Source organism: Stenotrophomonas sp. FW305-C-20-S1, assembly GCF_058783335.1.
Genome location: NZ_JBYTEK010000006.1, coordinates 1 through 57671, shown reverse-complemented (window position 1 = coordinate 57671; position 57671 = coordinate 1). Strand labels below are relative to the sequence as shown.

Below are 57671 nucleotides of genomic sequence, written 5' to 3'. Positions count from 1 at the left end.
TGCTGATCGAGGATGCGCCGGACACCCTGCGCACCTTCGCCCGCCTGCGCGAAATGGGGGTGATGCTGACCATCGACGACTTCGGCGAAGGCTACAGCGCCCTGAACTACCTGCGGCGCCTGCCCATCCATGGGCTGAAGCTGAGCCAGTTGTTCGTCGAAGGCATTCCCCGCAACCGCTCGGATGTGGCGGTGTGCGAGGCAGTCTGCGCGATCGCGCGCAGCCTGGGGCTGGGCGTGGTCGCCGAAGGCGTGGAGACCGAGCCACAACGGCAGTGCCTGCTCGACCTGGGGGTGACCGTCGGCCAGGGCTTCCTGTTCGCCCATGGCCTGCCCGCAGCGGATTTCGAACGTCGCCTGCGCCGCGCCCGCGAACTGGGCTGAGGCCGGCGGCGCAGTGCACAACGGCGGCTGCCGTCGCTTCCGTTAGAATCGGCGGTTCTTGAACCTGCAGGACCGTGCAATGCAGCTGTCTTCCGTACGTGCCGTGATCACTGGCGGCGTCTCCGGCCTCGGCCTGGCCGTGGCCCAGCACCTGGTTGCCGAGGGCGGCAAGGTCGCTCTGTTCGACCTCAACGACGCCAAGGGCGCGGCCGCTGTTGCCGGCCTGGGGCAGGACAACGCCCGCTATTTCAACGTCAACGTCAGTGATGAAGCGTCCGTGTCGGCGGCCATCGACCAGGCCTGCGATTTCCTCGGCGGCCTGAATGTCGCCATGAACTGCGCCGGCATCCTCGGCGCTGGCCGCGTGCTGGGCAAGGAAGGCCCGATGCCGCTGGCCGGGTTCCAGGGCACGGTGATGGTCAACCTGGTCGGCAGCTTCAACGTCGCCAAGGCCGCAGCCAACCGCATGCAGCACAACGAGGCCGGCGTGGACGGCGAGCGCGGCGTCATCATCAACACCGCCAGCGTTGCTGCCTACGAAGGCCAGATCGGCCAGGCCGCCTACTCCGCCTCCAAGGGCGGCGTGGTGGCGATGACCCTGCCGATGGCCCGCGAGCTGTCGCGCTTCGGCATCCGCGTCAACACCATCGCGCCGGGCGTGTTCTGGACACCGATGGTCGATGGCATGCCCGAAGCCGTGCAGGAATCGCTGGCCGCCTCGATCCCGTTCCCGTCGCGCCTGGGCAAGCCGGAAGACTTCGCCAGCCTGGTCGGCCACATCCTCGGCAACACCTACATCAACGGCGAGACCATCCGCCTGGACGGCGCCACCCGGCTCGCTCCGAAGTGATTCCCCCCGGGCGCCGGGACGGCGCCCTCCCCCAACGACCAACATCATCATGAAAGCCAACGACATCAAGAAGGGCAACGTCGTCGAGTTCAACAACGGCGTCTACCAGATCCGCGACATCGAGCGCAGCTCGCCGCAGGGTCGCGGCGGCAACGTCCGCTTCCGCTTCATCATGTACAGCGTGCCGGGCGGCAACAAGCTCGACGCCAGCTTCGATGCCGACGACAACCTGGTCGAAGTCGAACTGCTGCGCCGCCAGTCCACCTACTCGTACAAGGACGGCGATGCGTTCGTGTTCCTGGACGACGAGGACTACACCCCCTACACCCTGGACGCGGACGTGATCGGCGATGACGCCGGCTACATCACCGACGGCCTGACCGGCATCTACGTGCAGGTGATCGACGAGCAGCCGGTGGCCATCCAGCTGCCGGCCTCGGTGGTGCTGGAAGTGATCGAGACGCCGCCGGAACTGAAGGGCGGCACCGCCACCAAGCGCCCGAAGCCGGCCAAGCTCAACACCGGCATCGAGATCATGGTGCCGGAGTACATCGTCAACGGCGAGCGTGTGCTGGTGAACACCGCCACCGGCGAATTTGCCGGCCGTGCCGATTAACCGCGCTGCGCTGATCGCCTGCCTGTCCCTGCTCGTGGCGTGCTCGCCGCGCGCAGCGGACAGCACCGCTGACGTCGCCGCGGACGCGGTGACGCAGCCCGCCGCTGCGGACACCGTTGCCGCTGCGGTTGCACCGGCCGCAGATGAACCAGATGCTGTGGCGACGCTGGCGGACACCCCCGACGAGGAGCAACAGGCGCGGGCTGCCGCCGGTTGCAGCGTCCCCGACGACGTCGCTTTCGTGCAGGACATCCGCATCTACTGCGGCATGCCGGCCGATGTGCAGGCCTTCATCGAACGGGAGAACAGCTGCCAGCATTTTGCCGGCGAAGAACCCTACGACGACGCCCGTCGTCGCGAGCTGGAGGCCGCCATCGCCAGGTTCTGCGACGATCGAGAGAAGATCTTTGCCGACCTGGTGGCCCGCCATCGCGATGACTGCGCGATCCGGCAGGCGTTGATCGGCGTGAACCTGCGCTACGACCTGTCCCCCGCTCTGGATCTGAAGCCCTGCGAGGGCTGACGCAGAAAAGGGGACGGAGCGGATGACGTCGTTCATGGCACAAACAACGTAATCCCCTCCGCCCCTTTTTCTTATTTGCCGCCGAAGTTGCCACAACCGTGGTACTGGCGCGTGCCCACGGCCAGCATCGCCTTGGCTTCGAATGTCTCGCCACTCATGCCGTCCTGGCAGGTGGTGCGCTGGAAGCTCAGCTTGATGTCGGTGCCATCCGCCGCCTTGCCCACCCAGCCATCCGCACCCTCGGTCGGTTTGGCGACGGTGAAACGGCGCTCGCCGTAATCCACATCCACCTGCAGGCCCGGCGTATCGCCGTCGACGACGGCAAGCCAGCCCGGCTCGTTGCCGGTGGCACGGAACGCCGCGTTGCCGGCACTGCCATCGCCCTCGGTCGCTTCCACCGCGCCACACTCACGGTCCGCCTCGCCCTTCAGGCTGAGCAGCGCTTCGTCACTGCCACGGGTCCAGAAGCTGTTGCCCTTGCCGTCGCCATACTTCGCACCGGAGGCTGCACGTTCGGAGGACATCGCGAAACTGCGCCCGCCAATCACAACCGTCGCTGCGTCCTCTCCGTTGAAGGTCGCGCGCACATCAAGGTCGCCGCAGCGATAGAGGTTTTCGTTGCCGGCGCCTTTGCCGCCGCCATCAGCGTCGGCGGCCACCGGTGCCGGTGCCGGCGTTGCGGCCGCATCGCCTGCATTACTGGCGGCCGGCGTCTGGGCCGGTTGGCAGGCGCTCAGCGCGAGGCCGAGGGAGGCAGCCAACAGACTGGGAATTACACGCATGGCTCGACTCCTTGTCGAAACTACAGAGACCCTGGACCCTACCATCTGCACGCAAACGGGGCCTGAAAGCCGCATGACCCTGTTCAGCCTGCCAGCACCGCCATCGACAGCAGCTGCGCGCCGCTGGCACTGGAAGCGCTTGTCCAGACGCGCAACAGGCGCAAGCGCTGCATGTGTTCGCGTCCCCGCCAATGCACATGCAGCTGAACATCGCCGGACAACAACGCCAGGCGTCCACACAGCAGCGTTTCAACTGCATGCACCTGCAGCGCAAGAATCTGCAGGCGCCCTTGCTGCCAGTCCCTCAACCAGGGCAGCTCGAGCACCCGCCCGCCCTGCCCATCCATCATGAACAACACCGGTGACAGCAGCGCAGTGGCTGCCCCATGGTCGCCGTCCAGCAGCGCATCGCGCAGCTGCTGCTCCAACACGCGCAGCTGCGCCTCGTACAGGCCCTCAGGGTTCCTGCTTTCCATCCACCTGCTTTCCATCCACGCTCCCTCCCGGCGTCGGCCGGCGTCGGCGCAGGCGCTGCGCAAGCCACTGCTGCGCCCCCTGCACCACCACATAGAACACCGGCACGAAGAACACGGCCAACACGGTCGCACTGACCATGCCGCCGAACACACCGGTACCGATGGCCTGTTGCGTTTCCTTTGAAGCCCCCTGCGCCAGCATCAGGGGCACCACGCCCAGCGCGAACGCCAGCGAGGTCATCACGATCGGTCGCAATCGCAGGCGTGCCGCTTCGATGGTCGCCTCGACCAGACCGCGTCCCTGCTGTTGCAGTTGGCGGGCGAACTCGACGATCAGGATCGCGTTCTTCGCCGAAAGTCCGATCACCGTGATCATGCCGACCTTGAAGAACACGTCATTGGGCATCCCGCGCAGCAGCACTGCAGCGACGGCGCCGAGCAGGCCCAACGGCACCACCAGCATCACCGCCAGCGGGATCGACCAGCTCTCGTACAGTGCCGCCAGCACCAGGAACACCACCAGCATCGACAGCAGCAGCAACCACGGCGCCTGGGCACCCGACTCGCGCTCCTGCAGCGACTGGCTGGTCCACTGCAGGGCGAAACCCGCTGGCAGCTGCTGGGCAAGGCGCTCCATCTCGACCATCGCCTGGCCGGTGGACACCCCGCCGGCAGGTGCACCGGACAGATTCAATGCCGGGAACCCCAGGTAACGCTGCAGCTGCAGCGGCGCCTCGGTCCAGTGTGGGGTGACCAGTTCGGACAGCGCCACCATGCCGCCTTCGCTGTTGCGGACATACAGCTTCAGCACGTCCTCCAGCTCCATCCGGTACGGCGCATCGGCCTGCATGATCACCTGCTGCATGCGCCCACGATTGGGAAAATCGTTGACGTACTGCGAGCCCATTGCCGCCGACAACGTGGCACTGATGTCGGTGAACGCCACGCCCATCGCTTCGGCCTTGGCGCGGTCGATGTCCAGCCGGACATTGCTGCCCGCCGGCAGGCCATCGGCATTCACTTCGGCCAGCAACGGACTTGCCTCTGCCAGCTTCAACAGCTGCTGCAGGGCAGCGCGCAGCTCCGCCTGGCCCTGTCCGGTACGCGCCTGCAGCGCCAGCGAGAAGCCGGAAGAACGGCCAAGGCTGTCGATGGCCGGCGGCATCACGCTCATCACCTCGCCTTCCGGGACCGTTGCCATGGCCTGCTGCGCCGCCTTCACCTCGTCCGATGCGGTGCTGCCGCCGCGTTCACCCCAGTCCTTCAACATGGTGTAGGTCAGCGCCGCACTTGGGCCGGAACCGGAAAAGCTGTAGCCGAGGATGGCCTGGTTGGACGCGATCGCCGGCCGCGAGGCGACATGCTGTTCGTAGGCTTCGACCACCGCCAGCGTACGCTCGGCGGTTGCTTCGGCCGGCAGCTGGATGGAAGTCATGAAATAGCCCTGGTCCTCTTCCGGCAGGAACGCACCCGGCAACCAATGCAGGCCGATCAGCAGTGCCACCAGCAAGGCAGCGAACAGGCCCATCACCCGGCCACTGCGCCGCAGTACGGCCGCCACGCCCTGCTGGTAACTCCCGGTCATCCGCTCGAAGCCGCGGTTGAACGCACCGAACACGCCGCCGCGGCCGTGGTGACCACGTGTGCCCTGCCGCAGCAGCGTCGCGCACAGCGCCGGGGTCAGGCTCAGCGCCAGCAGTGCCGAAAACAGGATGGACACCGACATCGCCACGCTGAACTGGCGGTAGATCGCACCAACCGAACCGCTGGCCAGCGCCATCGGGATGAACACCGCCGTCAGCACCAGGGTGATGCCGATCACCGCACCGGTCAGCTCACGCATCGCCTTGATCGTGGCCTCGCGCGGCGGCAGCCCCTCTTCGGCCATGATCCGCTCCACGCCCTCGACCACCACGATCGCGTCGTCAACAATGATGCCGATCGCCAGCACCATGCCGAACATGGTCAATACGTTGATCGAGAACCCCAGCGCCAGCATCACCGCGAAGGTGCCCAGCAGCGCGATCGGCGCGACCAGGGCGGGGATCAGCGTATAGCGCCAGTTCTGCAGGAACAGGTACATCACTGCAAACACCAGCAGCATCGCCTCGATCAGGGTCTGCAGCACCTTCTGGATCGATACTTTCACGAAGGGCGCGGTATCGAACGGAATGCTGGATTCGACACCCTGCGGCAGCAGCGGCTGCAGGTCGGCCATGCGTTCGCGCACCGCCGTGGCGGTACGCACCGCATTCGCACCGGGGCGCAGCTGCACGCCGGCGGCCGTCGCCGGATAGCCATCTTCGCGCGTGCCCCAGGCATAGCTCTGCGCGCCCAGTTCGACCCGGGCAACGTCGCCCAGCAGCACCCGCGAACCATCGGCGCCGGCGCGCAGCACGATCGCCGCGAACTGTTCGGGCGTGGACAGCTGGCCCTCGGCACTCAAGGGCACGGTGATGCGCTGGCCGGGAACGCCGGGCGAATCGCCGATGCGGCCCGGCGAGATCTCCAGGTTCTGCTGCTCGATCGCGCTGGCGACATCGCCCATGGTCAGGCCGTAGCCGGTCAGGCGGGTCGGGTCCAACCAGATCCGCATCGCCTGTTCGGCACCGAACAGCTGCACGCGGCCGACGCCGTCGATGCGCCGCAGCTCCTCGATGATGTTGCGCGCCATGAAATCGCCCAGCGCCGCTTCGCTGACACTGCCATCGGGTGAGCGCAGGCCCACCAGCATCAGGAATCCGGAGTCGGCCGCCTCCACGAACAGGCCGTTCTGGCGCACGCTGCGCGGCAGGCGCGGCTCGATCGCCTTGATCCGGTTCTGCACGTCCACCTGCGCCAGCTCAGGATCGGTGCCGGGCTTGAAGGTGGCGGTGATCGACGCTTCACCGGAGGTGTCCACCGACGATTCGAAGTAAAGCAGATGCTTGACGCTGGACAGCTCGCGCTCGATCAGGCCGACCACCGCATCATTCAATGTCTGCGGGCTGGCGCCGGGATAGCTGGCATAGATGCTGACGCTGGGCGGTGCGACCGCCGGGTAGCGCTCGACCGCCAGCCGCGGAATGGCCAGCACGCCGGCCAGGATGACGAAGATCGCCAGCACCCAGGCAAATACCGGGCGATCGATGAAGAAACGGGCCATGTCGTAGGTTCCTGGAAGGGCTCAGCCCTGGCGTTCGGATGTCGGCGGTGCGCTGGCACTGGCGACCGGCACCTGCCAGTCGCGCGGATCGACCAGTACGCCTTCCTGCAGGCGCTCCTGGCCTTCCACCACCACCTTCTCGCCGGCCTTCAGGCCGTGCCGCACCAGCCATTGCCGGTTGACGCTGCCGTCCACCTCCAGCGTGCGGATCACCGCCTTGCCATCGGCGGCGATGACCCAGGCATAGGCCTGGCCACCGGCGCTGCGGAGCACTGCCTGCTGCGGCAGCAGCAACGCGCTGGCCGGCGCACCACGGGGCACCCGCGCACGCACGTACATGCCCGGCAACAACTGCCGCTCCGGGTTGTCGACCAGGATGCGCAGGATCACATCGCCGGTGCGTGCATCGACATTGACACCGGAGAACAGCAGCCGGCCGCGCTCGGGCAGCGGCGTACCCGCCGCGCCGATGATCGTCACCGGCAACTCGCCGTCCACCGCGCTGCGCTGCAGGGACTGCAGCTGCGAAGCAGGCTGGCGCACGTCCACGTAGACCTGGTCGATCTGCTGCACCACCGCCATCGGCTCGGCATCGGCGACGCCGACCAGCGCGCCTTCGGTCACCAGCGCCTGATCGATGCGGCCATCGATCGGTGCGCTGACCGTGGCGTAGCGCAGGTCGAGCTGGCGTCGCGCAAGGATCGCGCGCGCCTCGTTGACCGCTGCCCGGGCCTGCTCATGCTCTGCACTGGCATCGTCGCGGTGCTGCTGGCTGACCGCCTGTGCGGCCGCCAATGCCTGCAGCCGCTGTGACTGCAGCCGGCTGCGCCCCAGTGCCGCCTCGCTGCGCTGCAGTGCAGCCAGCGCCGAATCGACGTCGGCGCGGAACGCCGCCGGGTCGATCTGGAACAGAGGCTCTCCGGCATGCACCTCCGCGCCCTGCTCGAACATCCGGCGCTGCACGATGCCGCCGACCTGCGCACGGATCTGCGCGGTGCGCACCGCCGCCACCCGACCGGGTAGTTCATCATCGCGCTGCACCACCTGCGGGCCAACGGTGACCACGCTGACACGCGGCACGGCTTCGACGGTGGGTTCGGGGCGGGAGCAGGCCGTCATGGCCAAGGCGAAGGCCGCGACCAGCGCGACCGGAGTCCTGAAGGTTCTCATTGCTGTGCACAGTGCCGCAGACGCGGCTGAGGAATCATGAAGCGCGCAGTGTGCGTGGCGATGATGGGGTTTCGATGGAGGAACTGTGGAGATACGATGGAGGACAAGCACCTTCCGGCCTCGCCTTGCCATGCATGCCTCCCCTGCCCTCGCGGCGCTGGTCCTGATCGTCGAGGACGAAGCCGAGATCGCCGACATCCTTGCCGCCTACCTTGAACGCGAGGGCCTGCGCACCCTGCGTGCGGCCGATGGCCAGATCGCCCTGGACCTGCATCGCAGCATGCGCCCGGACCTTGTGCTGCTGGACGTGCAGCTGCCGCGACTGGATGGCTGGAGCGTGCTGACCCAGCTGCGCCAGCGCGGCGAAACGCCGGTGATCATGCTGACCGCGCTGGACCAGGATCTGGACAAGCTGACCGCATTGCGGATGGGTGCCGATGACTATGTGGTCAAGCCGTTCAACCCGGCAGAAGTGGCGGCACGCGTGCGTGCAGTACTGCGGCGTACGCTGCGCAGTCCGCGGGCGGATGCCCCCAGCGCCCTGCGCGTGGGCCCGCTGCTGATCGACACCGCCACCCACGCCGTGCATGTGGAAGGCGACGGCTACAGCCACGAACTGCTGCTGACCCTGACCGAGTTCAAGCTGCTGCATTGCATGGCATTGGCCCCGTCACGGATCTTCAGCCGCAGCGAACTGATGCACGAATGCCTGCCGGAAAGCGAAGCACTGGAGCGCACCGTGGACAGCCATGTCAGCAAGCTGCGGCGCAAGCTGGACGAAGTGGGTCTCACCCAGATTCCGGCCAGCGTGCGCGGTGTCGGCTACCGATTGATGGCCGACCGCTGATGCGTCGCTCCGGGCTCAGCCGGCACATCATCGTGTCGATGTCGCTGATGGTCGTCGGCGTCATCGTGATGGTGATCCTCTCTTCGTGGCTGCTGTACGCCGTACTGATCGAGTTCTTCCCGGCCAGCGCCGAAGAGCCGGAAGGTTGGCTGCCAAGCGGACCGGAGCTGGCCTGGATGGTCGGGGTGATCCTGACCGGTCTAGCGCTGGCGATCGCTGCCTCGTTCCGACTGGCCCACCGCATCCTGTCGCCGCTCAATTCACTGGTGGACAGCGTGCGTGCGCTGGCTGGCGGCGATCTCGGGGCGCGCGCCACGGCCGAGGCCAACTCGCCCGGCGAGGTCGCAGCGCTGGTGGACGATTTCAACGCAATGGCACGCCGCCTGCAGCATATGGAAAGCGAACGGGTGATGTGGCACGCGGCCATCGCCCACGAACTGCGCACGCCGGTGACGATCCTGCGCGGCCGCCTGCAGGGCCTGGCCGAAGGCGTGTTCCAGCCCGATGAGTCGCAGTTTCGCAGCCTGCTGGCGCAGGTCGAGGGCCTGTCACGGCTGATCGAGGACCTGCGGGTGTTGAGCCTGGCCGACAACGCCCGCCTCGACGTGCGCCGCGCCCGTACCGATGTGGTGGCCGAGGTGCATTCGGTGATGACCCTGGTGGATCCCGCGTTCCGCAGCGCCGGCTTCGTGCTGGAGCTGGAAACCAGCCGCGAGGAGCACCCCGCCCATTGCGACCCGACGCGGTTGCGGCAGGCGCTGCTGGCCTTGCTGGAAAACGCGCGCCGCTATGCCAACCCGGGCAAGGTACGCATCGCCGTGCATGACACCGTGGCCCATGTGCAGGTGGCGATTGAAGACGAAGGCCCGGGCATCGACCCGGCCCTGCATGCGGACATCTTCAATCCATTCATGCGCGGCGACGGCTCACGATCGCGCCTGGGCGGTGGCAGTGGCCTCGGCCTGGCGGTGGTCAAGGCCATCGCCGATGCGCACGGCGGCCAGGTCTACTGCACCCCGGGCACCAGCGGCGGCAGTCGTTTCATCATCGAGCTGCCGCGCCAGTAGGCGGCACTGCGGCCGCCTGCTCGCGCACGTGCGCACCCAACACAGCGAGATTGCGGTCAATGTCATCCAGCTCGCGCTGCTGTGATGACGGCAACTGCGCGCGCAGCTGCACGCGCAGTGCCTGCCAGGCGGGTACCGCCTGTACGCTGGCAGCGGCCGCTGCCCGTGCCACCTCAGCCTGTTCGTCCGCCTGCGGCAGGCCGTAGCCAGCGTCGGCCAGCAACTGGCCCGGCCGCAACCACTGCCCGCTCTGTTCCAGCAACGCGCGCAGCGAGCGGGTAGCGCTGCTGTCCGGGTTGGCCAGCAGCCGTCGCTTCAGTGCATCGCGCGCACGCAACTCCGCGCGCCGCTGCGCCGCCTGTTCCAGCAGCAACAGGCCGGCACTGGCACGTACATCACCACGCAGCAACCACGGTGCGCGCTGTTGCGCCGGTAGCGCCAGCCATGCGCGCACATCGCGCGCCGGCAGCGCCATCTGCGCGGCGGCAACCGCGAACAACTGCTGGTAGTGGTCGCGCGCAGAAGCAAAGTAGTAGCCCTGCGCCTGGGCCTGCGCGGGATCGGCCAGCACCTGCTCATCCAGCGCATGCAGGCGCGCCAACCGTCGCCGCAGCCCGCGCGGGCTCAGCTGTGCCAGCCCGGCTGAGCCCAGGCGCGGAACACCGGCCTGCAGCAGCTTCGCCGTCTCCACCGCGCAGTTGTTGCTGACGAAGTAATAGCGACCGTCATAGCTCCAGTGCACCTGGGCGGTGCGCTCGAGCAGGCTGGCGATCTCGCTGCGGTCCAGCTGCAGCGGCAGCGAGGCCAGTCCGCGCAGTTCGACCTTGGTGTATTCGTCCACCACCTGCTGCAGCGGCAGCACGAACAGGCGCGAAGGATAACCACCGGTCAGCCCGCGCCAGTTGGAGATCTGCACATCGCCGACGAAGGCGCGGAAGGACAGCACCCGATGATGCTCCAGGTCCAGCCTGCAGTCCGGGCCCGGTGCGCGCCCAGGACGGCAGATCACCAGCCGCAGCATGCTGTGGCCCCAGCGGCTCATCGGCTGCGCACTGCCTTCGGCGAACAGGTAGTCCACGGCATACACCCGCGCCGGGTCCAGTGCGAGCAGCGATGCAGCGCCCTCTTCCGCATCGGCCTGCAGCAGCGGAACGGTGCCCGCACAGTGCGGCGCGGGCAGCGAGGGCGGCGTACCGAAATGCGCCTGGTACCACTGCGCCAAGGCCGGACGGCGGCAGGCGAACTCTGCATCGAGCACGAAGTGTTCGGCGTTCACCGCCAGGTACTCGGCCGGGTCGGTCAGTTCGTAGGCATCGGGACTGCGGTCGCGGAAGGCGTTGTCACCGCGGCCCAGATGCCAGGGCTTGCGCTGCCAACCTGCAAGGTCACGCCAACGGGCGCTGCGTGACCAGTGCGCCCCCGTGCGGTCGGCAACATGGGTCAGTTCGTGCACCAGCGCACTGCGCCGGGCGCGTCGGGCACCGGCTACATCGTCGTCCAGCAGGTCGCGGCGCAGCGCGATGCCCCCGGCGAAGGCACGGCCATGCACGTTGGCGGGCAGGTCGTCACGCCAGCCGACCTGCACCTGCGCGGGCAAGGCACGCAGCAGGCCGTCGGGCAGCAACGACTGCACATCAGCCAGTGTCTGCATTGCGACCTGCTGCTGCGCCGGGCTCAGCCCGGCCGGGTCCAGCTGCAGGCGGTCGGCGGCATGGGCTGTTGGAATGACCAGCCACGCCAACGCAGCGAGCCAGCCCATCCGCCTCCGTCGCGTTGGGCCATGCCCGGCAGCGTTCCACGCAGGTGTCATGAGGTTGCCGGCCAGCGGCCGGCACTATCCAGGCGCTGGATCAACGCGCCAGCAGGGCGCGTGCCAGCTGCAGGTCGCTCTGCTGCTGCGCAGCTGCATCCTGCTCACGCAGGTGCACCAGTGCCGCCTGCAGGCGCGCGCCACGGATCTGGCCATCGCTGGCGACAAACGCAGCCGCATCATCGCGGGCAGCCAGCACCACCTTGTCATCGCCCGAACTGCTGCCCGAGGAACCCGAAGAGGCGCCCGTCGCCGAACCGGCCGAGGTGCCGGCAAAACTCGAAGCGACGCCGGCCAGCGGCAGGGACAACAGGGCAAGCAGCAGGAACGGACGGATCATGGTCAGGGAGTTCATCGATTGGGTGGGTGGAGCGTAACGGCTGGGTGAAGACTTTGCCTGTGTCAAAGGTCGAACAATTTGCCGGGATTCAGCCGCCCTTCGGGATCGAACGCGCGCTTGACCGCCTTCATCAGCGCGATCTCGGCTGGTCCACGCGTGCTGTCCAGGTAGCCCTTCTTGACCAGGCCGATACCGTGCTCGGCCGAAATGCTGCCATTGAAGCGCGCCAGCACCTGCGCCAGCAGCTTGGTGACATGCTCGCACTGGCTTACGAAGTCCGCGTCGCTGGTGCCGTCCGGCTTGAGAACGTTGATGTGCAGGTTGCCGTCGCCGATGTGGCCGAACCAGACCACGTCGAAGTGCGGGTAGGCCTCGCCGATCAGCGCCTGGGTCTCGGCCAGGAACGCCGGCATCGACGAGATCCGCACCGAGACATCGTTCTTGTAGGGCTTGTAACGTGCCAGCGCCTCGGTGATGCCCTCGCGCAGGCGCCACAGCTGTGCCGCCTGGGCATCGCTGGCACTGATCACGCCGTCGCTGACCCAGCCGTTGCCCATGCAGTCCTCGAAGGCCGCCATCGCCGCCGCTTCCTGCGCCTCGTCACCGGCAGCAAACTCGGTCACCACGTAATAGGGATGCACTTCATCGAACGGTGCCTGCGCACCATGGGCCAGAACATGTTCCAGCGCCCGGTCGGTGAAGAATTCAAAGGCCTGCAGCTGCAGCCGCGCACGGAAGGCGGCGAACACCTGCATCAGCACGTCGAAGCTGGGCAGCGCCAGCAGCATCACGTTGCTGGCCGGCGGTGGGTCGGTCAGTTTCACCGTGGCCTCGACGATCACGCCCAGCGTGCCCTCCGATCCGATCAGCAGCTGGCGGAAATCGTAGCCGCTGGAGTTCTTGATCAGGCCCTTGTTGAGCTCGAGCAGTTCGCCCGTGGCGGTAACCACTTTCAGTCCAGCGATCCATTCACGGGTATTGCCGTAGCGGATCACCCGGATGCCACCGGCATTGGTGGCGATGTTGCCGCCGATCGAGCACGACCCGCGCGCCGCGAAGTCCACCGGATAGATGAGGCCATGTTCAAGGGCCGCGTTGTGCAGTGCCTCCAGCGGCATGCCGGCCTGCACCACCAGGGTGCGGTCGACCGCATCGTAGTCCAGCGCCTTGTTCATCCGCTCCAGGCTCAGCACCAGCTCGCCATTGGCCGCTACCGCACCGCCGGAAAGGCCGGTGCGACCGCCGGAGGGAACCACCGCCACGCCCTCGGCCGCGGTCCAGCGCATCACCGCCTGCACTTCTTCAACCGTGGCCGGCAACGCGATCGCCAGCGGCGCCGGTGTCCAGCGCCGGGTCCAGTCGCGGCCGTAATGCTCCAGGTCGGCAGGGTCGGTCTTCAGCTTCAGGCCGGGACAGGCCTGCTGCAACGAGGCGATGCGGGAATCGGTCATGACGGTCCAGCGCGGGGCGTGAAGAACGGGCAAGCGTGCCAGTGGCCGGGCCCAGCGTCCAGCCCTGCAGAGCCTTCAATAGCTGCAGTTGCAACCAATTGCGCACTGCACCATGGGCGTTGCGATCTGGCATAGTGGTCAGCCCCTGTCCCACTGGCCGTGCCGCCCCATGTCGCCGAAGAAGACCTCGTTCCCGAAGCAGGATATCCGCGTGCTGTTGCTGGAGGGGGTCAGCCAGACCGCCGTGGAGGTGTTCAGCGCCGCCGGCTACAGCCAGATCGAGGCGCACACCAAGGCGCTTCCCGAGGACGAACTGAAGGCGCGCATCGCCGAAGCCCACATCGTCGGCATCCGCTCGCGTACCCAGCTCAGTGCCGAGGTGCTGGCCGAGGCCAAGCGCCTGATCGCGGTCGGCTGTTTCTGCATCGGCACCAACCAGGTCGACCTGGATGCGGCCGAGCTGGCCGGCATTCCGGTATTCAACGCGCCCTACTCCAATACCCGCAGCGTGGCCGAACTGGTGATCGCCGAAGCGATCATGCTGACCCGCGGCATCCCGCAGAAGAACGCCGAATGCCATCGCGGCGGCTGGTCGAAATCGGCCAGCGGCAGCCATGAGGTGCGCGGCAAGGTCCTGGGCATCATCGGCTACGGGCACATCGGCACCCAGGTCGGCGTACTGGCCGAATCGCTGGGCATGCAGGTGATCTTCCACGATGTGGAAACCAAGCTGTCGCTGGGCAATACCCGTGCGGCGGCCAGCCTGGACGACCTGCTGGCGCGTGCTGACATCGTGACCCTGCACGTGCCGGAGACACCGTCCACGCAGTGGATGATCGGCAGCACCGAGCTGGCGAAGATGCGCCGCGGCGCGCACCTGATCAACGCCGCGCGCGGCACCGTGGTCGACATCGAAGCGCTGGATGCAGCACTGGCCAGCGGCCACATCGGTGGCGCTGCACTGGATGTGTTCCCGGTCGAGCCGAAGGGCAACGGCGATATCTTCGAATCGCCGCTGACCCGCCACGACAACGTGATCCTGACCCCGCACGTCGGCGGCAGCACGCTGGAAGCGCAGGACAACATCGGCATCGAAGTGGCGGCCAAGCTGGTGCGCTACAGCGACAACGGCAGCACCCTGTCGGCGGTCAACTTCCCGGAGGTGACCCTGCCCGAGCACGCCGACAGCCTGCGCCTGCTGCACATCCACCAGAACGTGCCGGGCGTGTTGTCCAAGGTCAACGAGATCTTCTCGCGGCACAACGTCAACATCGACGGCCAGTTCCTGCGCACCGACCCGAAGGTGGGTTACGTGGTGATCGACATCACCGCCAGCGAGGAGCAGGCCAGCGCGGTCCGTGACGAGCTGGCGGCGATTCCGGGCACCTTGCGCACCCGCATCCTGTATTGAGATGTACGTCGCCGGGCGTGGCCCGGCGGAATGCATCCGGCATTGCGTCATCCACGCGTAGCGTGGATGCGTCTTTCAGCGCGCCAGCCAACGGCGCGCCATGCGCTGCATCGATTCGTCCGACTGGGGATCGCTGGCGACCTCGGCCACCGGTCGCCAGGCCAGCTCCAGCGACTCTTCGCTGAGCACGAACGCTTCCCCTCCCAGCGCACGGATCACGAAACGCACGTCGTAGTGCCAGTGCCCCGGCACATCCTTGCGCTCGGGAATCCAGTGCTTGTCGATATCGAAGATGGTCGGATCATCCAGCACCAGGCCGGTCAGGCCCGATTCCTCCTCGGCTTCCTTCAACGCTACCCGGGCCAGATCGCGGTCGCCGTCGGCGTGGCCACCCAGCTGCAGCCAGCGCTGCAGCTTGCGGTGGTGGGTCAGCAGCAGCCGCTGGCCATCGGCGCTGACAAGCCAGCAGCTGGCGGTGAAGTGGCCGGCCAGGCGTTCGCGGCGGAATGCATCTTCCACATCGTCGATCAATGTGCTGAATTCGGCAGCAAGGGCGTCGTGGGCGGGTTCTTTGCGCGCATAGTCATGCAGCAGGCCGCGCAAGCGATCGTCAAGTGCGGCAAGGGATTCGGTGGTTTCGCTCATGAATGCGGGGTGCCTGGAAAAATACCTGCCATTATCGCCGTTCATTGTTGCGTTTGCGCTTGTGCGGTGCCTTCAGCATTGGCTAAGGTACAGCGGGCCGTTCGCACGGCTTTCACGATTCCAGGCCGCCGGCAATGTACTGGCGGCCCTCCCAATCCGATCATCAGGAAGTACTGCATGCTGAAAGCTCTGTTGAGGGTCAAGCCGGTCGAACCGGCCGGGCACGTCGATGCCGGCGAACCCATCGAAGGCAGCCTGGATGGCGAAGCCACGTTGAAACGGACCCTCACGGCGAAACACCTCATCATGCTTGGCATTGGTGCGGTGATCGGCGCAGGCATTTTCGTGCTTACCGGCCAGGCCGCGGCCAACCACGCCGGCCCGGCGGTCATGCTGTCGTTCGTGTTCGCCGGCATCGCCTGCGCGCTGGCCGGCCTGTGCTACGCCGAGTTCGCAGCGATGATGCCGGTCTCCGGCAGCGCCTATTCCTACTCCTACGCCACGCTCGGCGAGGGCATGGCTTGGTTCATCGGCTGGTGCCTGGTGCTGGAGTACCTGTTCGCCTCGGCCTCGGTCGCGGTGGGCTGGTCGGCGTACCTGATCAGCTTCATCACCACCACGCTGCACATGCCGTTCCCGGACGCGCTGAGCGCGGCGCCGATCGCCTGGAACGGGCACGAGTTCGCCGCCTCCGGCAAGCTGTTCAACCTGCCGGCGGTGCTGATCGTGGCGGCGGTGACCGGCCTGCTGTACGTGGGCGTGACCCAGTCCGCGTTCGTCAACGCGATCATCGTGGCCATCAAGGTCTTCGTGATCTGCCTGTTCGTGGGCATCGGCGCGGCCCACGTGGACCCGGCCAACTGGCACCCGTTCATCCCGGAAAACACCGGCGTGTCCGGCGAGTTCGGCTGGAGCGGCGTGTTCCGCGCGGCCACCATCGTGTTCTTCGCCTACATCGGCTTCGATGCAGTCTCCACCGCCGCCGGTGAAACCAAGGACCCGCAGCGCAACATGCCGATCGGCCTGCTCGGCTCGCTGGCGGTGTGCACCATCGTCTACATCATCGTCTGCGCGGTGCTGACCGGCATGCTGCCCTACCACCTGCTGGGCACCGACAAGCCGGTGGCCACCGCGCTGGAAGCCTACCCGAGCCTATCCTGGCTGAAGACCGCGGTGGAAATCGGCGCGATCGCCGGCCTGTCCTCGGTGGTGCTGGTGATGATGATGGGCCAGACCCGCATCGCCTACACCATCTCGCGCGATGGCCTGCTGCCGAAAGTGTTCGGCAAGGTCCACAAGCGCTTCCGCACGCCGTACTGGGCCACGATCGTGGTCGGCGTCATCGCCGCGTCGCTGGCCGGCCTGGTGCCGCTGAACGTGCTGGGCGAACTGGTTTCCATGGGCACCCTGCTGGCCTTCGCCACGGTCTGCATCGGCGTGCTGATCCTGCGCTACACCCGCCCGGAGCTGCACCGTCCGTTCCGCGTGCCGCTGGTGTGGGTGATCTGCCCGCTGGGCGCGCTGTCGTGCCTGTTCCTGTTCTGGCAGGCGTTCGTGGTGCATTGGCACCTGTTCGTAGGCTGGACCGTGCTGGGCCTGCTGATCTACTTCGGCTACGGCATGCGCCACAGCAAGCTGGCCAAGTCGCCCTGATCCTCCCGACGGGCCGGCCCCTGCGCCGGCCCGTCGATATCCGCAAGCATTTCCGCCCGCGCCCGGTCACCGGGCGCATCGCACAAGACCACCACACATGTTCAAGCAACTGTGGGCCACCAAGCATCCGCATGCCGCCCATGAAGACGCCAACGGCCTGAGCCTGCGTCGCCACCTCGGGCCCTGGGGCCTGACCGCACTCGGCATCGGCGCCGTGATCGGCGGCGGCATCTTCGTCATCACCGGCCAGGCCGCAGCCAACCACGCCGGCCCGGCCATCATGCTCTCGTTCGTGCTGGCCGCGATCTGCTGCGCCTTCTGCGCCCTGGCCTATGCCGAGTTCGCGGCGATGGTGCCGGTATCCGGCAGCGCCTATACCTATACCTACGCCACCTTCGGCGAGCTCTCGGCCTGGTTCATCGGCTGGATGCTGGTGCTCGAGTACGGCGTCTCCGCCTCGGCCGTGGCGGTCAGCTGGACCGGGTATTTCCTCAGCCTGCTCAGCCATTTCGACATCCATCTACCGGCGGCGCTGGTCAGCGCCCCCTTGGATGCGCAGCTGCGGCCCACCGGCGCCATCGCCAACATTCCCGCCGCGATCCTGGTGCTGCTGTTGACCTGGCTGTGCTACGTCGGCATCAGCAAATCCTCGGCGATGAACATGGCCATGGTCATCCTCAAGACCGGGCTGATCGTGCTGGTGATCGTGGTCGGCTGGAAGTACGTGGACACCAGCAACTGGACCCCGTTCATCCCGGCCAACGAAGGCCCCGGCAAGTACGGCATGGAAGGCGTGCTGCGTGGCGCGGCGATGGTGTTCTTCGCCTACATCGGCTTCGAAGCGGTATCGGTGGCCGCGCAGGAATCACACAAACCGCAGCGCGACATGCCGATCGGCATGATGCTGTCGCTGGTGATCTGCACGGTGCTGTACATCGCGATGGCCGCGGTCATGACCGGCCTGGTGCCCTACCAGCTGCTGGGCACCGATGAGCCGGTGGTGACCGCCGTGGCCGCGCATCCGCAGCTGGGCTGGTTGCGGGTGGTGGTGGAAATCGGTGCGTTGATCGGCCTGTCGTCGGTGGTGCTGGTGATGATCATCGGCCAGCCGCGCATCTTCATGATCATGGGCCGCGACGGCCTGTTGCCGCCGGTGTTCACCAAGATCCACCCGAAGTACCGCACGCCGCATATCAACACCGTCATCACCGGCATCGGCATCGCCCTGCTGGCGGCGCTGTTCCCGCTGGACATCCTCGGCGAGCTGACCTCGATGGGCACGCTGATCGCCTTCGCGGCGGTCTGCGCCGGCGTACTGATCCTGCGCCGCACGCAGCCCGACCTGCCGCGCCCGTTCCGCATTCCGGGTGCATGGCTGGTCTGCAGCCTGGGCGTGATCAGCTGCCTGGCGCTGCTGTCGGCGATGACGTTGCACAACTGGATGCTGATGGGCGTGTGGACGTTTGTCGGCTTCGTGATCTACTTCTTCTACGGGTTCAAACACAGCCGCCTGCGCGGGAAGTAAGGTTTTCTGCATTGCAGGGCCTGCGGCCCTGCACCCGCTGGGGCAACGGCAACAGCAACAGCGGGTCTGAAGGTTTGGCGGGGAGGGGTGAGATTGCGGGGGACGCTGCAAGTACGTCCCTGTAAGCTCGATCGCCGCATCCATGCGGCTCACGCCCCCGCAATCTCACCCCTCCCCGCCCCCGACAGCCTCCTGGCGCGTCCAGTAGATCCACGCCATGCGTGGATGAAGCGTTCCGGGAAATGAATGTTCGGGGACGAATCTACTGTAGAGCGGAGCCATGCTCCGCTCCGAGCACGCGCAGCGAAGCGACCCGCTTTCGCTTTTCCTTCTTCAATCCGTGGCTGGCCGCGCGGAACCTGTCCGTGGCCGGTCGGGTGGGCTGCGCAGGGGTGTCCGCGGCATGGATGCCGCGGCCAAGCCCCCATGGACGGGTTTACGGCGCCCCCTGCGCAGCCTACCCGACCGGCCAACCCACGGAATCTGCTTCTGGCGCCAGCCACGAGGGGCTCAGCCGTTGGCCGAATCCAGTAAAATCGCCCCCATGAACGCCCCCACCTTCCCCTACGACACCGCGCGCCTGAGCGAACTGGCCCAGCTGCTGATCGACAACGTCCGCGAACTGGCCCAGGCCGGCTGGACCCCGGCCACCAGCAGCAACTTTTCCCACCGCCTGGACGACCGCCACGCCGCGATCACCGTCTCCGGCAAGGACAAGGGCCGCCTGATCGAAGACGACATCATGGTCGTGGATTTCGATGGCAAGGCCGTCGGCCGCCCGCTGCGCCCGTCTGCCGAAACCCTGCTGCATACCCAGCTGTATCGCCGCTTCCCGGAGATCGGCTGCGTGCTGCATACGCATTCGCCGGTGCAGACCATCGCCTCGCGCCTGTATGCACCGCAGGGCCATATCCGGGTGGAAGGCTACGAACTGCTGAAGGCCTTCGCGGGCAACAGCACCCACGAGATGGCCATCGACATCCCGGTGTTTGCCAACACCCAGGACATGGACGTGCTGTCGGCCCAGGTCGACGCCCTGCTCGACACGCAGACCCTCTGGGGCTACCTGATCGACGGCCATGGCCTGTACGCCTGGGGCCGCGACATGGCCGAAGCGCGGCGGCACATGGAAGCGTTCGAATTCCTGCTGCACTGCGAGCTGGAGCTGCGCAAGCTGCGCCGCTGAAGTTTCCGGCACGGCCAGATGCCGTTCTGGAATCAGGCCATCAACGCCACCCTGCTACCCTGTCCTTCCCCGAGACGTTCAAGCTGCCGCCATGAGCCGACTGCGCATCTACGACGATACCCATCCCGAATCGCCGCTGCTGGACACCCAGGACGGCGCGATCATCGCTGCCGAACTGCAGAAGATCGGCGTCACCTTTGAGCGCTGGCAGGCCACCGCGCCGGTCGCCCCGGGCGCAAGCCAGGACGAAGTGTTCGCCGCCTACCGCGCCGACATCGACCGCCTGGTTGCCGAACGCGGCTTCAAGAGCGTGGACGTGGCCTCGATCGCCCCGGACAACCCGAACCGCGCCGAGCTGAGGAAGAAATTCCTCGACGAACACTTCCACAAGGAAGACGAAGTACGCTTCTTCGTCGCCGGCTCGGGCCTGTTCACTCTGCACGTGGGCGACAAGGTCTATGAGATCGAGTGCGTGAAGGATGACCTGATCGCCGTGCCCGACGGCACCACCCACTGGTTCGACATGGGTGATGAGCCCAGCTTCGTGGCGATCCGCTTCTTCACCGAGCCGGATGGCTGGGTCGGTCACTTCACCGGCACCGACATCGCGCAGAAGTTCCCCCGTTACATTCCGACCCAGGCGTCCTGATCAATGCAGCCCCGCGTCATCCTGACCGACATCGAAGGCACCACCAGCAGCATCTCGTTCGTCAAGAACGTGCTGTTCCCGTACGCACGCCAGGCGCTGCCCGGCTTCGTCGCCGACCATGGCCAGCAACCGGAGGTGCGTCGCTGGCTGGATGCAGTCGCCACCGAGATCGGCGGCGCCTGCCAGGACAGTCTGGTGGCCGAGACGCTGCAGGGCTGGATCGACCAGGACCGCAAGCACACCGCACTGAAGGCCCTGCAGGGGCTGATCTGGGACGCAGGCTACCGTCGTGGCGACTACACCGCGCACTTCTACCCGGAGGTAGCGCCGGTGTTGAAGGGGTGGCACGCCTCGGGCCTGCCGCTGTATGTGTACTCCTCCGGATCGGTGCCGGCGCAGAAGCTGTTCTTCGGCTTCAGCGACGCCGGTGACCTGAGTCCGCTGGTGTCGGGCTGGTTCGATACCGAAGTCGGTGGCAAGCGCGAGGCCGACAGCTACCGCCACATCGTGCAGGCCATCGGCGTTCCCGCTGGCGAGATCCTGTTCCTGTCCGACGTGGTCGAGGAACTGGACGCCGCCCGCGAAGCCGGCCTGCAGACACGCCTGATCGATCGCCTGGACGACTACCCGATGCCGCGCATCGGCGACGCCGCCAACGGCCATGATCGCGTCGAGAACTTCCAGCAGATCCAGTTCTAACAGCTATCCGCTGCGCTCGCCGGGCATGGCCCGGCGCTACCGGGGTACGCTGCGGGAAACCGCCTTTGGTAGATGCCAACCTCGGTTGGCATTCGTAATGCCCGCCCAAAGCGTGCCAACCAAGGTTGGCACCTACCAGGGCGCCTCTCTCAACGATCGTTGAGGGTCTTCACCTTCAAGGCCTCGCGCAGCGCAGCCAGATCCACCGGGCCACGCACGGCGATGTCGCGGGTTTCGCCCGGCAGCAGGTCCAGCAGGTTTTCTTCCACCTGCACGTCGAGCGCGCCGAAATCGATCCAGGCTGCGCGCACCAGCGCAGCGCTGTGCAGCCGCAGGCGATAGTGGTCACCGTCGATCGCCAGCGTTGACGTCAACTGCTGGCGTGGCAGCACCTGGTCCTTGGCTTCAACGAAGCCGACCACCTGCCGCGCCGTCACCTTGCCATCCTGCAGCAGTTCGAACACCGCCACCGTCCGCGCCGGATCGGCGCTGGCCAGCAGCTCGGCATCCGCGTAGGTGCCGATATCGGTCACCCCGGCGGCAGCCAGGGTCACCGCCTGCTCGCGACGGCGCAGCACCTTGCCCTCCACGTCCATCACCCGCAGGCGCCAACGTGCATCCAGCGCGGCACCATCGTTGATCAGGCGCACGCGCGTACTGCCTTCATCACGCAGTGCGGCCACCGTAACCGGCGCGAAGAAGCGCCGCGCGGCATAGTGCAGCGCCTTCCAGCGACCGAAGTAGTCCACGCTCGACCACGATGCTCCCGGCCAGACATCGTTGAGCTGCCAGTACAGCGAGCCCATCGTGTAGGGCCGCGAAGCGCGATTGTGCAGCGCCGCCAGGGCGATGCCATCGGCCTGCATCACCTGGCTCAGGTAGACGAAGTCCTCGAAGTCCTTCGGCGTGCCGTAGCCCAGTTCGATGTAGTGCAGCAGGCGTGTATTGCCCTCGCCGGCCATGAACTTCTGGTGCGCACGGATCACCGGGCTGTCGATGCGCTGTTCGGCACGGGTGGCGATCTGGTCCACCGTCGTCACTGCAGGCCAGGCCTGCAGGCCGTACTCGGACATGAAGCGCGGGGTTTCGCGCAGATACGCCTGCACCGGCAATGCCGGATTGCCCCACACCTGCCAGTAATGCTTGTCGCCACGGGTGGAGTCGTTGGCCTTCTCGTCCAGGTCGTTGCTGGGCGAACTGGACCAGTACGGCACGCCCAACCCATCTTCGCTCACCACCTGGCGCAGGTCGTTGCCGAACAGGTCGACGTAGCCCTGCCAGACCTTCGCTGCGAACGCCGGATCAGCTGCCTTCAGGTCGCGGCCGTGGCCCCAGTCCTTCCACGCCGTTTCTTCCTCGTTGTTGCCACACCACAGCACGATGCTGGGATGGTGGCGCAACCGGCGCACGTTGTCGCGCGCCTCGGCCACCACGCTGGCGCGGAATGCCGGGTCGTAACCCGGTTGCATGCCACCGCCGAACATGAAGTCCTGCCAGACCAGCAGGCCCAGTTCGTCGGCGATATCGAAGAACGCATCGTCCTCGTAGTAGCCGCCGCCCCAGTTGCGCAGCATGTTCATGTTGGCATCGCGCGCGGCGACCAGTACCTGGCGCAGGCGCGCAGCATCAACGCGCGCGGGGAAGGCGTCGAAGGGGATCACGTTCGCGCCCTTGGCGAAGATCGGCACCCCGTTGATGACGAAGGCGAAGCCCTGTCCTCCCTTGTCGTCCTGCTCGCGGCGCAGTTCGACGGTGCGCAGGCCAATGCGCTGCTCGCGTGCCAGTACCGCATCGGCACTGCCGTCCAGGCGAGCCTGCACTGTGTAGCGGTCCTGCGCACCATGGCCGACCGGCCACCAGCGCCGCGGCTTGGCCAGTTCAACCGGCACGTCCACGCTGTTCCGGCCGGGCTTCAGTTCGACCGTGCGCTGCACCCGTACGACGCTGCGGCCGTCGGGATCCCGCACTTCAATGTCCACCGAAATCGGAGCGGCGACCGCGTCCTGCTCCACCTGCAGCACTACCGCCAGCTTTGCGTTTTCTGCATCAAGCGCATCAGTGCGTACGGCCACATCGGTCAACCGATGCGCATCCCATGCCTGCAGGTCAACGCCCCGCCAGACGCCGGCAGTAACGTAGCGCGGGCCCCAGTCCCACCCGAAGTGGTACGCCGGCTTGCGCGCGAAGTTGCCGACCATCGCGTCCTTGGGTTCATCACCGTAGGGCGAAGGATAGTTGCCGGCAATCCTGTGCGGCATTGCCTGCACGCCGGGCAGCAGCGTGCGGATCGGCGAACGGAACACGATCTGCAGCTCATTGCCCTTCGCACGCAGGCGACCTTCGACGCGGGCATGCCAGGTGCGGTGGGCATTGTCGGCGCGCAGCAGCGGCTTGCCGTTGAGCGTCACCTCGGCATAGGTGTCCAGGCCGTCGAAGCGCAGCTCGGCATGGGCCTTTGCCAGGCTGGCAGCGTCCACATCGAAACGGGCTCGGTACTCCCAGTCGGCCAGACCGATCCACTGCAGCTCGGCTTCGGGCGCACCGACGTAGGGATCGCGGATCAGCTCATGCGCCAGCAGATCGGTGTGCACACTGCCTGGCACCGTGGCCGCGCGCCACTGCTGCAGGCCAGGATGGGCCGCGCCCTGCGCGTCGCCGGGCAGCAGCCGGAACTCCCATTGCGCCTGCAGCGGTGCGGCGCCTGCCGGGAAGGCGCCAAGGGCGATCAACAACAGCAGCAGACGGACAGCGTTGGAAATGCGATGCACGTGATACTCCTGTTTTTCCGCCGGGCATGACCCGGCGCTACCAATGCCTCACGCCACGGTAGCGCCGGACAACGTCCGGCGAGCGCGCAGCGCGGCAGACCTCAACGCACGACGTTCAGCACTTCGTAGCAGGCACCCATGGTGTGGTAATCCACCTTGCCGGCCGGGCTCTTCTCATCGCTGTACTTGCGGTTGTCGGCGTCGAGGATGCGGAACCATGCGCCGTATCGATGATCGACGAAGTGCTCCCACGAGTACGCCCAGATACGGTCGTACCACTGCCAATAGCGGTCGTCGCCGGTGCGCGCGGCCATCAGCGCGGCGGTGGCCAGGGTCTCGGCCTGCACCCAGAAATACTTGTCGTCATCACAGACGAAGCTGTCACCGCCGATCGGCGCGCCGTCCATGCCCGGCTGCCGGCGCGACTCCGGGGCGAAGCCGTAGTACAGGCCGCCGCGCACCTCGTCCCAGCTGCGCTCTACGGCCACATCGAACAGATGCTGCGCGGTCGGCACCAGCCAGTCGGCCTGCACGTGTCGGTCCAGGATCAGCAGCAGCTTGGCCCACTCGGTCTGGTGCCCCGGCTGGAAGCCCCACGGCCGGAACAGGTGCTTGGGATCGTCCAGGTTGTAGTCCCAGTCGATGTTCCAGTTGACGTCGTAGTGTTCCCAGACCAGACCGCCGGCCTTTGCCGCCTGGCGGCGGGTCATGTTGTCGGCCAGCTGCAGCGCGCGCTCGACATAGCGCTGCTCGCCACTGGCCTCGAACGCGGCCAGCATCGCCTCGCACATGTGCATGTTGGCGTTCTGGCCGCGGTAGCCGGTGAAGTTCCACTGGCCGTCGGCCTCGTCCCTGTACAGGCCGTGCTCGGCTTCCCAGAAGCGCGCCTGCAGCAGCTGCCAGGTTTCGTCCATCCACGTGCGGGCTTCTTCGATGCCTGCCTTCAACGCACAGCTGTAGGCGAGCAGCACGAAGGCCACGCCGTAGCAGTGATTCATGTCGTCCTCTACCACACCATCGCGCAGAGTCCAGGCGTAGCCGCCGGTGGCCGGGTTGCGGTGAACCTCGCGCAGGTAGCGCACCCCGTGCTCGACCGCGTCGCGATACTCGGCGTTGCCGAATTCGCGGTAGGCCATGGCGTAGTTGAAGACGAAGCGGGTGCTGCTCACCAGATGACGATGGCTGGCATCGTAGATGCTGCCGTCGTCACGGAAGTAATGGAAGAAGCCGCCCTTCGGGTCGATGCAGCGCGGATGGTAGAACGCCATCGTGTCGGCGATGTGGGCGCGCAGGAACGCGGGGGAACGGAAATCGGGCGAGGTGCTCATGCGGGGAGATCCTGTAGCTGCAGCAGCTGCTGCACTTCATCGAACGAGGGCATCGCAGCGAATGCGCCCTTGCGGGTCACCGCCAGTGCGCCAACGGCGGCGCCGAAGCGCAGCGTGGCGGCGATCGCCTGCGGGTCCTGGCAGAACGCGGCAAAGCCCGCACCTGCCCCACCCCGCTCCAGCAGGCCAACCAGCACGCCGCCGACGAAGGCATCACCGGCAGCGGTGGTGTCCACGGTGGCGACGCGGAAACTGCTGACCTTGCCCTGCGTTTCACGGGTATACCAATGCAGCGTGGCGGCGCCGTCGGTGATGATCACCCAGCGTGCCTGCGCGGCCAGCAGGCGGCGCAGCACCAGCGCCTCGCCGTCATCGCCCAGCGGGGCGGCCAGGTAGTCCAGTTCCTCGCGCGACAGCTTGACCAGGTCGGCGCGCTCCAGCGCCTGCCACAGGCGCGGTGTCGGGTCGACATCGGTCGGCCACAGCGCCGGACGCAGGTTGAGATCCAGGCTGACCACCGCGCCGGCCGCACGCGCACGGTCCATGCCGGCGAACGTCGCTTCGGCGATGTCCGCTTCGGTCAGGCTGTTGGAACAGACGTGGAAACACTGCGCGCCATCGAAGCAGCCGGCCTGGAAATCGCTGTCACGGAACAGCAGGTCGGCGGCAGGCGGACGGTAGAAGCTGAAGCTGCGTTCGCCGCCCGCGTCCAGTGCAACGAAGGCCAGCGCGGTTTTGGCCGCGTCGGTACGCACGATGTAGTCGGTGCCGACGCCGTGTTCGCTCAGGCTCTCCGCCAGGAAGTCGCCGAACATGTCGCGGCCGAGCATGCCGACGAACTGGGTCTTCGCGCCCAGCCGCGCGGCGGCCACCGCGACGTTGGCCGGTGCACCTCCGGCGTACTGCAGGAAAGCGCGCGGGGTATCGGCCGAGGCCGGCGGCTGCGCTAGTAGATCGATCAAAATTTCGCCGAAGCAGACGATGGAACCCATTTTCGACTCAGCCTCCCTGCGTGCCGGCAGCCGGCGCGCGGGCGCCGACCAGTCCGTAGAAAATGATGTAGCCGTAGCACAGCAGCGGCAGGATGAAGCTGGCCTGGACACCGATGTGGTCAGCCAGGACGCCCTGCAGGTATGGCACCACCGCGCCACCGACGATGGCCATGATCAGCAGGCTCGAACCCTTGCTGGTCAGCGGGCCGAGGCGCTCGATGCTGAGCGCGAAGATGGTCGGGAACATGATCGAATTGAACAGGCCGATCGCCACCACCGAGTACAGCGCGACATTGCCGGAGGTCATCATGGTCAGCGTCAGCAGGCCCACGTTGACCAGCGCGAAGATCGCCAGCAGGCGGCTCGGCGAGAAGCGCGCCAGCAGCGCCGAACCGGCGAAGCGACCGATCATCGCCATCGTCCAGTAGGCCGACACATAGTGGGTGGCTTCCTGCTCGCTGAAACCGCCGATGGTGGGCATCGACAGGTAGTTGACCAGGAAGCTGCCGATCGATACTTCAGCACCGACGTAGAAGAAGATGCCGAGCACGCCCAGCAGCAGGTGGCGCTTGCGCAGCGCATCCAGATAGCTGTGCTGATGCCCCTGGTCAGCCTGCTCGGTGGTGTCGTTCAACGCCGGCAGGCGGAACAGGAACACGAACAGGGCCAGCAGCACCAGCGCAACGGCCAGGCCGACGTAGGGGCCCTGCACCGCGTGTGCCTCGGCGGTACGGTAGGCGAGCTGCTCGGCGGCCGGCAGCGCGGCGATCTGCTCGCCGCTCATGGCCGTGTTGGACAGGATCAGCATGCCGCCGAAGATCGGCGCGATGGCCGTACCCAGCGAGTTCAGCGCCTGCGCCAGGGTCAGGCGGCTGGAACTGGTCTGCTCCGGACCAAGCAGCGCGACATACGGGTTGGCCGCCACCTGCAGCACGGTGATGCCGGTGGCCAGCACGAACAATGCACCGAGGAAGGCGCCATAGACGCGTAGCTCAGCGGCCGGCCAGAAGCCCAGCGCACCGATGCCGGCGATCACCAGTCCGGCGACGATGCCCTTCTTGTAACCCAGCGCTGCAACCAGCCGCCCGGCCGGCAACGACATCAGGAAGTAGGTGCCGAAGAAAGTGAACTGCACCAGCATTGCCTTGGCGTAGTTCAGCTCGAACACCGCCTTCAGATGCGGAATCAGGATGTCGTTGAGGCAGGTCAGGAAGCCCCACATGAAGAAGATGGTGGTGACCACGGCCAGCGCCTTGCCGTTGGTGACGGCAGGCTGGTTGCCCGGGGAACCTGATGGGCGGGGCGTTGCGGAGATCGGCATGCGGTACGCGCCTCGATGCGCGAAAGGTCGTTGGTGCGTGGAAGGGTGCAATCAGTTCAGGAGCGAAGCATCAATTCAATTCGGACGAGCGGCGCTGCTTTCGCGGATGCGCAACTGTACCGGGGCGACCGTGCGCCGTGGTGGCGCATCCGGTTCCTCCAGCCGCTGCAGCAGCAGCGAGGCCGCCTGCCGCCCACGTTCGCGTGGGTCGGCCGTCAGGGTGGTCAACGGCGGCACGGCAACCGATGCTTCGGAAATATCGTCGAAGCCGGTCACCGCGAAGTCACCGCCGGGACGGATGCCGCGCGAGTTCAGGCCCAGCATCAGGCCCAGCGCGACGGTGTCGTTGTAGCAGACCGCTGCGCTCGGCCGATGGCCGTCGACGAACAGTTCATCGGTGCGCGCGGCCGCTTCCAGGCGGTTGGGTGCAGATTCGATCATCCAGCCCGGCGGCAATGCCAGCCCGGCTTCGGCCAGTGCCTGCTGGAAACCGGCACGACGCTGGTGGCAGGAACTCGATGCCGCGTGGCCACCGAAGAATGCGATCTGGCGATGGCCGCGCTCGATCAGGTGGCGGGTGGCCAGGTAGGCACCATGCTGGTTGTCCAGGGTCAGGAAGTCCCAGTCGGCGCCTTCCAGTTCGCGGTTGAACAGCAGTACGTTGGCGTTGGCGCCCAGTACCTGCCGGAGCAGCGTGGCATCGCTGCCTTCGGCCGGCGACAGGATCAGGCCCGCAGGCGTGTGTTCCATCAGCGTGGACAGCACCGCCTGCTGCCGCTCGGGCGACTCGCCGGTACTGCCGAGCAGGGTCACGTAGCCGCGTCCGCCCAGTGCCTCGTCCACACCGGAGGCGAATTCGGCGAAGAACGGGTTGGACAGATCGTTGATGACCAGGGCGATGCTGGAAGACGTGCGCCGCCGCAGGTTCGCTGCAGCGCGGTTGTAGACGTAACGCTGGCGGCGCAGCTCAGCCTCGACCCGGGCGCGGGTATCGACGTTGACCAGCGGACTGCCGCGCAGCACCAGCGACACGGTCGCGCGCGAAACGCCGATGGCACGGGCGATGTCGGTCACCGTCACCGCCTTGCCGGAACGCTTGCTGGAACTGTCGCTGTTGTCGTTCATCGTCTTCCCGCACTCCGATGGATGCTCAAGCCTAATGGATCGCGGCCCTGTCGTGCCGTGCCGTTCGCTGGGTTGCCTCGAACGGCACAGCCCGGCTCAGTGCAGCTGGCTGCCCGGTGCCGCGCACCAGGACACCGGCAGGTCCTTGACCGCCGTGCCCCAGCCCTCGGTCGGCGCCCGCCCGTCCAGCGCGAAGCGCAGCTTTGGGCCGTGCTGCAGCTGGCTCCAGCCCAGCCATACCGGGGAATGTGCCTGGCCGTCGACCTGCACGCCCTGCACGTACTGCAGGCGGCGGCCATCGGCGCCAGGTGCCTCGATACGCAGGGTGCGGCCATTGCCCAGCTCGACCTCGACCTTGGCAAAGCGCGGCGTATGCAGCAGGAACTCGCCGCTGCCCGGCACCGCCGGGTACACGCCGATCGCACTGAACAGGTACCAGGCCGACATCGTGCCGAGGTCATCGTTGCCGGTCACGCCGTTGGGTGCATTGGTGAACAGCTGCTGCGCTGCACGCACCACCGCTGCGGTCTTCCACGGCTGGCCGATCAGCGTGTACAGCCACGGCGAGTGCAGGTCCGGTTCGTTGTTCGGGTTGTAGCGGAACTGGTTGTAATAGCTGTACGGCCCGACCACCCACTCCTTGCGGGCGGCATTGAGGGGGTCGGCCTGCAGAGCGTCCATGGCGAAGAAAGCATCCAGGCGACGGCCGGCCTGTTCGCGGCCGTCCATCGCTTCGACCAGGCCCGGCACGTCCTGCTGCGCCAGCCACTGGTACTGCCACGCCGTGCCTTCATGGAAACCGTGATGCGAGCGCGGGCTGTAATGGCCGTCAGCCGGGGTATACCACTGGCCATCTTCGGTGCGCGGGCGCGGGAAGCCGGTGAAGCCGGTCTCGGCGTCGCGCACCTGCGGGTCCCACACCTTGCGCCAGTTGCGGCCGCGCTCACGCAGCGTCGCCGCGTCCTGGGCATGGCCGAGCCCATCGGCCATCTGCGAAAGCGCGCAGTCGGCCAGTGCGTACTCCAGCGTTGCCGAACCACCATGATGGGGATCGACATCCATGCCCTTGGACGGGAACGCGCGGTCGTAGACCACGTAGCCCTTGTCCAGGTAGGTCGGGTTGCCGGAGCGACCGGCAGCACGCGAGTTCAGCGGCGGCGTACCGAACGCATTGCGGCGCAGCGCATCCCATGCCTGCCCTTCGCGGCCCTTGAGCGCACCGAAGCGCCACAGGTCGACCATGAAGGGGGTGACCGGATCGCCGGTCATGATGTTGGTCTCGAAGTTGGCATAGCCCCAGCGCGGCAGCCAGCCGCCCTGCTCATCGATCGCCAGCAGGCTGCGGCCGATGTCGCGCGCCACGTCCGGGCGCGTCAGTGCCAGCCACTGGTTCTGTGCACGGTAGGTGTCCCACAGCGAGAAGTACTCGTAGTAGGTCCAGCCATCGGCGCGATGGATGCCATCGTCGTAGCCGCGGTAACGGCCGTCGGCATCGCTGCCGGTGAGCGGCTGCAGCAGCGCGTGGTACAGCGCGCTGTAGAACACGGTGCGGTCATCGCCATTGCCGCCCTGCACGCGCACGCGTGCCAACTGCTCCCGCCACGATTGCTGCGACAGCGCGCGCATGCGCTCGAAGCCCAGCAGCGCCCCGCCCTGCATGCCCTCGGCGCGCAGGTTGGTGCGCGCACCTTCGGCATCCACATGCGAAATCGCGCTGACGGCGGTGACCGACTGGCCCTTGGCCAGGTCGAAGCTGAGCCACGCGCCGTTGGGCTTCTGTTCGCCTTCCATGCTGTGGCGCGCGCCCGGCAGGCCGCCGCCCTCGCCCCAGGTGCCATGCGCCTTGAACGGGCGGTCGAACTCGATGCGGAACCAGGTGGTGTACTGGTGCCCACCGCAGAAGCTCTTGGTGACCAGCTTGCCTTCCACCACGCGGTCACCCACCACATCGACCACGCTGCCGATCACCGAGTGGCGCTCGTTGGCCTGACCGACATTCACCAGCACGTGGCCATCGCCCTGGCGCTGGCTGAAGGTGTAACGCTCGGCAGCTGCGCGGGTGCGCGCGGTCGCTTCGGCGTCGATGCCGCCGTAGCTGGTCAGGCGCACCTTGTAGTAGCCGGCCTGGCCGATCTCACCGTCGTGGCTGTAGGCCGACGCATAGGTCTTGTGATTGAAGGCTTTCCCATCGGCGGTATCGAAGTCGCCGCCGGGGCCGATCGAACCGGTCACCGGCAGCACCGAGACCTGCCCGCCCTGCTCCCAGCAACCGGCACCGGACAGGAAGGAGTGGCCGAAGCCGCGGATCTTGTCGTCGTCGTAGCGCCAGCCCGAATAGTGGCTGCCGATCGGGCTGACCTGGATCAGGCCGAACGGTGCCGAGGCACCGGGGAAGGTGTTGCCGTCATCCTTGCTGCCGATGAAGGTATTGACCTCGCGCTCCAGCGCGGCCGGTGCGGCCTGCAGCCAGGGCGTCACCGCCAGTGCCAGCAGGCAGGCGATGCGGGCCAGGGGCCGATGGGACAATGCCGACAGGCGGCGGGCGGGACGACGGCGGGACAACCTGGTCACGGGCAGGACTCCTTGGCGGCAGGGCGGCAGCGAAGAACCGGCCGCACAGGCCGAGCCCTCGTTTCCATCGGTACAAATCCGCACCCCGGCGGATTTAGATCGATTCAAGTAGAGCATGGGAATTTCGCCCAATGCATTCTGCGGCGCAGCATGAGCGGGGGCTTCGGCCGGGCTGCGCCCGGCACCCGCAGAGGCCTTCAAGCCAAGAAAACAGCAACAGCAACGGCGGGCTACCGAGCTGGGCGGGGCGGTATGGGCAGGCAGGACACGCCGTAGACCCATCCATGGGGGCTCGATGGCGCCATCCATGGCGCCAACGGTCCTGCCTGCCCATACCGCCCCACCCCTGACAGTTTCCCGAGATCTGGTAGATCCACGCCGTGCGCGGATGGATGTTCCTACCGATTTCGAAATCATCGATTGGATTTCATCCATGCATGGCATGGATCCACGTGTCGACCAAGGTCGACACCTACCAACAGCAGCGGGAATCTGTCGAAGGCGGGGTGGGTCCGGTTGCGGGGGCGTGAGCGCCATGGGCCCGAGGCATGCCTCGGGCGGGCTGGGCAGGACGCCCAACCCCCGTCTTGCCGTGTGCGCAGGACAACGCACACGAGCAAGGCGCGACCGAGCTTACATGGACGTACTTGCAGCGTCCCCCGCCACCGGACCCACCCCGCCATCCCGCAGGAAACCAGCTGTTGCTGTTGCAGTTGCTGTGCTGTTGCCCTGGCCTGAAGGCCTCTGCGGGTGCCGGGCGCAGCCCGGCCGGCCCACCCCGTCTGCGCATGTAAACGCTTACAGCATTTTTCCGCGAAGGGTCATTTGCACGACACGTCGCTGCCATATTGCGCAGCAACATGCGTCGGCGCGTTGGCCGTGCTAAAAATCGCCCCGCCCATCGCTTAGATCGATCCAAGACGACATCGCGATGGCCCGGGAGTTGGGGAGCAAGACAGGACGTGTCAGGCCATCTGCCAGGCGCTCGTTGCATCTGCAGGGCGAAGGCAAGATCGGCATCACGAATTAGATCGATTCAAGTTTCCGCGTCAGTCAGTCACCGGATCAATCCAGGAGAGAGGGAGAGATGGCAATGAAGCATTCAACACGTACGCAGGGCCACGACGCGTTGTCGCTGGCCATCGCGCTGGCCCTGGCCGCCGCCGTCGCCCCGCTTGGCGCTTCCGCCCAGCAGGCGTCAGCAACGACCGGCACGCAGGACGCCACCACCCTGGACAGCGTCCAGGTCACCGGCTATCGCTACGCGATCGAAAAGAGCCTGCAGCAGAAGCGCGACGCCAACGCCGTGGTCGAAGTGATCACCGCCGAGGACGTTGGCAAGTTCCCCGACAAGAACGTGGCCGACGCGCTGCAGCGCGTGCCCGGCGTGGTCATCACCCGCAGCGGTGGCGAAGGCAAGTCGGTCAGCGTGCGCGGCCTCGCGCCCGACCTGACCCTGACCCAGTTGAACGGCAACTACGTCGCCTCGTCGGAAACCAACAACGAAGCTACCCGCTCGTTCAACTACACCCTGCTGCCGTCGAACATGCTGTCCAGCGCCGAGCTGTTCAAGTCGCCGGAAGCGCGCATCGACGAAGGCGGCATCGGCGGCACGGTGATCCTGCATACCCGGCGCCCGCTGGAGATGGAAGCCAACTCCGGCTACGTCAACCTGGAAGGCACCTCGTCCGACACCAGCCACGACGTCGACCCGCAGGTGTCGGCGCTGTATTCCTGGCACAGCAAGGACGAGCGCTTCGGCGTGCTGGTCGGCGTGACCCAGCAGAAGCGCACCAGCCGCACCATGGAGACCAGCACCGAGGACTACCAGTGGTACGGCAACAACACCACCGCGCGCGATGCCAACGGCAACCTGCTGGAACAGGATGGCATCCACTACTGGTGGGGCCAATCCGGTTTCAACAACCAGACCGGCACGAACTACAGCGAATTCTTCATGCCGACCTCGGTGAACTTCGCGGTGAAGGAAGAGAAGCGCGAGCGCAAGGGCGGCCAGCTGACTTTCCAGTTCAAGCCGATCGACAACCTGACCCTGACCGCGAACTACTTCCGCTTCGAACTGCAAGGTGACTACACCCAGAACATGCTGAAGGTGCCGGAGTGGAACCTGGCCCGCTACAACGGCGATGGCAACTGGGCCGGTGGGCGCCTGCTCAACGGGCTGAGCTTCGATCCCAGTGGCAGCATCGTCACCGGCGCGCAGTACGAAAAGCTTGCCGGCAAGACCTATTACTGCAGCGAAGACCAGGCGGCCGCAGCTGGCCTGCCGCCGGGGGGCTGGGGTCCGGATGACTGCACCATCCCCACTCCGCAGCTGACCGGTGGCTACAGCAAGGAAAAGGCGCTTTCGCAGACGGCCGATCTGACCGTCGACTGGGACATCAGCCCGCTGTGGAAGGCCAGCTTCACCGGCGGCCGCACCTGGTCCAAGGGTGGCCCGTCGATGAATTTCCGCATGTCGGCCAAGCCCCGCCGCAAGGTCGGTGACCAGTGGCAGGCGGGCAACCAGTACACCGCGTGGGACCTGACCGGCACGCCGTCGCTGACCGTCTCGCCGGACATCCAGCAGCAGCTGATGGCCGGCATCGCCGAGGTCGATACCGGCTCCACCGATTCGTCGTGGATGCAGACCGAGGTCAAGCAGAACTACTTCCAGGCCGACGTCACCAAGATGTTCGAAGCCGGCTGGCTGGATTCCATCCAGTTCGGCGCCAAGTACCGCGACGGCCAGGTGCACCGCAATACCGGCAACACCTACTGGGTCTGCCAGGGCCTGGACCCGGCCGACTATGACAACAATCGTTACCAGGCCGGTTGCGATCCGACCGCAGGCAATGCGCAGCCGGGCTTCTTCCTGTCCAACCCGATCAGCAACATCGCCGGTGGCTTCAATGCCAACGTGTTCCCCGGCATCAACTACCCGGCCTACATCGACTACCTCAACCAGACCTACGGTGGCTCGCACAACCGTACCGAGGAAGACTTCGTCTACGACGTCAACGAGAAGATCTACTCGGGTTACTTCCAGGCCAACTTCCGTACCGACCGCGTGCGCGGCAACGTCGGCGTGCGCGTGGTGCGCACCAAGCAGTTCGCCCAGTCCAGCGATTCGGTCGAGCGCTTCAACGACTACTTCGTGGACAACGCCGCGGGTGCGCCGATGAGCTGCGATGACCCGGCTGCCGATCCGAACCTGCGTTGCCAGGGCGGCTTCGTGCGTCTGCCGGACAACCAGGTGCGCGACAAGGTCTATACCCTCAGCTCGCTGGAAAAGACCTATACGGACTTCCTGCCGAGCTTCAACATCGCCTGGGACATCACCGACAACCTGGTGCTGCGCGGTGCCGCGTCGAAGGTAATCGCGCGCCCGGGCTACACCAGCATCGCCTATCCGGGCGGCCTGCAGTACATCAGCCAGGAATACAGCAATGATCGTCGGGTCGCTGGCGGCACCGACACCCCCGGCTGGTACGGCTCGGGCAGCAACAAGGCACTGGAGCCGTTCAAGGCGGTGCAGTTCGACCTTGGCCTGGAGTGGTACTTCAAGCCGGGTTCGGTTGCAGGCGTGGCGTTGTTCCGCAAGAACGTGGACAACTTCACCGTGCCGGTCGTGCGCGACCAGCAGATGAGCGTCGGTGGTGAAACGGTGGTGGTGCAGAAGTACAGCACCGAAGCCAACGGCCGCGACGGCGTGTCGCAGGGCGTGGAGCTGTATGGCCAGTACACCTTCGACTTCGGTCTGGGCGTGCAGGCCAACTACACCTACAACGACACCAACCTGGCCTCGATCGTGCTTGATGGCGAAGAGATCGGTTCGTCGCCGCTGGTCGGCAGCGCCAAGAACCAGGCCAACGTCACCGTGTTCTACGAGAACGAGAAGTTCCTGGCCCGTGCCTCGTACAACCGTCGTGGCGAAGTGGTGGGCGGCCTCAACAACGGCCTGACCACCTACACCAAGCCGTACAGCCAGCTCGATCTGAACGTTGCCTACAACCTCACGCCGGACTGGACGGTCACCGCGGCAGTGCTCAACGCCACCAAGTCCGAGCTGCGCAGCTACATCGGCAATGACAGCCAGGCCCGACTGCTGTCCAACCTGTATGCCGGGCGCCAGCTGTACTTCGGCGTGAACTGGAAGTTCTAAGGCATTACCCCCGCCTGCGGGCGGGGACGATCCTCCACGGCAGCCGCGCTGGTACAGGTGGCTGCCGTTTTTCGTGGGCCCTGCGCCGCGGAAGCGCTTGACCCTGCCATCGTTGCAAGGTGCACACTGCCTCCACCCCCAAGTGCATCGAAGGAGCTACAGATGGAATTCCATGTGGAAGGCATGACCTGCGGCGGCTGCGCGCGCAGCGTGACCAAGGCGATCGAGCTGGTCGACCCGGCGGCGACGGTGTCGGCCGACCCGCCCAGCCGCCGCGTGCAGGTGCAGACCTCGGCCAGCGAAGCGCAGATCATTGCAGCGCTGACCGAAGCGGGTTTCCCGCCGCGCCCGGCCTGATCGCCTGAGCCGCTGCATGAACGATGCCCGCCCCGTGCAACTGCCGGGGCGGGCATTTTCTTTTCCGTATGTCGTCCTCAGGTCCTGCGCGCGCGCCTGCGTACCGCCCCGGTGGGCGCCGCCACCGGCGCAGCGCCCTCCTCGCCTTCCCCCAGCCGCTGCAGGATCGGGCACTCCGGACGATCATCGCCGGCGCAGCAGCTGATCAGTGATTTCAGCGTATCGGCCATCTGCCGCATGTTCTCGATGCGCTGTTCCAGATCATCGATGTGCTGCTCGGCCAGGCGCTTGACGTCGGCGCTGTGCCGCGAGGTGTCGTTCCACAGGCCCAGCAGGTCGGTGATCTCGGCCACCGAAAAGCCGAGATCACGCGCGCGACGGATGAAACGCAGCCGGTGCACGTCGGCCTGCGAATAGGCGCGATAACCCGCGCCGGTACGGTCAGCTGGCGGAATCAGGCCGATCTGCTCGTAGTAGCGGATCATCTTGGCCGACACGCTGGATGCCTTCGATGCTTCACCGATGTTCATGCCATCACTCCTTTACTGGGCCGCATGGGACGCCTCGACCATCGGCACCTGGAAGCGCCGCAGGCGCAGCGCATTGCCGAGCACGAACACGCTGGACAGGGCCATGGCACCGGCGGCGAACACCGGCGACAGCAGCACGCCCCATACCGGGTACAGCGCACCCGCCGCGACCGGAATCAACGCGGTGTTGTAGGCGAAGGCCCAGAACAGGTTCTGGCGGATGTTGCCGATGGTCGCCTTCGACAGCGCGATGGCATTGGGCACGCCCTGCAGGTTGCCGGACATCAGCACCACGTCGGCCGACTCCACCGCGACATCGGTGCCGGTGCCGATCGCCAGGCCCACATCGGCCTCGGCCAGCGCCGGCGCATCGTTGATGCCATCACCGACGAACGCAATCTGCCCGTAAGCCGCCTTCAACCGGCGCACCGCCTCCACCTTGCCTTCGGGCAACACCTCGGCCACCACTTCATCGATGCCGAGCTGGCGGGCGATGGCCTGCGCGGTGGCGGCGTTGTCACCGGTAATCATGGCCACCTTCAGACCCAGCTGGTGCAGGGCGGCAATGGCGGCCGGCGTACTCGGCTTGATCGGATCGGAGACAGCGATGATCGCCGCCAGGCGGCCATCGATGGCGGCATACAGCGGCGACTTTCCTTCGTTGCCGAGGCGGTCGGCCAGCGCAGCGAACATGCCGATGTCCACGCCCAGCGAACGCATGAAGCGATCGGCACCCACTTCCACCCGCGCACCGTCGACGCTGGCACGCACGCCCATGCCGGTCGCCGACTCGAAATCAATCATCGCCGGCAACGCGATGCCCTCCTCCGTCGCCGCCTCGACAATGGCGCGGGCGATCGGATGCTCCGAGCGCGACTCCACCGCGGCCACCCGCGCCAGTACCTGCGCACGATCGAAACCGTCGGCGATTTCCAGATCGGTCAGCAGCGGGCGACCTTCGGTCAAGGTGCCGGTCTTGTCCACCGCCACCACCTTGGCGTCCTTCAACAGCTGCAGCGCCTCGCCCTTGCGGAACAACACGCCCATCTCGGCGCCACGGCCGGTGCCGACCATGATCGAGGTCGGCGTGGCCAGCCCCATCGCGCATGGGCAGGCGATGATCAGCACGGCCACCGCGTTGACCAGCGCGAAGGTCAGCGCCGGCGACGGTCCGAAGATCAGCCACACCAGGAAGGTGGCCAGGGCCGCCAGCATCACCGCCGGCACGAACCACAGCGTCACCTTGTCGACCACGGCCTGGATGGGCAGCTTGGAACCCTGTGCCTGTTCAACCAGACGGATGATCTGCGCCAGCATGGTCTGCCCACCTACCGCCGTCGCACGCAGGGTCAGCGCGCCCTTCTGGTTGACGGTGCCGCCAACCACGCTGCTGCCGGCCGACTTCTCCACCGGGATCGGCTCGCCAGTGATCATCGATTCGTCGACGTAGCTGCGACCCTCGGCCACCTCACCATCCACCGGCACGCGCTCGCCCGGACGCACTTCCAGCAGATCGCCCAGCAGCACCTCGTTGATCGGGATATCGACGATGCGCCCTTCGCGGCTGACGTGCGCCACCTTGGCCTGCAGGTTGACCAGGCGCTTGATCGCCTCCGAGGTACGGCCTTTCGCGCGCACCTCCAGGAACCGGCCGAGCAGGATCAGCGCGACGATCACCGCCGCCGCTTCGTAGTAGACATTCACCGTGCCCGCCGGCAGCAGGCGCGGGATGAAGGTGGCCACCACCGAATAACCGAACGCCGCCGCGGTACCCACCGCCACCAGCGAGTTCATGTCGGGCGCCAGGCGCAGCAGCGCCGGGAAGCCCTTCTGGTAGAAACGCCGGCCGGGAATGGCCAGGACCAGCGTGGTCAGCACGAACTGCAGGTACCAGCTGGCCTGCATGCCGATCGTGGACATCACCCAATGGTGCATGCCGGGGATCAGGTGCGAACCCATTTCCAGCACGAACACCGGGGCCGCCAGCACGCTGGCCAGGATCAGGTCGCGCTTCAGCGCCACCCGCTCGGCATCCTTCTTTTCCGCCGCTTCCTCGTCGACCTGGGTACCGCCATCGATCGCGCGCGCCGCATATCCAACCTTGTCGATCGCCGCCACCAGTGCATCGATGCCGGCAACGCCGCGCACGGTCGCACGCTCGGTGGCCAGGTTGACGCTGGCGTGGCTGACGCCCGGTACGGCCAGCAGCGCGCGCTCCACGCGGCCGACGCAGGACGCGCAGGTCATCCCTTCCACGGCCAGTTCGGTGGTCGCGGCGGGTACTTCGTAGCCCACCTTCTCTACTGCCTGGATCAGCGCATCGCGGTCGACCGGACCAGAGGAACGGATGTCTGCGCGCTCGGTGGCCAGGTTGACCGACACGCTGGCGACCCCCTCGACCTTGGCCAGGGCCGCTTCAACGCGGCCAACACAGCTGGCGCAGGTCATGCCTTCGATCGGCAGGCTGATGGTGGAAGCCGTCTCGTGGACGGCTGTGGGGCTGGAGGTGCTCATGGCCTGGTTTCCCTGGTTCCATCTGGAGGATGGTGACCAGCCTAGACCTTGCCATCGTGGGAAGGTCAAATCCACCCCACCCCGCCAACGACCCACCCATCCCGCGCGCCCAGTAGAGCCACGCCATGCGTGGCTGCCCGTCAAATCGTGGCTGGCGCCGGGCCATGCCCGGCGCCGCCTTTCCCTCAGAACGTGAACACATACTCCAGCGCGAACTCGCGTCCCACCGCACCCAGCAGGCGGGTCGGCGCGAAATCGTAGTCCACCTTGTACGGGTCCTTGTGGTTCCAGCTGGTCGCATTGAAAGCGTTGTTCACGTACAGATTGACCTTCATGAACTCGGTCACCTGGTAGCCGACGTTGAAGTTCCAGGTAATGAATGGCCCCACCCGCCCGTAGTAGCGCGCCGTCTGCTGCCCCGCGTTCGGGTTCGGATTGGCCGATCCATCCGGGCGCGTGGCGGGTTCCAGGCAGTTCAGCGACGGGCTGTCGCTGGGCACGTAGCCATCGGCGAACGGCAGGCAGCCGCCGGGGTTGTCCAGGCGGTCGGTGCCCCAGTGGTAGCGCACGCCCGGCACTGAACCGATGCGGTCGGCATACACGTTCGCATTCCAGTTGCCACCCTGCCACGCCAGGCTGGCGCGCAGCTTGCTGCGCAGGTCACGGTCGCGACGCTCAGGGTTCGGATCGTTGGCGTAACGCTGTTCTTTCGTCGAAATCTGGTTGGTGTAGTTCACCCCCAGCTGGAAGCTGCCCCATGCGGCCGTCTCCAGCCGGTAGCGCGCGCTCAGGTCGATGCCGCGCACTTCGCGGCTGGCCAGGTTGAACGGCCCGCGCTCGATCGACACCAGCCGGCCGCTGCCGTCACGGTTCACCCGGGCCAGGATGCCGGCGCAGTAAGCCTCACCTGCCGGGTTCGCCCACGGCGTGCCGTCCATGTTCTTGCCGGTCAGGCAGCCGGCCTCACTCGCCAGCACTTCGTCGGCACCGACGTCGACGATCATGTCTTCCAGCTTGATCGCCCAGTAGTCAGCGCTCATCGACAGGTTCGGCAGCACGTCCCACACGAAACCGACCGTCCACGAATCGCCGGTTTCCGAGCGCAGCAGTGGCGTACCCCGGCGGTTCACGTCGAACGCGTACCAGACATCGGTATTGCCCACGCCGCAGTTGTTGACCAGATAAGCGCCGCTCTCGATGCAGCGCAGGCGGTCGTAGGTCAGCACTTCGGAACTGCTGGCCTGGCCCAGCAGGTAGTGCATGTCCGGCGCGTGGAAGCTGGTCGCGTAGGAACCGCGCACCAGCAGCGACTCGAACGGCCGCCATTCCAGGCCGGCGTTCCAGGTGGTTTCCTTCTGGCTGCCGATATCCAGCGCTTCACCGCCGCCGTCGGCCTTGTAGCTGCCGTACCGGTCGTAGCGTGCCGCCGCGGTGGCGATCAGGCTGTCGGCCAACGGGATCTTGAATTCGACACCGGCCGAGTAGCGGGTACGCTCGCCACCGCCGCGATCGACGTTCTGCAGATCGAAATCGATGCCCGCGCGCGGGTCCGGGCTGAGGTGATAGCCCTGCTTGGCCACTTCGGCCACCGCGGCGAACGAGATCGGCCCGGCCCAGCCCTGGAACAGTTCACCGGTGATGTCGGCCGAGGCCTGGTTGACGTAGGACGACGCCCGGTTCTTCGCTACCGTGCCCATCTGCCAGTATTGGTCCGGGGTGATCGGGTTCCACCAGCGCGACTCGTTCAAGGCGTAGATCGCCTCGCCATCGCCGGTGGTGCCCAGCCGTGGGCCGAGGAAGAAGTCGTACGACTTCTGCTCGTCGACCACGTTCTGCCGCTCCTCAACGCGGTAGTAGGAACGGCCGACCGTGGCGCTCCAATCGAAACGATCGGCCAGGCGCCCGCGCAGGCCTGCGCTGATATCCCACGACAACTCGCGGTTGGTATTGCGCAGCGTGTCCAGGCCACCGACTTCGTTCGGGGTGAACTGGCGCACGCCGAGCACCGGGCGATTGCGGTTGGCATCCCAGTAGTAACCGTTGGCATCGTCGATCAGCGACACGCTCGGCGGATTGGTGCCCCAGATCGCTTCGGAACGGTATACCGCCAGGTTGCTCCAGGCCTGCAGATCGTTGCCGAAATCGAAGGTGGCATACAGGTTGCCCGACAGGTTCTCCGATCCTCCGGTCAACAGCCAGTTGGCGTAGTCGGCGCTCATGCCGCAGAGGCGGCCGGTGTTGCTCACCGTATTGGCGTTGTAGTTGTAGACCAGGCGGTCGGCGGTGTAGTACTCGCCAGCGAATTTCTCGCAGGTGCCGTCCGGCGGCGCCAGGCGCTGGCCGTTGCTGGGGTCGATCAACGCCAAGCCAGCGGTGGGACGGAAGCCGACCTTGCGCTGCTCCATGTTCCAGGACGGGTACAGCGCATCGTCGGCGTCGTCCATCTGCGGCCGGTCGCGGCCGAACAACGGATCGCGCTTGGTGTACTGCAGGGCGTAGGTCACGCTCCAGTTGTCGCCGGTCTTGCCGCCCGCCCAGGACAGATCCCAGGTGTCACGCCCGCCTTCGGTGGAGGTACCGCCGCGCACGCGCACTTCGTCGCCGTCGTAGTTGGTCTTGAGGATGACATTGACCACGCCGGCGATGGCGTCTGAACCGTAGATCGCCGAAGCGCCGCCAGTCAGCACTTCGATGCGTTCGACCGCCGCCGCCGGAATGTTGCTGTAGTTGGAGAAATTGGTCTCGCCGCCATAGGGCAGCGGATAGTCGGCCACGCGGCGGCCATTGACCAGCAGCAGGCTGCGGTTGGGGCCCATGCCGCGCAGGTTCAGGCCGCTCGCGTTGGGGGTGTGCGAGCCCCACTGCGACGCCGCCTCGACCGTGCCGGTCGCCTCGGTCAGGGTCTTCAGTGCGTCGTAGACGGTGACGAAGCCTTCCTTCTGGATCTGTGCGGCGCTGATCACGTTGACCGGGGCCGGGCCCTCGACGCTGGCACGCTTGATGCGCGAACCGGTGACGGTGACCGCATCAAGATCCTTGGTGGGCGACGGGGCCGCGTCCTGTGCGCCAGCGGCGAACGGCAGCAGGGCCAGGGCGAGGGCGTGGGACAGCAGATGACGGCGGTTGCGGACGGACTGAGCCATGGGTGGTTGCTCTTGGATGGTGGACGCGCGGTCGGATGGCGATCCCGGGCGTTGAATCGATCCATCTCGATTCGACCGCCCTCCCCTGTGGATCGATCCAAACTAAAGCACAGCTGAACCATGCGCAGCATGCGGCGATGCAGCATCCACGCGACACACGTCGTTGTTGCCTGTTGGGCTGCAGATGAATCAATGGGTTGCACGACATAGTTATGGAAGCAGCACAGATGTCGATGACACGATCACGACAGTCGCGCGCAGAACGGTTTTGTCCGTGATCGGGTTGCGCGTTCGCCGGGCATGGCCCGGCGCTACCGCGGATGCACCCATCGCGGTGCGGACCCGCCCCGGTAGCGCCGGGCCATGCCCGGCGGATTCGGTCAGCCGTCGAGCGCCTTCCGCAGCGCACTCACCGTGGCGGTGTCTGTCTGGCTCCAGTCCGGGTCCAGCCCGCGCAGGGCCGGGTTCTGGAACTGCATGGCCGAACGTCGTTGCCCCTTGGCCGAGGCATGCAGTTCGAGACAGCCGGTCTTCCGCGCCACGGCGGCGATGTTGCCCGGGCCCAGCCCTGCGCCGGCCATGACGTTGATCCTGCCGGCCGCCTGCGCGACCAGCGCGGCCAGTACATCGGCACCGGCGTCGGCGCTGGCCTGGCCGCCGGACGTCAGCACCCGCTGGCAGCCCAGCCCGATCACCTGCTCCAGCGCCGCCGGCAGATCGCGCGCGGCATCGAAGGCACGGTGGAAGGTCACCTGCAACGGGCCGGCCGCGCGCAGCAGTTCGCGGCACAGCGGCAGGTCGATATCGCCCTGCGCATCCAGCGCACCGATCACCACGCCATCGCAGCCCAGCGCGCGGCACTGGGTGATGTCGCGCAGCATCAGCTCGGTTTCCAGCGCGTCGTAGTGGAAATCCCCCGGACGCGGCCGCACCAGCACGAACAACGGAATTGCCAGGCGCTCGCGGGCGATGGCGATGCTGGCAAACGACGGCGTGGTACCGCCTTCGGCAAGATTGTCGAACAGTTCGATGCGATCTGCGCCACCGGCCTGCGCGGCCAACGCCGAAGCCACCGAATTGCTGGCGATCTCCAGCGTCAGGCGCGCGTTCACGCCTGCGTGCTCGTATAGATCGACGGTGAGTCGCGCAGGTCGTCCTGGCGCTGCGCATCGCACACCGCGTAGACGAAGCCGCGATGCAGTGCATAGGCACCCACCTCGCCCTGCTTGTTCATGGCAAGGAAGCAGACCTGCAGCGTGCGGCTGGCCTCGGGGCGCTTGCGCACCACCCGGTCGATCGCTTCGCGGCAGGCCTGTGCCGGCGAACGGCCCTGGCGCATCAGCTCGACCACCAGGAACGAGGCCGCGTTGCGGATCATTTCTTCGCCCACACCCGAGGCGGTGGCCGCGCCCACGTCGTTGTCCACGTAAAGGCCAGCGCCGATGATCGGGCTGTCGCCGACCCGGCCGTGCAGTTTCCAGGCCATGCCGCTGGTGGTGCACGCACCGGCCAGGTTGCCCTTGGCGTCCAGTGCCAGCATGCCGATGGTGTCGTGGTTGTCGCTGTTGCCGGGAAGACCGCGGCGCTCGGCATTGATCTGCGGCGCGTACTTTTCGGTCTTCAGCCACTCACGCCAGGCCGCTTCGGCCTTCGGCGTCAGCAGGTGCTGGCGCTGGAAGCCCTGCTGCACGGCGAACTGCTGGGCGCCCTCGCCCACCAGCAGCACATGCGGGCTGTTCTCCATCACCCTGCGGGCCACCGACACCGGGTGCAGGATGTCGACCAGCGCAGCAACCGCGCCACAGCGGCCGTCACCATCCATGATGCTGGCGTCCAGGCTCAGCACGCCGTCGCGGTCCGGGTTGCCACAATGGCCGACGGTGGGATTGCACAGCTCGCTTTCGGCCCAGCGTGCACCGGCTTCCACCGCATCCAGCGCACTGCCGCCCTGCGCCAGTACCTTCCACGCGGCCTGGTTGGCCGGCACGCCGAAGTCCCAGGTCGAGACCACCTTGGCGCCACCGTGCGTACGCGCCTTCACCGCCGGCAACGCTGCCACGCCTGCGGCCAGTGCACCGGCCTGCAAAAACTGCCTGCGATCCACCATCTTCGCCTCCGTCTGCATGCTGCGCCCGCCGGCCCGATGCCGGCAGCGCCGATCAATCGTGCGCGGGGGTCCGCGCTGCGTGCCAGGCTGCGGCACCGAGCACACCCAGCTGGCCATGTTCGACCCGCCACACCGGCACCTGGCGCAGCACGTCGGTCAGCACCCCCTTGTTGAGGAAGCGCTCACGGAAACGGCCGTCGGCCAGGAAGTCCTGCACATGGGTGGAAATGCCGCCGGCCAGGTACACCGAGCGCGCGCCTACGGCGATCGCCGCGTCGCCGGCCAGGCTGCCCAGCCAGGCGCAGAACACCTGCAGGGTTTCCACTGCCAGCGCGTCGTCGCCTTGCCGCGCAGCCGCGATCAGCGCTTCGGTGCTGGTCCATTGCGGAGCCACGCCGCGCATTTCGCACAGGCAGGGATACAGGTTCATCAGGCCGCTGCCGGACAGCACGCGTTCGTTGTCCACATGCGGCCAGCGCTGCAGCAGCTGGCCCAGCACATGCAGTTCCAGCGCATTGCCGGCGCCCAACGCAGCGTGGCCGATCTCGCTGGCCAGCACCGGGCGCTCGCCATCGGCGAAGCGCAACGCGGCGCCCAGGCCGGTGCCCGGCCCCAGCACCAGTGCCGGGAAGGTCTTGGCCGGATCGGCATCGCCATTCAGCGGCACCAGCGTGTCGGCCTGCAGGTAGGGAATGGCCAACGCCACTGCTTCGAAATCATTGATCAGCTGCAGGTCGGGCAGGCCCGACTCGCGGCGCGTCGCCGACAACGACACCGTCCACGGCAGATTGGCATTGATCAGGGTATCGCCGTCGAGCAGGCCGGCGATGGCGACCACCGCACTGGCCATCGGCTGGCCGAGACTGGCGGTGAAATCGGCCAGGATCGCCGCCAGGCTGGGGTGGTCGGCGCAGGCGTAGGTGCGGTAGCTGCCCAGCCGCGGCGCCTGCCCCGGCAGGGTCTCAGCCAACGCAAGACGGGCGAAGGTACCGCCGACATCGGCGACGACCAGGCTGCGGGGGACGCCGCTGCGGGCGGACTCGGATGGCGCCGGGGACACTGCTGCAACGTTCACGCTGGCCTGCTTGGATCGATTGAATCGTGCCGATTCTCAGGCATCGGACGGCCTTTGCCTAGCGCGGCGACAGCGCCGCCCGGGTCACATGCCTTCCTGCTCGGCCACCTGCACGCCATCCACCAGCACCCGCAGGCGCTGCGGGCGGAACCCGGCGAACAGCAGCGGCCGGGTCCGCTCCACCAGCACTTCATGGCCGGCGATATGGCGCTGCCACGACTGTACCAGCGAGAACGAGAAGTGCGTGCCCGGATGCAGCGGATGCTGCACCCAGACCTTCTCGCTGGCGCTCTGCAGCATCATCGCGCCGGTAAACCAGTGGCGGCTGAGGGTGACCGGCGTGGTGCCGGCCATGAAGCGGATATCCATGCTGCGTCCTTTCGTGATGGAAGCTGGTGATCGAAGCCCGGCCCGCGCCCGCGCTCAGGGCTGCGCGGTCTGCAGGCTGTAGCTGGTGCTGGCGGTGAACACCGCACCATCGGGCTGGGTGGAGCGCACCTCGACCTTGTGGCTGCCCACGGCCAGGTCGGTCGGCAACGCGCCACGCCACAGGTGCGGCGAGGCGGTGGCTTCCGGCGAGCGGTCGTAACCGCGCAGCGTGGAAGCCAGGTCGTCGGCCACGTTCTCCACCAGCAGGCGCGGATCAGGCTGGCTGACCTGCTTCATCGGCTGCCAGGCGCCGCCATCGACGCGGTACTCGACTACGCTGGCGTCCTCGCCCATGTACACGTTGGCATAGATGCCCCACGCCGGGTACGCGCCCTTGCGCAGCACCTTCGGTGCATGCAGGCCGATCTGCTCGCTGGCGGCCGCACCGGCCACCCGGTACTGCAGGCGATAGCTGCCGTTGCCGGCCACGTCCAGCAGCGCATAGCCCTTCGGCGTGCCGTCGCTCATGGTGCTGTCCGGTACGCCGGCGGCATTCTTCACGCCTGACCAGAACGCACCGCAGTTGGCACCGACGTTGTACTCGTGCAGCGGCCTGGCGCCCTGCCAACCGTCAGCCTTGCCGTGGTAGACGTGCTGCTGGGTGTGGCTGTGGCCACTGAGCACCAGCACGTTGCGGAAGTCCTTCAGCAGGTCGAACAGGCGCTGGCGGTCGGCATGGCGGAAAGTCTCGCGCCCCGGTGCCGCATCGAACAGCGGGATGTGCATGCCCAGCACCAGCAGACGGTCCTTGTGCAGGCCCTTCAGGTAGGCAGCGAGGAAAGCGAACTGATCCTCGCGCAGGCCACCCACATACCTGGGCTTGGCGTTGGGGTCGTACACCACGTCGTCGAGGAACACGAAACTGGCGCCCCCCTCTTCCACTGCATAGGTATCGGGGCCGTAGATGTTGCGCCAGCTGTCCAGCGAATGCGCATCATTGGCCGCGTCGACATCCAGGTCGTGGTTGCCGGGTACGTGGAACCACGGCACGCCAAGTTCGGTGGTGACCTTGTTGATCGCCGGGTACAGGGTCAGATCGTCGTTGACGATGTCGCCCAGCGTGGTGCCCAGGCGGGCCTTGGTCTGGCCCACCAGCGGCGCCACGATGGACTGCCGGTAGTAGCCGATGTCCTGCAGGCTGGCGGTCTGCGAGTCGGTGAACACCAGCATCTGGAACCCACGGCGGCTGTCATGCCGGTCGTTCTGCAGGGCGAAGTCCCAGTTGCGGGCAACGTCACTGGTCGCGGCGATGCCACCGTACTTCAGCGCCGGCGAACCATTCGGCCGGTAGTGTCGCCAGAACGACGGCAGGCCGTCGGCAGCCTTCGGGAAGGAATAGGCATCGGGCTTGATCACGAAGACCGTCTGCCCGTCACGCACCGGCAGGCTGTAGCTGCCGTCGGCGGCGGTCTTGACGATGGTTTCGCCGTTGGACACCTGCACGCCGGCCAGGCCTGGATCGGTCGCACCGCGGCCCGGCTTGCCGTCACGCTCCAGATAGACCTTGCCGCTGACCACGGTATCGGCGGCCCAGGCCGGCGAGGTCAGCAACAGGCAGCACAGCCAGGCGGCAGGCAGTTTCATGGGGGCGGTCCGGGAAAAAGAGACCGCCTATTGTAGATTCCGGCGATGACATCGCGCACGCGATTGCCGCTTTTCCTGTCGTGCCGGCCGCTGGCCGGCATTCCACCAGGCGTCCCTTGATCATCGGGTTGCCGGCCAGCAGCCGGCGCTGCCGCACCTCTAACGATGGCGCTTTTCCAGCACGTCGCGGGCATCTTCCAGCGACAGCCCGCGCGCGCGCAGCAGCACCAGCAGGTGGTACAGCAGGTCCGACGCCTCGCCCAGCAAGGCCTCATCGTCCTGCGCCACCGCGGCCAGCGCCATCTCCACGCCTTCCTCGCCCACCTTCTGCGCGATGCGGCGGATGCCGCCTTCGAACAGGGACGTCGTATAGCTGCCGGAGGGGCGCAGCGCCTCACGCACGGCGACCAGCTGGTCCAGGCCACCGAGGAAGTCCTTCGGTGCGCCGTCGAAGCAGCTTTCCGCGCCGGTGTGGCAGGTCGGGCCTGCCGGGCGCGCCAGCACCAGCAGCGTATCGGCATCGCAATCGACGCTGATCGACTGCACCGCCAGCACATTGCCGGACTGCTCGCCCTTGGTCCAAAGACGCTGCTTGCTGCGGCTGAAGAAGGTCATGTGGCCGATGGCCAGCGTCGCTGCCAGCGACTCGGCGCTGACGTAACCCAGCATCAGCACCTGCAGGGTGTCGGCGTCCTGCACAACGGCCGGCAGCAACCCATCGCCCTTGTCCCAGTCCAGCGTTTCCAGCGCCTGCGGCGACGGCCGCACATCAATAGACATCCCGCACCTCGATCTGCTGCTCGCGCAGGTAGCGCTTCAAGTCGGCAATGGCGATGGCGCCACTGTGGAATACGCTGGCCGCCAGCGCACCGTCAACGTCGGCCTGGTCAAAGGCCTGGGCGAAGTGCTCCATCGTACCCGCACCGCCCGATGCGATGAGGGGCACCTGGCACAGCGCACGTGCCTGGCGCAGCTGCTCGACGTCATAGCCACGGCGCACGCCATCGCTGTCCATGCAGTTCAGGACGATCTCGCCGGCACCCCGGCGCTGCGCCTCGACGATCCAGTCCAGCGTGCGCAGCGGCACTGCCTGGGTTTTGTCCGGGTCGCCGCTGAAACGGCGCACGCGCCACTGGCCGTCGTCCTCGCGTACCGAGTCGACACCGACCACCACGCACTGCACGCCGAATTCTTCGGCCAGTTCGCTGATCAGTGCCGGGCGGCCCAGCGCGGGTGAGTTGATCGAGATCTTGTCCGCACCGGCGAACAGCACGCGACGCGCGGTCTCTACGCTGTCGATGCCGCCGGCCACGCAGAACGGGATATCGATCAGGCGCGCGATGCGCTCGATCCAGGCCACGTCCACCGACCGTGCCTCCGGGCTGGCGCCGATGTCATAGAACACCAGCTCGTCGGCGCCCTGGTCGCGATAGCGCTGCGCCAGTTCGGCGATGTCCCCCATGTCGACGTGATCGCGGAAACGCACGCCCTTGACCACGCGGCCATCGCGCACGTCCAGGCACGGAATGATGCGGCGGCTCAGCATGCCAGCGCCTCCGCCAGGTCCATGCGCTGTTCCAGCAATGCCTTGCCGAGGATCGCGCCGCCACAACCGGCGGCCTGTGCCGCAGCCACGTCGGCCACATCGCGGATACCGCCTGACGCCTGTATCGCCACGCCCGGCAGCAACGCTGCGAGGTGCCGGTACAGGCTGATGTTGGGCCCGGCCAGCATGCCATCGCGGGCGATGTCGGTGCACAACAGGTGACGCATGCCGGCCTGTGCATAGCGTTCGGCCAGCGCATCCAGGGTCACCCCCGCGTTCTCGGTCCAGCCATGCACCGGCAGCTGCCATTGCCCCTGCGCGTCCTGCCGTGCATCGAGCGCGATGGTCAGCCGCTCCGGGCCGAACTCGCCCAGCCAGCCGATCACCTGCGCCGGCTCGCGCACCGCCAGTGAGCCGATCACCACGCGGATGGCACCCGCATCGAGGATGCGTGCCACGTCGTCACGGCCACGCACGCCGCCACCGGTCTGTACCTGCAGCGGGGTCTGCGCACGGATCGCGGCCAACAGCGGCGCCAACGTGTAGCCACCGGCACGTGCGGCATCCAGATCGACCAGGTGCATCCACTGTGCGCCCTGCGTGGCGAATGCCTGCGCACGCGGCAGCGGGTCGTCGCCATAGTGGGTTTCCTGCGCGTAGTCGCCCTGGCGCAGCCGCACGACGCGGCCGTCGCGGATATCCAGTGCGGGGTAGACGATGAAACTCATGCAGCGGTGCCCTCGAGGAAATTGCGCAGCATCAGCGAACCGGTATCGCCGGACCGCTCGGGATGGAACTGGGCGCCGAAGTAGCGGCCCTGCTCGACCACGGCGGTGAACAGGCCGCCGTGATCACAGGCGGCGACGGTATGGCTGTTCAGCGGCGCGGCATAGCTGTGCACGAAATACGCACTGGCGCGCTCGGGAACCCCCTGCAGCAGCAGCGACGGGCGCAGCGGCAGCAGCCGGTTCCAGCCCATGTGCGGCACGCGGATGCCACAGGCCGGCACCAGCTTGCGCACCACGCCGGGGATCAATCCCAGCGTATCCACGCCGGCCTCTTCGGAGCGATCAAACAACAGCTGCATGCCCAGGCAGATGCCCATCAAGGGCACCTGCAGCTGGCGCAGCGGCTCGACCAGGCCCTGCGCATGCAGGCGCTGCATGCCGGGGCCGGCCGCGCCGACGCCGGGCAGGATCACCCGTTGCGCGCCGGCTAGGCCTTCGGCATCGCGGACCAGCTTCACCGTCGCACCGAGCCGTTCCAATGCGTAGCGCACCGAACCCAGGTTGGCACCGCCGGCATCGATCAGCACGACCTCGCTCACAGCGCCCCCTTGGTGGTCGGCAAGGCGGTTCCCTGCCGCGCCAGTGCCGGCCGCAGTGCACGTGCCAGGGCCTTGAAGCAGGCTTCAACCTTGTGGTGGTCGTTGTCGCCACGCACCTGCAGGTTGAGGTTCAGCCCGCTGGCATCGCACAGCGAACGGAAGAAGTGCGGGACCAGCTCGGTCGGCATGTCGCCCACGCGCTCGCGCTTGAACTCGCCTTCAAACACGAAATACGGGCGGCCACTGAAATCCAGCGCAGCGCTGGCCAGGGTTTCATCCATCGGCAGGGTAAAGCCGTAACGGCCGATGCCGCGCTTGTCGCCCAGCGCCTCGCGCAGGGCCTGGCCCAGCGCAAGGCCGGTGTCTTCGATGGTGTGGTGTTCGTCGATGTGCAGATCGCCCTCGGCGCGGATGTCCAGGGCGAAACCGCCGTGCTTGCCGATCTGCTCCAGCATGTGGTCGAAGAACGGCAGGCCGGTGTGGATGTGCGCATCGCCGGCACGATCCAGATCCAGTTCGACGCGGATCTTCGTCTCCTTGGTATTGCGCTGGACCACCGCCGTGCGTGGTGCATCGGCCAGTGCGTGGGCGATGCCCGGCCAGTCCCACTCGCCGCCGAACTGTTCGGTGCGCAGCTGGAAGCCACGGATGTTGAGGTTGTCGGCGAACTGCAGGTCGGTGATGCGGTCGCCCACCATGCCCGAGCGCGCCCAGTCGATGCTGCGGTCCTGCAGGTAGGCCGTCATCAGGCCGATGCCCGGCTTGCGCGTCGGCGCGTTGTCGTGCGGCCAGCTGCAGTCGACCAGCACGTCACGGAAAACGATGCCCTGGCTTTCGAAGATCTGCAGCATCAGGTCATTCGGGCCATCGAAGCTGGCGCGCGGGTAGCTCTCGCTGCCGAGGCCATCCTGGTTGGTGACGATCACGAACTGGTAGCCGGCATCGCGCAGCTTCAGCAGCGCCGGGATCACCTGCGGCACGAAGCGCAGCTTCTCGTAGGCGTCGATCTGGAAATCCGCCGGCTCCTCGATGAGGGTGCCGTCGCGGTCGATGAACAGGATCGGCGTCATGCCGCGGCCCTCCGTGCCGACAGGGCCGCAAGCACGCGGTCGTTCTCTTCGGGGCTGCCGATGCTGATACGCAGTGCATCGCCCAGCTGCGGTGCGGCGCGCTGGTCGCGCACCACCACGCCGGCAGCGAGCAGCGCGTCGAACGCCACCTGCGCATCGGCAAAGCGGACCAGCAGGTAGTTGCCGGCCGATGCGTATACCCGGCCGATGCCAGGCAGGCCCTGCAGGCCGTGGTGCAGGCGCTCGCGCTCGGTGATGACCGTGGCTACCCGCTCAGCGGTGCGCGCAAGCGCGGCCGGCTGCAGCGCCTGCACGGCCAGCTCGGCGCACGGCGTCGGCACCGGGTACGGCGCCTGGCAGCGGCGCAGCACGGCAATCAGCTCCGGCGCGGCGATCAAGGTGCCGATACGCGCGGCGGCCAGAGCGTGCGCCTTGGACAACGTGCGCAGCACCGCCAGGTTGGCGTGCGCGGCAAGCAGCGTGGTCGCCGAAGCGCGCTGCGCGTACTCGACATAGGCCTCGTCCACCACCACCAGCGCCTGCCCGCGCAGGGCAACGGCCACGCGCTCGATCTCCGCCAGCGGGATATCGCTGCCGGCAGGATTGGACGGCGCGCACAGGAAAACGAGCTTGGCGCCCTGCCCCTTCGCAGCGGCAATAACCGCATCCAGGTCCGTGCGCAGGCCCTCACCATCGTCAATCAGCGGCACCTCGATCAAGGGCGCACCCTGCAACCGCGCACAGACCGCGTACATGCCGAATACCGGCGGCGTCACCAGCACGCCATCGCGGCCCGGCACGCACAGGGCGCGCACCAGCAGATCGATCGCCTCGTCGCTGCCACGGCCTACCAGCAGCTGTTGCGGCTGCACGCCGTACAGCGACGCCAGCGCATCACGCAGCGCACCCGGTTGCGGTTCCGGGTAGCGGCGGCAGCCGCCCGTGGCGTCGGCCGGGTTGGCCCACGCCGATTCGTTCGCGTTCAACCACACCTCGCCCTGCACAGCGCTGCTGCGCGCCGAACTGTAGCCGGCAAAGGCCTGCAGGTCCGGCCGTACCAGGGCCAGCACGCCGTCAATGTCCGCGCTCATGCGGCCACCTCCATGCGCAGTGCCACCGCACGTTCGTGCGCATCCAGCCCTTCGGCGCTGGCGATGATGCGCGCGCAGCCACCGATCGCGGCCAGGCCAGCAGCGGTCGCGCTCTGTACGCTGATCAGGTTCTGGAAGCTGGCCACGCTGACGCCACTGTAGGCGCGTGCGGCACCGGCGGTGGGCAGCACGTGGTTGGTGCCGCTGCAGTAGTCACCCAGTGCTTCCGGCGTGTAGTCGCCGAGGAACACCGAACCGGCCGCCTGCACCTGGTCCAGCCACGCGCGCGGTTCGCGCAGGGCCAGGATCAGGTGTTCGGGGGCGTAGCGGTTGCTGATCGCAAACGCATCGGCCAGCGATTCCACCTGGATCAACTGCGATGCCGACAGCGCCTGGCGGGCGATGTCCTGCCGCGGCAGCAGGGCCACCTGGCGCTCAACTTCGGCCTCGACGGCGGCCAGCATCGCCGCATCATCGGTCAGCAGCAGCACCTGGGAATCCGGGCCGTGCTCGGCCTGCGACAGCAGGTCGGCGGCAACGAATGCAGGGTTGGCACCGGCATCGGCGATCACCAGCACTTCCGAGGGACCGGCCGGCATGTCGATGGCGGCGGCACCGTCCTGTGCCACCTGCTGCTTGGCCTCGGTGACGAAACTGTTGCCCGGCCCGAACAGCTTGTCGCTGGCCGGGATGCTTTCGGTGCCATAGGCCATCGCCGCGATCGCCTGCGCACCACCCAGCTTGAACACGCGTTGCACACCGGTCAGGCGCGCGGCCACCAGCACCGCAGGATCGGCCGTACCGTCGGCACGCGGCGGGGTGCACAGCACCACCTGTGGGCAAGCGGCCAACTGCGCCGGCACGCCCAGCATCAGCGCGGTGGACGGCAGCGGCGCACTACCGGCCGGCACGTACAGGCCAACCCGGCCGATCGGCCGCAGCATGCGCTCGCAGACCACGCCCAGCGCGGTTTCCACCGTATAGCCCTGGCCCATGCCGGCCGCGTGGAAGCGGGTGATGCGTTCGGCCGCTTCCACCATGGCCTGGCGCAGCTCGGCCGGCACCACGGCGTCGGCAGCTGCGAACTCGGCTGCGGAAACTTCGAAATCCTGCAGATCCACGCCATCGAAGCGCGCGGTGATCGCGCGCAGCGCGGCGTCGCCCTGCGTGCGCACCTGCGCGATCAGCGCGGCCACCGCATCACGGGTCTGCTGCGCCACGGTCTGCACCGGGCGGGTCAGCGCCGCGCTGCGTGCGGCCTCGTCAAGTTGCGACCAGATCAGACGATTCATGCCAGCGACCGCTCCACGCTCAGTACCATCAGGCCCTGGGCGCCGGCGCGCTCCAGTTCTTCCATGCGCTGCCAGGTCAATGGACCGGGGCACATGGTCTGCAAGCGCAATGCACCGCCATCGGCAGGCAAACGCACCAACGGTTCGGCATCGGCCAGCAGCTGCGACAACGCGTCGACGCGGTCCTCGCTGGCGCGGAACATCAGCAGCTTGCGGTCCTGCCGCTGCACCACACCGTCCAGGCGGCGCAGCAGCATGCTGCGCAGCGCGCCGCGCGCATCATCGGGAACGCGTACCGCACCGGCCAGCACGGCTTCGCTGTCGAGCAGGTTGTGCACCGGGGTAAGCTGGTTGGCACGCAGCGTGGCGCCGCTGGAGACCAGGTCGCAGATCAGGTCGGCGGTGCCCAGGCGCGGCGCGATCTCCACCGAGCCGGACAGTTCCACCACCTGTGCATCCACGCCCTGCGCGGCCAGCCACTGCTTGAGGATCGCCGGGTAGCTGGTGGCGATGCGGGTACCGGCCAGTTGTGCCGGCCCCTGCCATTGCCAGTCTTCCGGCACCGCCAGCATCAAGCGGCACTGCCCAAAGCCCAGCCCACGCAATGCCTGGTAGGCATCGGCCAGGCCGATCTGGCGACGCGCGGCCGCCTGTTCGTCCAGTTCATTGCGGCCGACGATGCCCAGGTCGCAGACGCCATCGGCGATCAGGCCGGGAATGTCGTCGTCGCGCACCAGCAGCAGGTCCACCGGCAGTGATTCGCCGTAGCAGAACAACTTGTCGCGGCTCTCGCGCCAGCTCAGGCCACAGGCACTGAGCAGGTTGCGGGCGGGCTCGGCCAGCCGGCCACTCTTCTGGATGGCGATACGCAGCCGGTCTCGCGCCGGCGCTGCCTGGGTTGCACTCATGGGGGAGGTCTCGAAGTCTGGAACGGGGGCGCGGATCAGCGCGAAGCAAGGCGGTCGACAGCGGCGGCATAGCCTCGATGGCCATGCTCGAGCGTGCGTGCCACCCGTCCGGTGGTGGTCACGCTGACGCCGGTGCGCTCGTGGATCTCGCGGTAGGGCACGCCCTGCTGCAGCAGCGGCACCACCTTCCAGCGGTCGGCCATGGCTTCCAGCTCGGCTGGCGTGCACAGGTCACGCAGGAAGGCGACCACCTGCTCCGGCTCGCGCAGCGCGGCAAAGGCCTGGGCCAGGGCGTCCAGATCGGCTTGCGGGTCTTTGGCGGCTATGTCGGGGCGGGCTTTCACGGGCGGGGCTCTTGCATCAATGTAATAGCGTGTTAGTACATTAACGCATTCTTGCACGCCACGTCAAAGCCCGGCCAGGTTCCGCCAGGCCCGTTCAGGCAGCGGAAACGAAAACGCCCACCGGGCGGTGGGCGTTCGGATGCGGCAATGGACAGGGCTTCGATCAGGGCAGGCAGCGGACCTCTGCCTGCAGCGCGCCGCGCCGCAGGCATTCACCGAACAGGCTGCCCTGCCGGCTTGGACGGGACTGCAGGTTCTGCAGCGTTCCTGCCCGGCCCGGGCACGCCCGCTCGGCAAGGGCCTGCAGATCCTGCTCAAGCTGCGCTCGATCCATCACATGGCAGCGATCAGCCACCAGCTGGTAATTCGCAGGGCCGATCCGGGTGCTGCGCAACGCCGGATCGCTCTGGCATGCCGCCAGCAGGAACAGCATCAGTGTTCCTGCAGCGGCACGCGTCACGGCATGACCCGCGACTGCTCCAGTTCCACCTGCAGGGTGCTGGCCAGTTCATCACGGGAGACTTCGAACTGCTGCTCGCGCAGCAGGTCCTTCACCGCCACCACGCCGCGCGCCAGCTCGTCTTCGCCAGCCAGCACCACGAAACGGATACCGGCCTTGGCCGCGTACTGGAACTGCTTGCCGATCTTCTTCGGCTCCATCTGCACTTCGGTGTTGATGCCACCGGCGCGCAGGCGGCGGGCGATGTCCAGCGACTGCGGCATGCCCTGCTCGTCCATCAGCGCCACCAGCGCCTGCACGCTGCTGGCCTCGATGCCCTCGATCAGGCCAGCTTCGCGCAGCTGCCAGAACAGGCGCGACAGGCCGATGGAAATGCCCACGCCCGGCAGCTTGGACTTGCTGTAGTGGCTGGCCAGGTCTTCATAACGGCCACCGGAACAGATCGACCCGATCTGCGGGTGGTCGGTCAGCGTGGTCTCGTACACCGTGCCGGTGTAGTAATCCAGGCCACGTGCAATGGAGAAGTTCAGGCAGTACGCGCTTTCCGGCACGCCCAGTGCCTGCACCAGCTGCAGTACTTCGCGCAGCTCGGCTACGCCGGCACGCAGGATCTCCGAGGAACCCGCACCGTCTTCCAGTGCTGCCAGCTGTGCCAGCGCATCGGCATGACCCTGCGAACGCACGGCGACGAAGGCCAGGATCTTCTCGACCTGTTCGGCCGGAATGCCGAAGCCCTCGCCCACCAGCGTCTCGCGCACGTAGTCGGGGCCACGCTTGTCCAGCTTGTCCACTTCGCGCAGCACTGCCAGCTGGCGTTCACCCTCGGCCACGCCCAGGCTTTCGAAGAAGCCGCGCAGCAGCTTGCGGTTGTTCAACTGGATGCTGAAGTCACCGATGCGCAGTTCGGCAAATACCGCATGGATGACCGCCAGCACTTCGGCGTCGTAACGCACGCTCAGGCTGTCCTTGCCGATCACGTCGATGTCGCACTGGTAGAACTCGCGGAAGCGGCCGCGCTGGGCGCGCTCGCCGCGGTACACGCGCTGCATCTGGTAACGGCGGAACGGGAAGGTCAGCTCGTGTTCGTGCTCGGCCACGTAACGCGCCAGCGGCACGGTCAGGTCGAAGCGCAGCGCCATCTCCGGCAGCGAACGATCGCCGGATTCAGCAGCGTTGGCCAGCGCGCCGGTGGACTGCACGAAATACACCTGGCGCTCGGTCTCGCCGCCGGACTTGGTCAGCAGCACATCGGACAGCTCGAACACCGGCGTCTCCACCGGCAGGAACCCGAAGCGCTCGTAGTTGCGGCGGATGACGTCCAGCATGCGCTGGAACGCAATCTGCTCGCGCGGCAGCAGTTCAAGGGTGCCGGGCGGGGTACGGGGCTTGATCACGGGCGGAGCTCCTGCGGAATCGGGGACGTGGGAGGGGGCGACATTCTAGCGCCCCGCATCGCTCAGCCGCAGATAAGGGGTCCAACGGCCGCTTGAAGTATCATAAAGCCCTCCCCCGCCCGCGATACGCCCACGCAACATGTCCCGGCCTTCCGGCGCTCCGCCCGCCACCAACGACCCCGCCGCGCCGTCCTGCGCCACGCTGGACTGCCTGCACTGCTCGGTACGCCACCTGGCGGTGTGCTCTGCGCTGTCGCCCGATGAGGTGCAGGCGCTGGAACAGGTGACCGTGTCGCAGCAGCTGGCGATGGGCAGCACCCTCGCCCGCAGCGGCGAAGAGCGCCAGCATGTCTATACATTGACCGGTGGCGCGCTGCGGCTGGTGCGCACGCTTGCCGATGGCCGTCGCCAGATCAATGGCTTCGTGCTGCCTGGCGATTACCTGGGCCTGAGCGGCAGCGACCACCATCGCTACGACATCGAGGCCATCGCCGACAGCCGCGTGTGCCGCGTTGCCCTGCCGCAGATGAAGGGCCTGCGCGCCCGCTATCCGCACCTGGAGCGCAAGCTGCTGCAGCGCGCCTGCCAGGAGCTGGACGCCGCACAGGATGCCGCGCTGGCGCTGGCACGCCTGCAACCGGCGGAAAAACTCGCTGATTTCCTGCTTCGCCTGGCCGCGCGCGAGGCCAAGCTGGGCGGAGATGGCCTGCGCGTCTCCCTGCCGATGGGCCGCGGCGACATCGCCGATCATCTGGGCCTGACGATGGAGACGGTCAGCCGCACGTTCACCAAGCTGCGCCAGCAGGGGTTGATCGCCCTGCCCCATCTGAACGTGGTTGAGATCCTCGACGAGGATGGCCTGCGCACGCTGGCCGGTGACGTGCGGGGCTGAGCGCCCGATCAGTATCGGCTTGCCGGCCAGCGGCCGGCACTACCATGATGGATTGGTGACCTCTGCGATTGCCGGCCAGCGGCCGGCACTACCATGATCCATTGGTGACC

General features: G+C 67.0%; 48 protein-coding genes (1 of these 48 running past the window's edge). 15 read left to right on the top strand and 33 right to left on the bottom strand.

Annotated elements, in window-relative coordinates; all coding sequences use genetic code 11:
* The 4 genes from AC3WTC_RS04860 to AC3WTC_RS04845 all read left to right on the top strand — a co-directional run.
* Window positions 1-383 carry the 3' portion of a sensor domain-containing protein gene (locus tag AC3WTC_RS04860; protein WP_080148852.1) on the top strand. 2191 nt of this gene lie to the left of the window's left edge, so the window shows 383 of its 2574 coding nt (coding positions 2192-2574); its start codon lies beyond the left edge, outside the window; its stop codon occupies window positions 381-383.
* Window positions 384-462: 79 nt separating this feature from the next.
* Window positions 463-1233, top strand: coding sequence for an SDR family NAD(P)-dependent oxidoreductase (locus AC3WTC_RS04855; RefSeq protein WP_032975499.1), 771 nt, complete (start codon window positions 463-465; stop codon window positions 1231-1233).
* Window positions 1234-1282: 49 nt separating this feature from the next.
* Complete coding sequence (yeiP, locus tag AC3WTC_RS04850; protein ID WP_006363947.1) at window positions 1283-1849, top strand: elongation factor P-like protein YeiP; 567 nt, start codon at window positions 1283-1285, stop codon at window positions 1847-1849.
* A complete protein-coding gene (locus AC3WTC_RS04845) occupies window positions 1839-2372 on the top strand; it encodes a hypothetical protein (RefSeq protein ID WP_080148928.1) in 534 nt (177 codons plus the stop codon). Before yeiP ends, AC3WTC_RS04845 begins: the two co-directional genes overlap by 11 nt.
* 71 nt (window positions 2373-2443) lie before the next feature.
* Here the strand turns inward: AC3WTC_RS04845 and AC3WTC_RS04840 are convergent, their stop codons facing one another.
* The 4 genes from AC3WTC_RS04840 to AC3WTC_RS04825 form a co-directional block, all read right to left on the bottom strand.
* Window positions 2444-3154: a COG3650 family protein gene (locus AC3WTC_RS04840; RefSeq protein ID WP_059064097.1), complete on the bottom strand. Its 711-nt coding sequence runs from the start codon at window positions 3152-3154 to the stop codon at window positions 2444-2446.
* 83 nt (window positions 3155-3237) lie between these two features.
* Window positions 3238-3630: a nuclear transport factor 2 family protein gene (locus AC3WTC_RS04835; RefSeq protein WP_080148853.1), complete on the bottom strand. Its 393-nt coding sequence runs from the start codon at window positions 3628-3630 to the stop codon at window positions 3238-3240.
* On the bottom strand, window positions 3611-6775 hold the full coding sequence (locus AC3WTC_RS04830; protein ID WP_080148854.1) for a multidrug efflux RND transporter permease subunit: 3165 nt from the start codon (window positions 6773-6775) through the stop codon (window positions 3611-3613). Before AC3WTC_RS04830 ends, AC3WTC_RS04835 begins: the two co-directional genes overlap by 20 nt.
* 21 nt (window positions 6776-6796) lie before the next feature.
* A complete protein-coding gene (locus tag AC3WTC_RS04825; protein WP_032975505.1) occupies window positions 6797-7945 on the bottom strand; it encodes an efflux RND transporter periplasmic adaptor subunit in 1149 nt (382 codons plus the stop codon).
* A 130-nt stretch (window positions 7946-8075) separates the two neighbouring features.
* Here AC3WTC_RS04825 and AC3WTC_RS04820 point away from each other — a divergent pair, with 130 nt between their 5' ends.
* The gene (locus tag AC3WTC_RS04820) at window positions 8076-8792 is read left to right on the top strand and encodes a response regulator (protein ID WP_059064093.1); all 717 of its coding nucleotides are present in this window, start codon (window positions 8076-8078) and stop codon (window positions 8790-8792) included.
* Window positions 8792-9859, top strand: coding sequence for an ATP-binding protein (locus AC3WTC_RS04815; protein ID WP_025874770.1), 1068 nt, complete (start codon window positions 8792-8794; stop codon window positions 9857-9859). Before AC3WTC_RS04820 ends, AC3WTC_RS04815 begins: the two co-directional genes overlap by 1 nt.
* Here AC3WTC_RS04815 and AC3WTC_RS04810 read toward each other — a convergent pair.
* The 3 genes from AC3WTC_RS04810 to AC3WTC_RS04800 form a co-directional block, all read right to left on the bottom strand.
* On the bottom strand, window positions 9837-11669 hold the full coding sequence (locus AC3WTC_RS04810) for a DUF7844 domain-containing protein (protein WP_492710783.1): 1833 nt from the start codon (window positions 11667-11669) through the stop codon (window positions 9837-9839). The two genes, AC3WTC_RS04815 and AC3WTC_RS04810, sit on opposite strands and share 23 nt — an antisense overlap.
* Before the next feature lie 40 nt (window positions 11670-11709).
* A complete protein-coding gene (locus AC3WTC_RS04805; RefSeq protein ID WP_032975508.1) occupies window positions 11710-12009 on the bottom strand; it encodes a DUF2388 domain-containing protein in 300 nt (99 codons plus the stop codon).
* 62 nt (window positions 12010-12071) lie between these two features.
* On the bottom strand, window positions 12072-13460 hold the full coding sequence (locus AC3WTC_RS04800; RefSeq protein ID WP_025874775.1) for an FAD-binding oxidoreductase: 1389 nt from the start codon (window positions 13458-13460) through the stop codon (window positions 12072-12074).
* A 169-nt stretch (window positions 13461-13629) separates the two neighbouring features.
* On the opposite strand from AC3WTC_RS04800, the gene serA reads away from it, so the two are divergent.
* Window positions 13630-14871: a phosphoglycerate dehydrogenase gene (gene serA / locus AC3WTC_RS04795; RefSeq protein WP_140227043.1), complete on the top strand. Its 1242-nt coding sequence runs from the start codon at window positions 13630-13632 to the stop codon at window positions 14869-14871.
* A 75-nt stretch (window positions 14872-14946) separates the two neighbouring features.
* On the opposite strand, the gene AC3WTC_RS04790 is transcribed toward serA, so the two are convergent.
* Window positions 14947-15561 (bottom strand): NUDIX hydrolase, encoded by a 615-nt coding sequence (locus AC3WTC_RS04790; RefSeq protein ID WP_492710781.1) that lies wholly within the window; start codon window positions 15559-15561, stop codon window positions 14947-14949.
* Window positions 15562-15693: 132 nt separating this feature from the next.
* Between AC3WTC_RS04790 and AC3WTC_RS04785 the strand changes: the two genes are divergently transcribed.
* The 5 genes from AC3WTC_RS04785 to mtnC all read left to right on the top strand — a co-directional run bounded on the left by AC3WTC_RS04785 (window position 15694) and on the right by mtnC (window position 21228).
* Window positions 15694-17169, top strand: a complete 1476-nt coding sequence (locus AC3WTC_RS04785) for an amino acid permease (protein ID WP_025874781.1) — start codon at window positions 15694-15696, stop codon at window positions 17167-17169.
* 97 nt (window positions 17170-17266) lie between these two features.
* Window positions 17267-18694 (top strand): amino acid permease, encoded by a 1428-nt coding sequence (locus AC3WTC_RS04780; protein ID WP_032975512.1) that lies wholly within the window; start codon window positions 17267-17269, stop codon window positions 18692-18694.
* Window positions 18695-19238: 544 nt separating this feature from the next.
* Entirely contained in the window at window positions 19239-19880 is a 642-nt protein-coding gene (locus tag AC3WTC_RS04775; RefSeq protein ID WP_049467062.1) for a methylthioribulose 1-phosphate dehydratase, read from the top strand.
* 91 nt (window positions 19881-19971) lie between these two features.
* Window positions 19972-20529 (top strand): 1,2-dihydroxy-3-keto-5-methylthiopentene dioxygenase, encoded by a 558-nt coding sequence (locus AC3WTC_RS04770; RefSeq protein ID WP_025874787.1) that lies wholly within the window; start codon window positions 19972-19974, stop codon window positions 20527-20529.
* A gap of 3 nt (window positions 20530-20532) precedes the next feature.
* A complete protein-coding gene (gene mtnC / locus AC3WTC_RS04765) occupies window positions 20533-21228 on the top strand; it encodes an acireductone synthase (RefSeq protein ID WP_099842389.1) in 696 nt (231 codons plus the stop codon).
* 149 nt (window positions 21229-21377) lie between these two features.
* Here the strand turns inward: mtnC and AC3WTC_RS04760 are convergent, their stop codons facing one another.
* From AC3WTC_RS04760 to AC3WTC_RS04735, 6 genes are all read right to left on the bottom strand, one after another.
* Window positions 21378-23996 carry a beta-mannosidase gene (locus AC3WTC_RS04760; RefSeq protein ID WP_492710779.1) on the bottom strand — a complete coding sequence of 873 codons (2619 nt, stop codon included), beginning with the start codon at window positions 23994-23996 and terminating at the stop codon, window positions 21378-21380.
* A 101-nt stretch (window positions 23997-24097) separates the two neighbouring features.
* A complete protein-coding gene (locus AC3WTC_RS04755; protein WP_099842387.1) occupies window positions 24098-25324 on the bottom strand; it encodes an AGE family epimerase/isomerase in 1227 nt (408 codons plus the stop codon).
* Window positions 25321-26316 carry a carbohydrate kinase family protein gene (locus tag AC3WTC_RS04750; RefSeq protein WP_105163976.1) on the bottom strand — a complete coding sequence of 332 codons (996 nt, stop codon included), beginning with the start codon at window positions 26314-26316 and terminating at the stop codon, window positions 25321-25323. Before AC3WTC_RS04750 ends, AC3WTC_RS04755 begins: the two co-directional genes overlap by 4 nt.
* Window positions 26317-26323: 7 nt before the next feature.
* On the bottom strand, window positions 26324-27637 hold the full coding sequence (gene fucP / locus AC3WTC_RS04745) for an L-fucose:H+ symporter permease (RefSeq protein WP_025874796.1): 1314 nt from the start codon (window positions 27635-27637) through the stop codon (window positions 26324-26326).
* A gap of 75 nt (window positions 27638-27712) precedes the next feature.
* On the bottom strand, window positions 27713-28762 hold the full coding sequence (locus AC3WTC_RS04740; RefSeq protein ID WP_025874798.1) for a LacI family DNA-binding transcriptional regulator: 1050 nt from the start codon (window positions 28760-28762) through the stop codon (window positions 27713-27715).
* A 96-nt stretch (window positions 28763-28858) separates the two neighbouring features.
* Window positions 28859-31333: a GH92 family glycosyl hydrolase gene (locus AC3WTC_RS04735; RefSeq protein WP_492710777.1), complete on the bottom strand. Its 2475-nt coding sequence runs from the start codon at window positions 31331-31333 to the stop codon at window positions 28859-28861.
* A gap of 1087 nt (window positions 31334-32420) precedes the next feature.
* Between AC3WTC_RS04735 and AC3WTC_RS04730 the strand changes: the two genes are divergently transcribed.
* Window positions 32421-35498: a TonB-dependent receptor gene (locus AC3WTC_RS04730; RefSeq protein ID WP_059064082.1), complete on the top strand. Its 3078-nt coding sequence runs from the start codon at window positions 32421-32423 to the stop codon at window positions 35496-35498.
* A 162-nt stretch (window positions 35499-35660) separates the two neighbouring features.
* On the top strand, window positions 35661-35855 hold the full coding sequence (locus AC3WTC_RS04725) for a heavy-metal-associated domain-containing protein (protein ID WP_025874804.1): 195 nt from the start codon (window positions 35661-35663) through the stop codon (window positions 35853-35855).
* A gap of 77 nt (window positions 35856-35932) precedes the next feature.
* On the opposite strand, the gene cueR is transcribed toward AC3WTC_RS04725, so the two are convergent.
* The 19 genes from cueR to hisS form a co-directional block, all read right to left on the bottom strand.
* Window positions 35933-36385, bottom strand: a complete 453-nt coding sequence (cueR, locus tag AC3WTC_RS04720) for a Cu(I)-responsive transcriptional regulator (protein ID WP_025874806.1) — start codon at window positions 36383-36385, stop codon at window positions 35933-35935.
* Window positions 36386-36397: 12 nt separating this feature from the next.
* Entirely contained in the window at window positions 36398-38899 is a 2502-nt protein-coding gene (locus AC3WTC_RS04715; RefSeq protein ID WP_080148942.1) for a heavy metal translocating P-type ATPase, read from the bottom strand.
* Window positions 38900-39084: 185 nt separating this feature from the next.
* Window positions 39085-42042: a TonB-dependent receptor plug domain-containing protein gene (locus AC3WTC_RS04710; protein ID WP_059064080.1), complete on the bottom strand. Its 2958-nt coding sequence runs from the start codon at window positions 42040-42042 to the stop codon at window positions 39085-39087.
* 380 nt (window positions 42043-42422) lie between these two features.
* Window positions 42423-43154, bottom strand: coding sequence for a copper homeostasis protein CutC (locus tag AC3WTC_RS04705; RefSeq protein WP_080148944.1), 732 nt, complete (start codon window positions 43152-43154; stop codon window positions 42423-42425).
* On the bottom strand, window positions 43151-44149 hold the full coding sequence (locus tag AC3WTC_RS04700) for a glycosylasparaginase (protein ID WP_059064083.1): 999 nt from the start codon (window positions 44147-44149) through the stop codon (window positions 43151-43153). The genes AC3WTC_RS04705 and AC3WTC_RS04700 overlap by 4 nt, the downstream gene beginning before the upstream one ends.
* A gap of 52 nt (window positions 44150-44201) precedes the next feature.
* Entirely contained in the window at window positions 44202-45224 is a 1023-nt protein-coding gene (locus AC3WTC_RS04695) for a glucokinase (protein WP_025874816.1), read from the bottom strand.
* Between the two features lie 84 nt (window positions 45225-45308).
* Window positions 45309-45593: a hypothetical protein gene (locus AC3WTC_RS04690; protein WP_025874818.1), complete on the bottom strand. Its 285-nt coding sequence runs from the start codon at window positions 45591-45593 to the stop codon at window positions 45309-45311.
* A gap of 54 nt (window positions 45594-45647) precedes the next feature.
* Window positions 45648-47237, bottom strand: a complete 1590-nt coding sequence (locus tag AC3WTC_RS04685; RefSeq protein WP_032975528.1) for a calcineurin-like phosphoesterase C-terminal domain-containing protein — start codon at window positions 47235-47237, stop codon at window positions 45648-45650.
* Window positions 47238-47396: 159 nt separating this feature from the next.
* Window positions 47397-48017, bottom strand: a complete 621-nt coding sequence (gene hisIE / locus AC3WTC_RS04680) for a bifunctional phosphoribosyl-AMP cyclohydrolase/phosphoribosyl-ATP diphosphatase HisIE (protein ID WP_492710772.1) — start codon at window positions 48015-48017, stop codon at window positions 47397-47399.
* Entirely contained in the window at window positions 48007-48783 is a 777-nt protein-coding gene (gene hisF, locus AC3WTC_RS04675; protein WP_492710770.1) for an imidazole glycerol phosphate synthase subunit HisF, read from the bottom strand. Before hisF ends, hisIE begins: the two co-directional genes overlap by 11 nt.
* Complete coding sequence (hisA, locus tag AC3WTC_RS04670; protein WP_080148948.1) at window positions 48777-49511, bottom strand: 1-(5-phosphoribosyl)-5-[(5-phosphoribosylamino)methylideneamino]imidazole-4-carboxamide isomerase; 735 nt, start codon at window positions 49509-49511, stop codon at window positions 48777-48779. Before hisA ends, hisF begins: the two co-directional genes overlap by 7 nt.
* On the bottom strand, window positions 49508-50110 hold the full coding sequence (gene hisH, locus AC3WTC_RS04665; protein ID WP_025874829.1) for an imidazole glycerol phosphate synthase subunit HisH: 603 nt from the start codon (window positions 50108-50110) through the stop codon (window positions 49508-49510). The genes hisA and hisH overlap by 4 nt, the downstream gene beginning before the upstream one ends.
* Window positions 50107-51180 (bottom strand): bifunctional histidinol-phosphatase/imidazoleglycerol-phosphate dehydratase HisB, encoded by a 1074-nt coding sequence (hisB, locus tag AC3WTC_RS04660; protein WP_025874831.1) that lies wholly within the window; start codon window positions 51178-51180, stop codon window positions 50107-50109. Before hisB ends, hisH begins: the two co-directional genes overlap by 4 nt.
* Window positions 51177-52271 carry a histidinol-phosphate transaminase gene (gene hisC, locus AC3WTC_RS04655; RefSeq protein WP_080148949.1) on the bottom strand — a complete coding sequence of 365 codons (1095 nt, stop codon included), beginning with the start codon at window positions 52269-52271 and terminating at the stop codon, window positions 51177-51179. The genes hisB and hisC overlap by 4 nt, the downstream gene beginning before the upstream one ends.
* Complete coding sequence (gene hisD, locus AC3WTC_RS04650) at window positions 52268-53563, bottom strand: histidinol dehydrogenase (RefSeq protein WP_080148950.1); 1296 nt, start codon at window positions 53561-53563, stop codon at window positions 52268-52270. Before hisD ends, hisC begins: the two co-directional genes overlap by 4 nt.
* A complete protein-coding gene (gene hisG / locus AC3WTC_RS04645) occupies window positions 53560-54471 on the bottom strand; it encodes an ATP phosphoribosyltransferase (RefSeq protein ID WP_033830971.1) in 912 nt (303 codons plus the stop codon). The genes hisD and hisG overlap by 4 nt, the downstream gene beginning before the upstream one ends.
* Window positions 54472-54506: 35 nt before the next feature.
* Complete coding sequence (locus tag AC3WTC_RS04640; RefSeq protein WP_025874839.1) at window positions 54507-54815, bottom strand: YerC/YecD family TrpR-related protein; 309 nt, start codon at window positions 54813-54815, stop codon at window positions 54507-54509.
* A 163-nt stretch (window positions 54816-54978) separates the two neighbouring features.
* Complete coding sequence (locus tag AC3WTC_RS04635) at window positions 54979-55248, bottom strand: hypothetical protein (protein WP_059064072.1); 270 nt, start codon at window positions 55246-55248, stop codon at window positions 54979-54981.
* 23 nt (window positions 55249-55271) lie between these two features.
* Window positions 55272-56669, bottom strand: a complete 1398-nt coding sequence (gene hisS, locus AC3WTC_RS04630; RefSeq protein ID WP_025874842.1) for a histidine--tRNA ligase — start codon at window positions 56667-56669, stop codon at window positions 55272-55274.
* 139 nt (window positions 56670-56808) lie between these two features.
* Between hisS and AC3WTC_RS04625 the strand changes: the two genes are divergently transcribed.
* Entirely contained in the window at window positions 56809-57561 is a 753-nt protein-coding gene (locus AC3WTC_RS04625; RefSeq protein ID WP_080148951.1) for a Crp/Fnr family transcriptional regulator, read from the top strand.
* Window positions 57562-57671 lie beyond the last annotated feature (110 nt).

Excerpts from the sequence above, each read along its gene's own strand:
- hisIE (WP_492710772.1), bottom strand. The coding sequence starts at position 48,017 with ATGTCTATTGATGTGCGGCCGTCGCCGCAGGCGCTGGAAACGCTGGAC.
- AC3WTC_RS04700 (WP_059064083.1), bottom strand. The coding sequence starts at position 44,149 with ATGGTGGATCGCAGGCAGTTTTTGCAGGCCGGTGCACTGGCCGCAGGC.
- serA (WP_140227043.1), top strand. The coding sequence starts at position 13,630 with ATGTCGCCGAAGAAGACCTCGTTCCCGAAGCAGGATATCCGCGTGCTG.
- hisA (WP_080148948.1), bottom strand. The coding sequence starts at position 49,511 with ATGAGTTTCATCGTCTACCCCGCACTGGATATCCGCGACGGCCGCGTC.
- AC3WTC_RS04790 (WP_492710781.1), bottom strand. The coding sequence starts at position 15,561 with ATGAACGGCGATAATGGCAGGTATTTTTCCAGGCACCCCGCATTCATG.
- AC3WTC_RS04835 (WP_080148853.1), bottom strand. The coding sequence starts at position 3,630 with ATGGAAAGCAGGAACCCTGAGGGCCTGTACGAGGCGCAGCTGCGCGTG.
- AC3WTC_RS04635 (WP_059064072.1), bottom strand. The coding sequence starts at position 55,248 with ATGCTGTTCCTGCTGGCGGCATGCCAGAGCGATCCGGCGTTGCGCAGC.
- cueR (WP_025874806.1), bottom strand. The coding sequence starts at position 36,385 with ATGAACATCGGTGAAGCATCGAAGGCATCCAGCGTGTCGGCCAAGATG.
- hisD (WP_080148950.1), bottom strand. The coding sequence starts at position 53,563 with ATGAATCGTCTGATCTGGTCGCAACTTGACGAGGCCGCACGCAGCGCG.
- AC3WTC_RS04770 (WP_025874787.1), top strand. The coding sequence starts at position 19,972 with ATGAGCCGACTGCGCATCTACGACGATACCCATCCCGAATCGCCGCTG.
- AC3WTC_RS04840 (WP_059064097.1), bottom strand. The coding sequence starts at position 3,154 with ATGCGTGTAATTCCCAGTCTGTTGGCTGCCTCCCTCGGCCTCGCGCTG.
- AC3WTC_RS04740 (WP_025874798.1), bottom strand. The coding sequence starts at position 28,762 with ATGAACGACAACAGCGACAGTTCCAGCAAGCGTTCCGGCAAGGCGGTG.
- AC3WTC_RS04690 (WP_025874818.1), bottom strand. The coding sequence starts at position 45,593 with ATGGATATCCGCTTCATGGCCGGCACCACGCCGGTCACCCTCAGCCGC.
- AC3WTC_RS04855 (WP_032975499.1), top strand. The coding sequence starts at position 463 with ATGCAGCTGTCTTCCGTACGTGCCGTGATCACTGGCGGCGTCTCCGGC.
- AC3WTC_RS04785 (WP_025874781.1), top strand. The coding sequence starts at position 15,694 with ATGCTGAAAGCTCTGTTGAGGGTCAAGCCGGTCGAACCGGCCGGGCAC.
- AC3WTC_RS04815 (WP_025874770.1), top strand. The coding sequence starts at position 8,792 with ATGCGTCGCTCCGGGCTCAGCCGGCACATCATCGTGTCGATGTCGCTG.
- AC3WTC_RS04710 (WP_059064080.1), bottom strand. The coding sequence starts at position 42,042 with ATGGCTCAGTCCGTCCGCAACCGCCGTCATCTGCTGTCCCACGCCCTC.
- AC3WTC_RS04685 (WP_032975528.1), bottom strand. The coding sequence starts at position 47,237 with ATGAAACTGCCTGCCGCCTGGCTGTGCTGCCTGTTGCTGACCTCGCCG.
- AC3WTC_RS04825 (WP_032975505.1), bottom strand. The coding sequence starts at position 7,945 with ATGAGAACCTTCAGGACTCCGGTCGCGCTGGTCGCGGCCTTCGCCTTG.
- AC3WTC_RS04730 (WP_059064082.1), top strand. The coding sequence starts at position 32,421 with ATGGCAATGAAGCATTCAACACGTACGCAGGGCCACGACGCGTTGTCG.
- hisG (WP_033830971.1), bottom strand. The coding sequence starts at position 54,471 with ATGAGTGCAACCCAGGCAGCGCCGGCGCGAGACCGGCTGCGTATCGCC.
- yeiP (WP_006363947.1), top strand. The coding sequence starts at position 1,283 with ATGAAAGCCAACGACATCAAGAAGGGCAACGTCGTCGAGTTCAACAAC.
- hisB (WP_025874831.1), bottom strand. The coding sequence starts at position 51,180 with ATGACGCCGATCCTGTTCATCGACCGCGACGGCACCCTCATCGAGGAG.
- AC3WTC_RS04800 (WP_025874775.1), bottom strand. The coding sequence starts at position 13,460 with ATGACCGATTCCCGCATCGCCTCGTTGCAGCAGGCCTGTCCCGGCCTG.
- AC3WTC_RS04780 (WP_032975512.1), top strand. The coding sequence starts at position 17,267 with ATGTTCAAGCAACTGTGGGCCACCAAGCATCCGCATGCCGCCCATGAA.
- AC3WTC_RS04625 (WP_080148951.1), top strand. The coding sequence starts at position 56,809 with ATGTCCCGGCCTTCCGGCGCTCCGCCCGCCACCAACGACCCCGCCGCG.
- hisF (WP_492710770.1), bottom strand. The coding sequence starts at position 48,783 with ATGCTGAGCCGCCGCATCATTCCGTGCCTGGACGTGCGCGATGGCCGC.
- AC3WTC_RS04830 (WP_080148854.1), bottom strand. The coding sequence starts at position 6,775 with ATGGCCCGTTTCTTCATCGATCGCCCGGTATTTGCCTGGGTGCTGGCG.
- AC3WTC_RS04810 (WP_492710783.1), bottom strand. The coding sequence starts at position 11,669 with ATGACACCTGCGTGGAACGCTGCCGGGCATGGCCCAACGCGACGGAGG.
- fucP (WP_025874796.1), bottom strand. The coding sequence starts at position 27,637 with ATGCCGATCTCCGCAACGCCCCGCCCATCAGGTTCCCCGGGCAACCAG.
- AC3WTC_RS04805 (WP_032975508.1), bottom strand. The coding sequence starts at position 12,009 with ATGATCCGTCCGTTCCTGCTGCTTGCCCTGTTGTCCCTGCCGCTGGCC.
- AC3WTC_RS04750 (WP_105163976.1), bottom strand. The coding sequence starts at position 26,316 with ATGGGTTCCATCGTCTGCTTCGGCGAAATTTTGATCGATCTACTAGCG.
- AC3WTC_RS04820 (WP_059064093.1), top strand. The coding sequence starts at position 8,076 with ATGCATGCCTCCCCTGCCCTCGCGGCGCTGGTCCTGATCGTCGAGGAC.
- AC3WTC_RS04775 (WP_049467062.1), top strand. The coding sequence starts at position 19,239 with ATGAACGCCCCCACCTTCCCCTACGACACCGCGCGCCTGAGCGAACTG.
- mtnC (WP_099842389.1), top strand. The coding sequence starts at position 20,533 with ATGCAGCCCCGCGTCATCCTGACCGACATCGAAGGCACCACCAGCAGC.
- hisC (WP_080148949.1), bottom strand. The coding sequence starts at position 52,271 with ATGAGCGCGGACATTGACGGCGTGCTGGCCCTGGTACGGCCGGACCTG.
- AC3WTC_RS04715 (WP_080148942.1), bottom strand. The coding sequence starts at position 38,899 with ATGAGCACCTCCAGCCCCACAGCCGTCCACGAGACGGCTTCCACCATC.
- AC3WTC_RS04725 (WP_025874804.1), top strand. The coding sequence starts at position 35,661 with ATGGAATTCCATGTGGAAGGCATGACCTGCGGCGGCTGCGCGCGCAGC.
- AC3WTC_RS04755 (WP_099842387.1), bottom strand. The coding sequence starts at position 25,324 with ATGAGCACCTCGCCCGATTTCCGTTCCCCCGCGTTCCTGCGCGCCCAC.